The organism is Flavobacterium arsenatis (assembly GCF_031456785.1).
Lineage (GTDB): Bacteria > Bacteroidota > Bacteroidia > Flavobacteriales > Flavobacteriaceae > Flavobacterium > Flavobacterium arsenatis.
In genome coordinates this window covers 1-47,145 of the sequence record NZ_JAVDVI010000023.1, presented here as the reverse complement: position 1 = coordinate 47,145, position 47,145 = coordinate 1, and the positions used below count along the sequence as shown (strand labels likewise).

The following is a 47,145-nucleotide window of genomic DNA, read 5'->3' as shown; positions in this document are numbered from 1 at the left end:
AATTTAGTTTAAATATTTAATTGTCAGAGATTTAAATATACTAAATTTTACCTTTTTGTACAATATTTTTAGCCTAAATTATTAATCGAGTTCAGTATAAATTAATATAGAAAGGCGAAGTTAAAAGATTTTCACCGAAATTCTGTAAAACAAAAAAGACGACCATTGCTGATCAGGATTTTGCTCCCCTCCTGACTGATTCTCGAACCTCAATTGTTTGATATTTTGCATATTATCCAAAAAAAAACCTTCTTTGACATCAGAACCGAGCAAAGTTTTGATATTTTAAATTCGAATTTTCGAATTGTAAGCTTTTCGCAAGCTAGGTTGCTTATATCTCACTATCATTACATTAATTGAAAAAGAGAACTTTAAAAAAATAATAAAATCCAACCGAAATGTTATTGTTGATTTACTTGAAAACTTAGGAGAAGATTTTCCGATTGCTAAAAAAGACTTGCTTCGCTTTTTACAAATAACCAAATCTCAATATTCATTTTGGCTGAAAAACACATCGAACAAAACTAAAATGTAAACCCAGCTCAATTCAACCAAAAACTCTATCAACTTCCCTCCAAATTTCCCCAACTCTCTTACAAACAATGTCATTAAGTTAAGCTCAATCTTGTCCTCCCGACGAAGGAGGGAACTCACAAGTAGCTCTATAAAGTGAATTTGACAATGCGATTCTTCCTTCGTCGGAAGGACAAAACAGACGGTTTATTTCCTTAACTTAATGACATTGCTCTTACGAATCGTAAACGAAACCTTGCGAATTGTAAATGGTTATGATTTTTGAAGAAAGAAGAATTTATATTTGAAACAAAATGACACAGGAAATTTGGAAAAAAACAGAAAAAGGCTGAAATGATTATAGAAATATATAGTTGACCGATTTTTTTAACCTTGAAAGGGTAACAATATCATCCCTACGGGATTTTTTCCCCTGAAACATTCTATTTCTATAATCATTTTACCTCTTCGAGGTTCATTATAATTTTAAAAAACCAGCAACTTTCCAACGAATCGTAAATGAACCCTTGCGAATTGTAAATGGTTTCATTTTCAATAAAGAAGATTTATATATTTGAGGGGTATAATAAAACTTTCGCCTATCTACCTAAATATGGGTATATATAGGAAAGTTTGTTTCGCATATAAACAAGTTGTGTGCAACCTTACGACACACAGCAAAAAACAACCATTTAGAACAATATGAGTTTAGACAAATTAGCATTGACACTTGAAAATTTTAGGGAAGCAACATTGACCTGCGAAAGATATGTTTATGGAAAAATAGAAAGGCGGACAAACCCAATTTCGTTGACAGAAATTCCAGAAATTAAATTATCGCCTGAATTAGATTTTCTTTATAGCAACTACGACTTCGATTTGACGGTTGGAAATAACATTGCTCTTACAAGGTTTGACCAACTTGTAAAAAGACAACACGGATTTTCAACATTTTCAACTGACGGAGGGAATACCCAAATCCCAGACCCAAAATGGACAAGTGGTTGGGCAGTTATTGCAGATATAAATGATGACCCAATTGTTGCAAATACAAATATTTCGGGGACACCGATTTTAGCCGCTATCGAAGCTGTTGACTATCTTGAGATTGCACCTTCGTTGTCCATATTTTTTCAAATTCTGACGGAACTTCTAAAATCATCACAACTTCACAGAGAAAACGAACCTGACGATGAAGAAGAACTTATTACTTACAATGAAAATGTAGTTCAACCATACTTTTTAAAACAAGTAAGTGCCATTTTAAATGAAGAACAATTGGAAAATATAGAAACCTTTTTATTCTCTTAATGCAAAATGACCAACAAAGGCTATATACAACATCCGTTTGGCAATATGGCGGCTGAAGTACAAAATTCAACAGCAGTTTTTCAATTGAACTTTAGTAATAATATCAGCTTTTGTACTTCCCTGCCTGCCGGCAGGCAGGGATTTCCCGCACGAAAATTATACATAAAAAATAATTGCTAAAATGTATGTTTTGTCAGGCGAAGCTGAAGTGCAAAACTCAACAATAAACAATAATAAAACATGGAACAACAACCTTACACCCCACCTCAAGCTGGTCAAGAATTAAATAAGCACCAACAATCAAAGCCAAATCGCAAAAGAAAAATTATTATTTGGATAATTATTGGCATTTCTGTATTGATTGGAGCATCGACCTTTGCTTTTTTCTATGGCATAAATAAAGCTCGACAATCCTATTATTTTGGTCCGGACCAAGAAGGCTACCCTGTTGACAGCGTGTATGTTGACGGCTGGGCAAGCCCCGAAGATTATGCTAACTGGAAAAATGCTACATTCACCATTCCAGAGTATAACGATATACCAATAGCTTTTAAAAGAGGAATCGTGAAAATTTTCCTAAACAACGGCTACTTGGGTAATGATAGTGATAATTCCGATATTTATTTTTTTACCAAAATTAAAGACCGTGCTCATAAAGTAATTGCCTATGGCGACTTTACTGGACAAGGCGAACGTGAAATGGTCTTTTTACTAGAAAATTCAGATTTTCAAAGTAGTGCGATTTTTATTATATCTCAAAATGGAAACCTCCTCTATTGGAAAAAAAATTCTTATGAATTGCCAACTATCAAAAGCTTTAAAAAAGGAACTCCAATCTATATGGATGAAATGAAATTGATCCCTGCACCAAATGACGGAATAATCAAGCAGACTAAAAACTCCAAATATGTGCTCATTTACAACCATAAAACCAAAACTTTTGATGATTACTATCAATTCACCAAATATGAGATTGAAAATATGGAAACGATAACAGAAGATCACGAATATGAAGAGATGGAAGAACCTTCTGACACAATTACTAAATAAGCTTTTTAATTAAAAGTTGCTGTATAAATCAATTATCGACGAGTGTACTTGATCCAAAAAAAACATTAAGTGTTTGATAATCAATTTTTTTTAGGAATATCCAAACCATAAAACAACCTGACCAACCGTTACAAAATAATGACCAAAAAAAGAACTGACATAAGGCAATACTTCGACGAAACTGCAAAAATTGTGAGAAAAGATGAATTTGATTTGTCTGAATCTGGTTTGTATTATTTTGAAACACAACAATATAAACAAACAGACATAAACAGGAATTGGACTGTAACGAAAATCCAAATCGGACATATTGAAAAAGACGGACACTTTTTTGAATACCTGACCGACTATGAATACAATTGCTCACTATGGATTTATAAAGATAAAAAAGACTATTTATTACTTCCAGAATTTCAAGGAGGACAATCTGTATTTGATGTTGAAGAGAAAAAACTGTATAGCTTCTATTCAGAAGATGACCCATTTATCTGGGCAAATATTTTTGTTTCACCCGACAATACTAAACTTGCAGTGACGGGCTGTTATTGGGCTTGTCCGTTTGAAATTGTGGTTTATGATTGCTCAAACTTGACAGAATTGCCCTATGCTTGCATTTATCGACAACTATTAGATACTAATTTTGAAATAAAAGAGTGGGAAGACAATCGAACAATAGTAATGACAAACAACAAAAAAGAAGAACAACGTCTAAAAATATAGCGATAGACAAACGAACTATAATCCCTAAAAATAGCGACAAAATTTGTAAAATCATATCATCCCTACGGGATTTTTTTTCCCTGAAACATTCTATTTCTATAATCATTTTACCTCTTCGAGGTTCATTATAATTTCAAAAAATCTATACTTTCCCAACGAATCGTAAACGAAACCTTGCGAATTGTAAATGGTTGAGTATTTAGACTATGAATGTTTTTATATTTGATGGTTATCATAAAGATATCGCCAATTAACGAGTGGTATGGTTATCTGATCAAGCTTCTGGCAAAAAATTGAAAGTGAATTTATAAATGAGAAACAATCCTTTTATTACAGTTATTTTTTTAATTTGTATTGAAATAGCATCGTATATCTACATCGATTATACTGATTTAATTGTACCATCGTCTAAATATGCGGGTTTAATCATGCCTTTTTTTGTCTTTTCAATTCCGGTTATTTCGATTTTTATTTCGATTTCTATAAAAGACATGGCACATAAAAAAGCATTTCAATATTTTTCAATATTTCTTTTGGTTTCCTCGGTTATCCTATTTATTGCCTTGACTTATTTAACAGCTTTGGCAAAAGCCTACCAACATTGAAATGTATATGAAGGCAACTAAATTATATTATATCAACATTTTTCTTGCGGTTATTTTAGGATTATTAATTATCCTTAATCTTGCGGTAAGATTAAAAAACAAAGAACACCAAAAGATTTACTGGGATGCAGAAATTAGGAGTTCTACAGGAAATTCTATATCAGGAACTTCAAACCTAATCAAAATTATAGATGTTGGTTTATATAATAATTTCAGTCAATTCGCAAAAGGTATTGATGTAGAATCAAATTGGATAACTAGTGCTGAAAATGCAAATTCTGTTGAATTTAAAACTTGGTACAAAGAACTTTTGCCCGACTCTCTTTCATTAAATTATTTTTCAATCGATGAACGTAAATTCTATTTGCTTAAAACCAGTTTGCCGTATGAAAAGATAAAAAATTACAGCAAAAAGAGTAATAAAACCCCATTATTAATTCTAGAAATACAGCCAAAAGGTAAAACGGTTTTGAAGATAGAGGAAAACAAAAAATCTAAAATCATAGAAACCTATACTGCCAACGAAATTGCAGGAAATTTGGATATGTTGGTTTATATGGAATCTTTGAATGGAAAAAATAATGAATTTGAAGGTATTGAAAATATTAATGATTTCTCCGAATTACTACAAAATCAGTATAAATGGTTGTTAAAAGTAGAAATGGACGATGATTGTGTTTTGAAAGACGTTTCAGGAATATTTTATTCGCAAGAAAGCATAGAAATGTTAGAAAACAATAACATTACCCCATGCAATAGCACGCCCAGACTACTTTATATAAAATGGGGAAACCAGCAAGAATACGGAATTCAATACTACTTTAATGCCAATGAAATTTTAAATGCGTTTAGAGTTTTGAATAAAATGAATTCATCAGAACCAATAATTATGACTTTCAAATTATATAAAGAACATTATCCTCAATGCGAGGTCTCAAAAATAGGCAAAACCATCAGATTGAATAATTTGTATCCAGAAAAACCAATAGAATATAAATAACCAAAAAGCACAATCGCACAATACGAACTGTTTAATTCCCTCAACTTTCTTGCGAATCGTAAACGAAACCTTGCGAATTGTAAATGGTTGTGATTTTTGAAGAAGAAGAATTTATATTTGAATAATGAAAGGAAATACAACAAGAGATACGAGATGTTGCTAATAACTTTTTAGAATATCATCAAAATAAATAATTGGTAAACTTACCTATATAAGAATTATTGAATGAAAAAGTTAATATTAATTACCCTTGGCTTACTGACACTTTGGTTTTTGTTCATCTGGATCAGATACGATTTTTTTTATTCTAATCTTACACAAGACGAGATTGATAAGGTATTTACTTATGAGAAAATGAAAACACCAGAATTTGATTCCATCAATTTACGGGGTTACAGCATAAAGTATCTAACCAATAAGAAAAACAGAGATACAGAATACGACCAAAATAATAAGCGGAAACCATATTTGGTTTTACTGCACAGTAGCGGAAAAAATGCTACCTATTTTTTAGATTATTTTAGAAACAAAGAAATTCAGGACAAGTTTCACATCATTGCGATTGACCGATTGGGTTTTGGTAAAACTACTTTTAATAAACCCGAAGACAGAGATTATATTTTCGAACAGGAAAAAGAAGAATTTGGTAATATGGCTGATTATGTTTCTGGGTCTATGGTGCATCATATATTAGAAAACGAAGGACATCATTTGGAAGAGGTTCGCATTGTATCAGAAGGTAATTCTGGTATTATTGGTTTAGAAGCATACAGATTTGAATATTTAAGCTTTTCAAAAGTTTTTCTGTTCAACTCAAGTTTACAAAAACGTTTCTTAATCAGCAAAATTTTCAGTAAAATGATTACGTCTAATTTGGTTTCGCCTTTATTTCCAAGAGCTTTTGTCAGTAAACACCAAGACCTTTTATTGTTGGATAAATCCAAAGAAACAGGATTTGATTGGTTAATAAATTTTGGGAAAGATGTAGAAAATGACGAAAACAAAGATCGAGGTTATATGTATCATTCAAAGGGAAAAATGTTTAAATCTATATTTTTTATTGGTATAAACAGTAATGGAGAAAAAAGGGTTAAATCGATTTCAGGCGATTCAAATTTCATCTTTGAAAGCAAGGGATTCAATATTTATAAAAATCCTGATAAAACATTAAAATCAATTATTGATGCAGATGCCTATACCTTGGATTTCAATAGGATATATAATCAACAATCAAGCGATTTTACCAATTGAATAAAACAAGCACCACTGTCAACAAGAGTTTTGCGATATGCTAAACCAACAGTCGTCCAATATTGAACTGACACAAAAAAATGGAAATAATACTAATACTACTTTTACTGATAATTCTTGTTTCAGTTTTTACATTGTACAAAATAATTCTTTGGATAAGCAAAAAGAAAACACGAGTTAATTGGACTTTATCTTTATTAGGAATATTGATTTTAGCTAAAATTATCAACTTCATATTCTTTACCAAAATGGAACTGATACAATCAAAAGCCTACAAAAATATGTACCTGATAAAAAATCCAATAAATAACAGGGACAGCATTCATTCGTTTATCAAACAAATTTGTTTGGAAAGAATGAACAAAGAGTTTATTGGCAATGAAGAAAAATATAAATATCATAGTAAGGACGGTTCAAATGTATGGGTCGGTTATCACTACTTTAATTTTTACAACTATACCGATAATTTTTTGGGTAGTAACACAGCTCACTTTATAGAGAATAAGGAGGATGATGGTGGGCCTACAAGTATGTATTTTTTATCTACTATTGAAGATGAAAAAATAGCAACGTTTAGTATTGAATTTTGCGAAAATGACACCGTAAACTATTATGCCAAAATAATCTATCATAGAGGATATGAAATAGATACGATTTTCAGTAAATGCACAGAACAACCAAAGAAAATAATTCCTATAAATGAACCTTTTATCCATTCGACAGAAGGAATTGGAACTGATTATTATCCTATAGAAAAAAAGCAAAAAAACAAATGAAAATATTTATTCCACTCTTTTTATTAAGCATTTTTATCTTACAATCTTGCGGAAATGAAACAAAGGATAAAGCCACAGAAACACCAAAACGTACAACGAAAATCGCTGAAAAAGAGAATATAGAAGAAGATAATTATACAGAAATGAATGATGAACCCGATGAAGATGATTTTGTATATCCCGAAACAGGTAACAAAGCCTCTGACTTTATGCCCAAAATGGCAATATATGATTATGAAATACAATACGAAACTATGGGAGATTTGAACAATGACGGATTAAAAGATATAGTCATTGTATTGAGAAACAAAGAAATCAAAACAGCACGAAGACCGATACTGATTTTATTGCAAAACAAAGATAAATCGTATCGTTTAGACAAAGTTTCAAACCTTGCAATGCCAATTGAGTACAATGAATATGATTTTAAGTTATTCGATACCGAAGAAATAAGCATTGAAAAAGGAGACTTAAACATAAAACTATATGGTAAAGATAATTATTTCGGAACTTTCAAATATTTTGAAAATGATTTGTTACTTACTTCTATTGAAGCTTTTTACAGAGGTGCTGGTTCTCAACAAGGCATCAAATACGACTTCTTAAAAGGAGAACAGACAACAACTGAAATTGACTTAATATCTGATGTTGAAAACCCAAAAGTTACAGAAAGTGAAAGTAGTATTGATAAAGAGAAACATCATTTTGAAAACATATCAATTATTGATTTTTTTAATAATAACGAATAAAAAAGCACAGCCAAAGAAAATTATTCCAAAAAATGAACCCGATATACATCCCACAGAACCATCAGGAGTAGGAAAAACACCTGTAAGAGAATAAAAAATTATGAAAAAATTAATCACACTACTTTTAGCGACTGCCTTTCTTTTTCAATCTTGTGAAAACAAAAGAGAAAAGACAAAAGAGAAATCCTTTCTAAAAGAAGACAACATTTCCATAAAGACAAATGAAGAAAAAACTGATTTGCCTGAAGAAGATGGGAAATATAGCATTATAGTTGAGCAAATCGACTCTTTACAATATTATCTACAAAAGGAAAAAGACGATAATCAAAATATTGAAATCAAAAAAATTACCGACTTTAAAGTTGCACGAAAACTACTTGTTGGAATTGTTGAATTTGACGAAAAAGATATTGATTATCCAATGGTCAAAAAAATTAATTTTATAAATAATCGTAAACCCACACATAAATCATATTTTGAATTAGACGACTGTTCTTTTAAAGCATATTTCCCTAACGAAAACATTTTACTTTGCGAAGGCGGACACACCACAGACGTGAGTTTCAATTTAATAAATGGACAAGAAACAGAATTGACAGGAAATCCAGATTATATAAAAACCTCACCTAATAAACTTTTTCGTATAAATGGTCATTACGATGGGCAAGAATGCTCCTCCTATTTTATTCAGAAAAAAACAAAGAACGAATTTGAAAAAATTATTCAATTAGATACAGAATTTGAAAAACAAACTAAAAAATGGCTTTGTATTATGGGAGATAATTTTTGGAAAGACGACACTACATTCTATTTGACATTAGTAACAAGTTATGGAAAAGATAGAAAGAATTTAGGTTTTTTTAAAATAGAATTATTTAAAAAGTAAAATAAAAAGGCTAATAATTTATTGCGAATCGTAAACGAAACCCTGCGAATTGTAAATGGTTTACCATTGAAATATAAAACCGCCTTAATTTTATAACGATAACAAACGACAGTAAATAATTAAAAACGGCACAGTTGCGTCAATTTGAAAGTTAGCAACAATACCTAAAAAAAGTAGAACCATTGAAAATTAAAAGACTTTATATATCAATTTCTGTATTAGTTGTATTTTTTGCATCTGTTGTATTCTTAATGGGATATAAAATTCCAGAATTCCCTAAACATAGAGATTGGATTTATATACCCGAAAATAAAGACTCAATTTTTGAAATAGAAAAAACAAATATAAAAACAGATTTTACGCTGAATTTAATAAATGAAAAAGGATATATTTTGTTATTAAAAGATAATGATTATATTTTAGCTACTGTAATTACCGAAAGAGGAAAAGTTGTAAAAAAATTTCCTAAAACAAAAGATTTTTATATTGATTCTCTTAATCAGAGGTTTATATTTTCTAGAGAAATTTATAAAAGTGATACTCTCTTTAAAAAGCAATTAATTAGTTATTCTTTTTCTGATTACCAGCAACAGAATTTGGAGCTCAAAGACTATATAATTGAAGAAACTCAAGCAGAATTTTTGAGAAGAAAAAATCTTATTAAAAATGACACTATTTATTATGAAAGAAGTCAGGAGTTTGATGATGAATATCGTAAAGATAAATTAAAAGAAGTCAATTTCTATAAAACTCTCTTTCCTGTAACCAAAATTTCAATTGCATATGATGCATTTGATACAGAGTTTTACACAAATAAAAATGGAGAATTATATACTGTAGAAAATACAAAAATTAAAACTGATAATATTCACAAAGTTTGGAATAGTCTTTATCCTCTTTTCCCAAATTATAACAAAAAGTTAAGTATAGAAACTATAAAGAGAGAAATAAATACTTATACTGTCGTAGATAAACCAACCATAGAAAGTAATTTTATTGCATCGGGATATTTATGGATTGAAATAAGACAACACGAAACAGAATATTATAGTATACGTTTTGGAACTAAATTTTTTAATTTTAGGTATAAAAACAAAACAATTGCATTTCCAAATCAATTAAATATACCAAAAAATGAAAATGATACACTTGCTTGTATGATTGATTATATGTTATATAGAATTTATCCAAAATCAAATAAAAAATAAAAACGGCACAGTTGCGTCAATCTGAAAGTTGGCGGTCAGGCTAAAACGACACCGCATAGAAAGAAAAATATCCAAAAAAATGAAAATTAAAATGACAAACTTAATTACGATACGAGAATACGATACGAAAGACAAAAATGAAGTCATCAACTTGATAAGGTTGAATACACCTGGATATTTTGCTGTTGACGAAGAAGAGGATTTAAACAAATATTTGGAAACAGAAAGGGAACTTTATTATGTTTTACTTTATGACCAAAAACTTGTAGGATGTGGTGGAATTAACTTTGCAGACAACAATACGACAGGAAAAATAAGTTGGGACATACTTCACCCTGATTATCAAGGAAAATCTTTGGGTACAAAATTATTGAAGTACCGAATAGACAAACTAAATTCTATTGACGGAGTACAAAAAATTACTGTAAGGACTTCACAAGTCGCATACAAATTCTATGAGAAACAAGGTTTTGAGCTATTTGAAATCAAAAAAGACTATTGGGCAGAAGGATTTGATATGTACAATATGGAATATAAACAAAAATGAAACCTATGACGGCAAAAGAAGCCCGAACCGCTAACAAGGGTTTTGCGTCAGGCGGGCTGAAGTGCAAAATTCAACGGCAGTTTTTCAATTAAACTTTAGTAATAATATCAACTTTTGTGCTTCGATTTGACTCCGTCGAACTAGCGTTTCCCGCCCGAACGCAAAGCCCCAAAACGTTGGTGGCAATTTTGCAGAACCGACCGAAACCAAAAATGAATACAGACAAAAAGCCACAATAATACAAGACATTATGAACGAAAAGCCTTTAGAATATAAAGAATTTATAGACAGACTTTGCAAAACTGGAGATATTGAGGAATACTCAAAATCAGATTTGGAAGATTATAAATCGACCATTGAGGTTTGTAAAAGTGAAGACAATGATGAATTAGCTAATCTCTACAAAATTCTTGGTCCATTATTTAACAAATTAACGAAAGAGCAAAAACAAGCTTTCGGGAAGTGGAATGAATATCTTGTGAGATATGGAATAGCAAATTGTCTTCAACAATTAGAATTTAATAAAGAAATACATTTAGCAATTGATGAAAAACTTCCAAAGTTTGATTATGCAAAAGATTTTTGGTGCAGATGTAAAACTGACGGTTCACCTTATGGAATTTGGAAATAATTGAATTATCGAACCAAAAAATATAGAAAGAAAAAACAAACACAAAATATCTAAGCTTTCTCTTTGCCCAACGAGCAAGAAATGAAAGCAGTGTTGACCTTTTGGGTAGCCCCTAGGCCAATGTCATTAAGTTAAGGAAATAAACCGTCTGTTTTGTCCTTCCGACGAAGGAGGAATCGCATTGTCAAATTCACTTTATAGAGCTACTTGTGAGTTCCCTCCTTCGTCGGGAGGACAAGATTGAGCTTAACTTAATGACATTGAGCTAGGCAGAAAGGTTTGTGGATTTTGCTTGGTTTTTTATGCTGTTTTCCTTCAATATGACATATAATTTCTCCCAAATTCCAACGAATCGTAAATGAACCCTTGCGAATTGTAAATGAACCCTTGCGAATTGTAAATGGTTTACCATTGAAATACAAAAACGCCTTAATTTTAAAACGATAAACAAACGACAGTAAATAATAAAAACGGCACAGTTGCGTCAATCTGAGAGTTGGCGGTAATTTTGCAGAACCGACAAAATCGACAGAAATTTTTAAAAATATGAAGACACTTGATGAATTAATAAACTTGGACGAACCAGGTTGGGAATTAGTTTCCGAATGGCTAAATGAAGCTACAAACGAATTTGAGATTTTACCAAAAGATAAAAAAAGAGCAGAAAAAGAACTTGTAAATGCTCAAGTGACAACACGTTCGCCAATGGGTGCAGTAATATACGAAACTGGCGGAATATTAATAGACAAAGGTTGGCTCAGAATTTTAGGCTCAGGAAGCGAAAAACTTGACAGAGGTTTGACTGAATGGAATAAAGGAAAAACTTTTGAAAACTATGGAGATCAACCTACACATTTTTTAATTGCTGACGATATCATTGGTGGTTATTTTGCTATAAACGCTGGCGGAATTGGAAGCGAAATAGGAAAAGTTTATTATTTACCACAAGACACTCTTGAATGGGAATGTTTAGACACAAATTATTCCGAATTTCTTTATTGGGCTTTGACTGGCGACATAAATAAATTTTACGAAATTTTCAGATGGGAAAACTGGCAAAATGAAATAGCCAAAGCAAACGGAAATCAAGTATTTTCATTTGTCCCATTTTTGTGGACTAAACAAGGGAAAGACATTGAAAAAACAGACAGAAGATTAGTCCCAATTGAAGAAAACTATAATTTGACACTTGATTTTCAAAAACAATTTAGTAAGAAATAAAAAAACTACCGCCAACAAGGTTTTTACATCAGACAGGCTGAGTGCAAAATTTAGTTTTTTTTCTCCTATTTCCCCAATCCTGTCCCTACGAATCGTAAACCAAACCTTGCGAATTGTAAATGGTTTACCATTGAAATATAAAAACGCCTTAATTTTAAACAATAAACAAACGACAGTAAATAATAAAAACGGCACAAGTTGCGTCAATCTGAGAGTTGGCGGTAATTTTATGATGACTACAAAAGATAAACTCCGACAGTTAGTTTCTGACTTTCGACAATGGTTGGCAGACAATTATACATCGGATGAAATTGAAGAACTAAGAACTGACGATGCAGGATACCCAAAATGGGAAGAAATCACAACGTACTTCTCTGAATTAATTGACAAAAAGTTACTTAGAAACTTAGATAAAGAAGACCAAATTAATCTACTTTATCTTATAGGACGAAATTGGGACATTGGAAATATGATTGCGTGGTTAAGCAAAGGGACAAAGTTGTCAAACTGCGGTGAATTGGAAAAAAAAGACTTTTTGAGTTTAGCAAAAACACTTACAGAACTTGAACAACCAGAGTTTAATGATGCTAAATCACAAATAGCTTCATCTTTCCAAAAGTTTGACAAATTAACGACAGAGATAGAAGAAATACTTTTAAAGCTTTACAATGATAAAGATGAATATACCAAACGACTATCTTTAATTTCACTTGGAAAATTAGGATTTTATGACATTAAACAATTAATTAAACAATCTTGGGAGACAATTGAAGATGAACACCATAAAATAGGTTGTTTGTTTGTCATAGCTGAATACATAAAAGACGATAAACTGATGAAACATTATTTACAACTTGCGGACAAACAAGAAGGGGAATATCTTAAATCGTATGTTTACGAACTTATAAGAAAATAAAAACCACCGCCAACAAGGTTTTTACATCAGACAGGCTGAGTGCAAAATTCAACAGCAGTTTTTCAATTAAACATTAGTAATAATATCAGTCCCGATAAATCGAGATGCTTCGATTTGACTCCGTCGAACTAGCGTTTCCCGCCCGAAAGCAAAGCCCCAAAACGTTGGTGGCAATTTCGCAGAACCGAGACGAATTCAAACAAAAGAAGTTGATAGAAATTTGAGAATTTTTTTGGAAATTTACCAATTTTTGGTAACTTTGAGAAAAGTATTAAAAAATGAAAAATACATCAATATCACTCGGAAACTATTTTGACCAATTTGTAAGCAGTCAAATATCAGTTGGACGATACAAAAATGCTAGTGAAGTTATCCGTGCAGGACTCCGACTTTTAGAAGACGAGGAAAGTAAAGCTATTGCTTTGAAAAGTGCTATTCAAAAAGGAATTGACAGTGGAATTGCTCACGATTTTGACCCTGAAAAACACCTTCAAGAATTAAAAGCAAGAAGAAATAATGGCTAAATACAAACTTACAAATGAAGCCGTTGAAGATTTGACAAATATTTGGGATTATACTTTTGACAATTGGTCAGAAAAGCAAGCGAACACATATTACGAAATGCTACTTGAAAACTGCCAATTTATTGCCAACGATCCAAAAATCGGAAAACCCTATGAAGAAATAAAAGAAAATCTTTTTGGATTAAAGGCTAATCGACATATAATTTTTTATAGAATATCAGAGGGCAAACCTATAGAAATAACAAGGATTTTACACGAACGAATGGACTTGAAAAACAGATTGAGCGAATAAAATAACTGCCACCAACACGGGTTTATCTCATCATTTCTATTATTTTAATGGTTTGGCTCCGCCGAACCACTTCGTTAGGTTTCGATGATTGCTTCGCAGTTTGCATCAGGCGGGCTGAAGTGCAAAATTCAGGTCTTTTTCCCCTATTTTTTCTCAACTTTCCTACGAATCGTAAACGAAAACTTGCGAATTGTAAATGGTTTTGTGTTTCGGTAAGGGAGATTTTATATTCGGTAAAAAAACAGAAAAGCCTGAAATGATTATAGCAAGCGATAATAATTTCATCCCTACGGGATTTTTTCCCCTGAAACAACATTCTACGTTCTATAATCATTTTACCCCTATGGGGTTCTATTATTCCCTTAACTTTCTTGCGAATCGTAAATGAAACCTTGCGAATTGTAAATGGTTATGTGTTTCAACAAAGAAGATTTTTACATTTGAACAATGAGAAAACTTTTGCCTATCTACCTAAAATATGGGTGTATATGCGAAAGTTTGTATCGCATATAAACGAGTTGTGCGTCAGCAAAAAAACAATACTGATTAATTTTCTAAATGTTTACAAGTTTAAATACACTTCAAAAGATAATTTTAATACTATTTAGTTTCTGTATTGTTCTAAATATTTATTATGAATGGGATACTAAAGATGAGCAAGTAATTCTTAATCCTAACCCTTGGGAAAGTTTCCCTAAAGAAGAAAATTATCAATGGAAAGAAGCTGGATTGTTCGAATTAAGAGCATATCAAACTAAGGTAATACCATTTCATAAGAATAATTTTTGGGGACTAACCTATGATATATCTTGTGAAATCAGGTACAAACAAGAAAATCATATTGAAATAAAAGATAGCATTCACACATTCTATACAAATCAAACACTTTCAGAAGCACAATCCATACAAAACGCAAAACACATTACATCGGATAATGACAGTTTGATTTTTTCGGAATATACTTTTGGTGAAAATATTTCTTTTTATTTACTCAAGAAAAATAAAGGTTATTATCGTTCTAATTCGGGCTTAAACATCCAATTTCACTCCTCGTACTTCACACCCAAATACATTAAATTAAATTTGGATAGTAATAATGCAATCTTGGTAAAAACTAATCCATTATTGGTTTTTAATAGCAATATTCTTTCCACAAGCTTATTTGCGTTAGGGACTGTAATTCTTTTAGTATTAGCGGTTTATGGAGGGTATGAATCGTTTGTATTTTTGATTGTTCTTTTGTTCTATTTTGCATTTAGTGACTATTATATTTGGTTTTACTTTGTATTTCTTTTTTGTTTAAGTATCTTTTTTAAGATTAAAATGAGAGCAATAACTGTGAACTGGTTAGCTTTGCCTTTTGTATATTGGAGAACCTTGCCTTTTGTATTTATAGGTTTAGTACTCTTCATCCATAAATGGGAAAAGACGTTTAGTTGGGGTGGATTATTATTTGAATCGCTACTTGCTCTTTTTTATATGTTTATAACTTGGCTTATCTTTTACGTGAGTTCGACAAGCATCTACACTCTTTATATTTATATTTTCTTTAAAGAAAAGGATGTTGAACAGCTAAAATATATAGATTTTACTTCCAATATGGACCCAGGGAATAGTGGCAGAAGAATTCCTTATTATGCAGGAACAATTAAACTTAAAGATAAGGTTATTCCGAATGTTATGATGAATTTCTCAGATTATTTCAAAGCAAAAAAGAATAAAGAAATTAAAATCTCAAAATATAAAACAGATAATAAAGGCAATTATATATTTTATTAACAATGTCGAACGCACAACACTAGCTATACATAATGAGGGTTATAGTGCTAAATTGAAAGTAAATGAATATTAATAAACATAGGACTAGACTGAAAGTGCAGTGCTTTTTAATCCCGCACTACGCAAAGCCCAAAACCGTTGGTGGCAATTTTGCAGAACCGACCGAAACCAAAAATGAATACAGACAAAAAGCCACAATAATACAAGACATTATGAATGAAAAGCCTTTAGAATATAAAGAATTTATAGACCGACTTTGCAAAACTGGAGATATTGAGGAATACTCAAAATCAGATTTGGAAGATTATAAATCGACCATTGAGGTTTGTAAAAGTGAAGACAATGATGAATTAGCTAATCTCTACAAAATTCTTGGTCCATTATTTAACAAATTAACGAAAGAGCAAAAACAAGCTTTCGGAAAGTGGAATGAATATCTTGTGAGATATGGAATAGCAAATTGTCTTCAACAATTAGAATTTAATAAAGAAATACATTTAGCAATTGATGAAAAACTTCCAAAGTTTGATTATGCAAAAGATTTTTGGGACAGATGTAAAACTGACGGTTCACCTTATGGAATTTGGAAATAATTGAATTATCGAACCAAAAAATATAGAAAGAAAAAACAAACACAAAATATCTAAGCTTTCTCTTTGCCCAACGAGCAAGAAATGAAAGCAGTGTTGACCTTTTGGGTAGCCCCTTAGGCCAATGTCATTAAGTTAAGGAAATAAACCATCTGTTTTGTCCTTCCGACGAAGGAGGAATCGCATTGTCAAATTCACTTTATAGAGCTACTTGTGAGTTCCCTCCTTCGTCGGGAGGACAAGATTGAGCTTAACTTAATGACATTGAGCTCTAGGCAGAAAGGTTTGTGGATTTTGCTTTGTCTTTTATGCTGTTTTCCTTCAATATGACATATAATTTCTCCCAAATTCCAACGAATCGTAAATGAACACTTGCGAATTGTAAATGGTTTCTATTCTTACTATGTGTTTTCAATACTTTTGGCTAAACAATTTTAACAAATAAAAACCAATTGTATGATGACACATTTTTTAAGTAAAACAGTAAAATTTCGCTTTCTTATTTTAAGTCTTTTGTTCATAGTGAGTTCTTGTGAACAAGCAGACGAAAATTATTCAACCACCGAAGGTACTGTTGTTGAACTAAAAGACAACGGAAGAATTGGAAAAGGAATGCGTAGCTACATGGTAATTAGCTATACAGATTCAAAAGGAGTTGCTCAAACTGGCGAGTTAAATTATGACCCTCTAACTAAATACCCAGAAGTAAATGATAAAATTTCGTTTAAATACAACACAAATTCGCCCAATCAATTAATGGAAGAAGATAGTTTATATAATACACTAACAAAACCAGACATTTTTATTTGGATTATCATACTTCTTTTCGGAATATATTGGGTGTATAAAAATGTGTTACGAAACAAAGCGTAGCTATTTCAAATTATGAATAAATTAAAACTTAATTCTTTTAAAATCAATCAAATAACCTTTTAAAAACAAAAAAAAATGACAACAAAAACTCTATTAACAGCAATTATCTTCATCAGTTCGTTCAACATTGTATCTGCAAAGGCAAAAATTCCGGTTTGTTTTCCTTGTGAAACAATAAACACCGTTCAAGAATTGCCTACAGGTTCTGAAATTGATGAATTAGCAGGACAACACGTGAATATTGCTTACTTAAACAACGAATATGGCATACTTTGGATGTCTTTTTGGAATACCAATGGACGATATGTATTGAGCAACGCCTCAAACACTACCTATTTTGAAATTGATGACCAAGCTTCACAAATTCTAAAAGACAAACATAATTTTGATATAGAAACTGCCGAAAACCCTTTGTCTTTTTTTAAAAAAATTGGCGGAAAACTAATCTTATTTATCGTCATCGCTTTGTTGATTTGGGGAAATTTACCATCTAAAAACAAAGACGTAAAACCAACAAATATTTAATTATTAATCATTGTTGTCCGATAAAAAACATAAACCAATTGATGAACTCAATATTTATAAAACAGAATAACAGGTCGCTCCTCTGGAGCTTTGTATTTTGGGGCATCATTATTTCTACTAACAGTAAATCCCGATAGGATTAAATACAGCTCCGTTAGGAGCGACCTGTTAATAGTAGCATTTTTTTTAGAATTAAAGCTCCGTTAGGAGCGACCTGTTAAATTCTATTTTATTTTTTATCGGACAAAGATGATTATTAATTACAATGAGCTTTACAAATTAAATTTCCTAATCTAAAAATGTCTTAACAAGTTATGGGATTTTTTTCAAAATTATTAAACACATTTAAAAGCATAAGACTCAACGAAAAAAACGCAGTAAATGGTCAACTGTTAGATCATTTATTGGTTGGCTCAATGTATGCCGAACAACAATCGGCTTACTTAAATTCTTATGAAACCGGGTTGAACACGTCCATCATTAAAGAATTAGTAGAATCTTATTGGGATATTTATAGCAAAGAAGATGCGTTGCTCATTCTTCAAGATTTGCACGATAGAAATCAGGATAATTATTTAGACATTGTTTACAAAGCATTTGAAGATAAAGAAAATTATGTGCAAATTTTAAAGTCCGATTTGCCAAACGAGAAAGAAGTTTTTGAATATTATTTGAATTTATACAGAAAATTAAACAACATTGTGCCAGAATTGATTGAGCATAAAGTCATTACAAATTTCTCGGAAATAAAAAAAACAAAAGACAGCGGTTGGAACTACGGAAGAGCCACATTTTTAGCACGATGCTGTTTTGAATTGGGTTATCTTACTGAAAATGAACTGAAAGATTATTTAGAAAAAACCTACAAAGCATTAAAAATCAATTGTTCTACCTGGAAAGAATATACAACAAGTTACATTTTTGGAAGAGCCATTTGGGGTGGTCCAAATAATAGCGGAATGATTCAAATAGCAGACGATTTGCTTAACCATCCAAAAAGTCCGCTAAACCGTAAAAATTATTTATAACAACCTAAAAACAAAAACATTATGATAGTATCTAACATTATTTTTTATTTAATTTTAGCAGGAATTACTGTTCTAATTTTCGGAATATTTCTATTTATAGAACACAAATACAACAAAGAAGATTTCAAACAAAAAGCCATCTTTGCTATCGTTCCGTTGTGCATTATTATCTATATGTTTTGCCCAAAAATTTATTTGGTGCAAGATTGCAAAACAAGCAAAGAAGAAGTGATGCTATTTCCTACGCAAGGCTTTACTTACGGCAAAGGCAAATGCTATGTTATCAATCAATCAAGCGAAAATCTTGGTGTGGTAACGTATGTTTATGGCAGTCCGTCTCAAGAAAAAATTGACGAATATGTGATTAACACAGAAATCCTCCCAAAATCGACAGTAATGATACCAAAAGGTCAAATCTCGTATTTGCTTGAACCAGCACCAAGTTCTGTTAGCACAAAATCTGATTACGAATTTCATCACAGATTATTCTGCAAATCGCAAGAAGCTGAAAATGAAACAAATGAATCAGAAGAAGACGGAGCTTATAGTAACGAATAATACCCACAAAATATGTTTTCAAGATACAAATCCGTAAACAACGGCACCGCTTTTGAGTTCTATCCTTTAAGAGGATATGTGCTTTTTCTTATTATTTTAACCTTCGTTTTATTTGCGGTTACAATTCCAATTCTAACCATTGGTTCCGATAATTTTGAGTTTGTTGAAATGCTGAAAATGATAGGTATAGGAACTCTAATAATAGCATTGTTTTGCTTTCCGTTTTTTTTAATTCTGTATAAATATTGTGTTCATTTTGACTGGAACGAACGAAAAATATACCGAAAGTTGTTGTTTTTTAAGAAGTTAAAAATGAATGCCGATGATATTATTATTGATAGAACATATTTCAAACTGATAGACAAAACCAACAAATATTCCAACGAGCTCAGTTTAATCGTAGGCGGTCTTGCTTCCGGACAAGCAAAATCAAACGAACAAGCTATGGAGCTAATCAACCTCATCAGTACCAAATGGCTCGACAACAGAGTAAAACCTATAGAAACTGAAAAACAAATTAATTTAACCAATTTAGTTTTCTTTAAAAACATTGGAAACCAACAATTTGAGTTGACAGAAACCAACAAATACAACCAACTTCTTTTTGCAGGATTTAGCCTTGCGTTTTTGTATCAGGTTTATAATGTAGTGGTTAATCAGCCCAATTCGGTAGGATTTATCAATTTTATTTTCGTCATTCCAGCATTCTTTTTTTTAATATTAATTTCTATTAGAAGAATATTTGACATTAAAAACAAGCAAGCCTTGACCAATTTTTTGTGGATTATTCCTTATGAAAAAATGAATTTGGATGCCTTTGACAATTTTTCGCTTACCAAGCATCACACCAATGGACTTTATACCGGAACGTCATTAGAAATGCTGTTTTTTAAAAACAACAATTCGGGCAAGCATAGAAATTTCACCATTCTATCTGCAAGAAAAAACACCAAAAATTTTGATGGTATTATGGATGAAATTCGGTTTTTATTATCAAAAGCAGTTTAAATTTGAGTTCAAAAATCGTTTTCAATTAAAAACCATTCCTTAAAAAACAACCATTAAGCAACCAAAATGTTAATCAACAATAAACCAACCAATATTTCACTCGATCACTGCAAATTATTTGCAGACGGCATCAACTATATCAATACTTCTCAATGGATATTGGCATACACCGCTTTTGCCCATTTATATCAAAACACTAAAAATAAACCTGTTGCGTTGATATACAATATGGCACTTTGCCACTATTATGCAAAAGAATATTCAAAAGCTATTGCGGTATTGAGCGAGGCATCAACACAAATGGCTGTTCCTTCCATCACACTTTATACTGAAAACCAATTGCCGAGCGAATTATTGATATACGAATATGAAAACAACCATTATAAACGTGCCATAAGTGAAACGGCAATTACCTTAAACACCAACATTATAAAACTACGAATACGAAGACTTTTAGTTGATGTGCATCTGGAACTTAAAAATTGGCAAGAAGTGCTTCGACTTTCGACCTTGCCAGAAATGAACAAATGTAAAAACATCCAAGAAGCATTGGAAATTGTCAAATCTAAAACAACTATATAGCGAATATGAATTTATATGAAATTGAACGGGCTTACATCGAAGGAAAAGAACTTCTGGAGATAAATGAATTATACAAAACACTTATTGCTGATGCCCCAGAAGAGCTACAAATAGAAATTTGGGAGCAAGTTTGTGGTTTTGCAAATGTAGAAATGATGGAGTATCTGATTACTCAAGGCTGGCGTACAGCTGGTGTACAAGACCGATCTGAAAATACGTTGTTACACTTTTTAGCAGTTCCAAAACGCACCTACGATTATTTTATTGACGAAAAAAGAATATACCAATGCACAAAAATATTGTTAGAAAGCAAGGTTAGTCCACTACGAAAAAACAGCTATGGCGAAACCGCTTTACATCTTGGTGCCAAAGAAGGTTATTTCGAAATGTTGGAAGCTTACCAAGAACTAGGTGCAAAAATTGATTTTACAGGCCGAAACGGTAATACCTTATTGCACATTATGGCAGAATATTCATATAGTGCAGTTTCTGCCTACGAAGATGCTATGGAACGCTTGCAAATTCATAAAAACGATCCCAATTTTGATGAAAACAATCAATATCATATTCAAGAAAGATCGGAATTGGAATGGAGGTTTAAAATAAACCAAGCAAAGTTTAATCGGTTTGTTACTTATGCCTTAATTGGAAAAGAATTTGGCATAGACCCATTTCAAAAAAACAATGAAGGAAAAACAGCTGTAGAAGTTGCTGTTTACTATAAATCAAAAATAATTGGTGCTTTTTTAAAAGGAGTTGATTTCTCTAATCAAGAAACCACGACACTTTATATCAATGCAGGCGGAATGGATGTTCATCAGGCTTGTATTCAAAAAGACACAGAAGCATTGAACGCTTTAATTCAGCTTAAAGAAAGCATCGATCAAGAATACGACAAGGAAGATGACAGGTATAATGGTATGACACCACTTTCTATTTCTATGGTTCTTCACGATTTTGAATGTATTGATGTTTTGCTAAAAAACGGTGCACAACCTATGTTGAACGATAGTAAATCTTGGCATCCGTTCAGGTATTTATACATTCCTATTTCAAATATTAATACAAACTTTGACCAGTTCACAAACAAAACCTTCCAGAAAATTCTCAAATCATTTATCAATGCCGGATTTGATATAAATATGCTTTTAGATGATGATGAAAATACGCTTTTAACACTTTCGGCAAAATATAGCGATAATCTGATGCTTTATAATTCAAATTCGGTTGCAATAGTTATGATCGAAGAAGCCATCTATTCAAATGCCGATGTAAATAAAACCAATCGCGAAGGAATTTCGGCACTAATGTATTTGTGTTTAGCTGATGCAAACAGAGGCGAAAAAAATCTGATAACGCTTTTAGAGCAAGGTGCTTCTACCGAATTGCGTGATGAAAACGGAAAAACAGCCCTCATTTATGCAGTTCAAAATTCTGATAAAGCAGTAGCAAAAACCTATTGCGAACTATTGGCAGAATTTGGAAATCTGCTTATCGATGCAAAAGATAATTCAGAGAAATCTGCTTTGGATTATGCGGTTGAACAAAATAACGAGCCATTGGTAGCTTGGCTGGTAGAGAGAATGTAAATCATAAAAAAATCGAATAATAAAACATATATAAATGGATACTATTTTTCTAAACGCTTGTAAAAACAATCAAAAAGCAATTGTGCAAACCTTGCTTAAAAAAGGTGGCATAAACCTCGATAAACGAGATGCAATGGGCAACACGCCTTTGTACTATTCGTGTCAAAAAGGCGCAAGAGACATTGTTAAAATTTTGGTTGAGGCTGGAGCCGATGTCAACTTGGCAAACAACCAAAGTGCCACGCCTTTACACATTGTTTCGAAAAGTGGAAATAAAGAAATCGTAACGGTTTTGTTAGATAACGGAGCCGATATTAATGTAACTGATAAAGAAGGAAAAACCGCACTTATTTATTCGTTGGCAGAAGGCAGAACTGAATTTACCAAGTTCCTGCTATCCAAAGGAGCCGATAAAACCATTAAAGACAATGACGGACACAGTGCTTTAGATTATGCCACAAGCAGAGGTTTGCGAGATACCGTTGCCTTATTAGTTGGCGAAGCCGATGATAAAAATAGTACCGGAAATACACCATTACATCAAGCTGTTTGGAACAATGAAGCCGAAGTGGTAGGCGAATTATTGAAAATAAACACCATCAATATCAACGCCATAAACGACCAAGGCGATAGTGCATTAGTGTTGGCCTGTATGCAAAACAATTTGCGAATAGCAGAACAACTACTCAATGCTCAAGCCGATATGTTGTTGAAACGATTAGACGGTAACTCGGTTTTGCATTACAGCACTGGCAGAGGAAACAAGGAAATTGCCAAACTGTTTATAGAAAAAGGAATGGACATCAACAGTAAAAACAACGAAGGCGAAACACCGCTTATTGTAGCTTCTATTTGTGGGTTTAATGAAATTACAGCTTTGCTCATTGACAATGGTGCCAATGTAAACGAAAAAGACAACGACGAACACTCTGCATTGCATTACGCTTCAGAAAAAGGATATAACGAAATTGTAGAACAGCTAATTATGGCCGGAGCAGATTCATAGCGATTTTCTTTTAAGAATGAAAAGTTGTAGAGCTTTGAAACTTATACGCCAAAATTGAACTAAAGATAAATTAAAGTGAAAATTACCTAACAGTACTTGTCATTTTTTTTTAGACTTTTCAGCAGAAAGGTTTTAAAAAAAGGAATGAACCAATAGTTAATATGATGAAAAAGGAAATTTGCAAATTAAATCTAACCACAAAACCCACCTGTTTCCCCAAACTTTCCTAACGAATTGTAAATGAAACCTTGCGAATTGTAAATGGTTTGAGCTATAATACCCAATGTTTTTATATTTGATGGAAATATAAAATAAAAAACCAACTTGGCGGGTTATTTGCCATTTGTAAAACATCGTGAAACAAAGAAAACTATTAAGTCAGCAACATCCAATTTTATACTTTTTGGCGGTTTGGACCAGACGGCTAAAACGAAACTTGGAATGGATTTTTGACTCTAAAAAATATTCCAAAACCAAAACTGACAACAAGCTTGATTTTAGAATCAAAAAACATCAATCGGTTTTGCTCAAAAAATTGGGCGATAACAACGAACAATTGCAGATTAATAAAGTAACCAATCTAAAAATAGCATCCCAGAAAATAGACGGTATCATCATAAAACCAGGCGAAACCTTCTCGTTTTGCAAACTTGTAGGTTTACCCACCAAAAAGAAAGGCTATTTGCTTGGTATGGAACTAACATTTGGCGAAGCAAGAGCCGGAATTGGTGGCGGAATTTGTCAGATTTCAAATCTCATTCATTGGTTGGTCATTCATAGTCCGTTGACCGTTACAGAACGCTATCATCATTCGTTTGACCCGTTTCCGGACGATGGTCGGGTTTTGCCTTTTGGGAGTGGTGCCACCGTTTTTTATAACTATCGTGACTATCAATTTACAAACAACACAACACATACGTTTCAAATCAACCTTTGGTTCACAGACAAGTGTTTGGAAGGCGAACTTCGGATAGACACCGAACTTGATTATGCCTATCACGTGACCGAAAAAGAGCATCAGTTCCTGAAAATTGACGGACAATTTTATCGCAAAAACGAAATTTGGCGAGACAAAATATTGAAATTCCAAAGCGGAAAAATCATCAATACAGAACTGATTACCAAAAACTTTGCACGAGTAACCTATACGCCAGAAAATTATATAGAAAATAAATGATAGTTTGTTTTGCTACGAAGAGACATTGCCACAAATGCACGAATAAATTTTAACTTTTGCAAAAAAAACATCCGTGCATCTGTGGCATTAAAAATTAAAAAAATGAACAAAACAGAAATCTATTCCAACAAGAAAAAAGCAATTTTACTATTCTTCCTTTCTATCGTGTTTATCGTTTTAGGAATTTGGATGATTTTGGAAGCCGAAAATATCAAAACTCCGTTTCTCCGAAATCCTTTATTGACAAGAATTATAGGAATTTCTGGTATATTATTTTTCGGATTTGCAATGTTTGTTATAGCAAAACAAATTTTCCGAAACAAACTGATGCTCATTCTCGACGAAAACGGAATCCACCTAAAACCACCAACAAACAGAATCATCAAATGGAAAGACATCACAGGATTTTCGGAAATAAAAATCAACAGCGTGAAAATCATCATCATCCACGTGAAAAATCCTGAAGAATATATGAATGATGAAACCAATAAAATCCGCAAAAAATTAATGAATTATAATTTGAGCAATTATGGTTCTCCGTTTACGATTTCGGTTGCCACGATGGACATCACACACAAAGAATTGTGGCGTTTGTTGAATGAAGGTTTGAAAAATTAATATGAAGAAAAAATACAAAATAACACAACTTAGCTTGTCAACGATATTAATTGCTATAGATAATTTCAATCAAATAAAATCTATAAAATAAAACTACAAATGAAAAAACTAATCACATCAGCAATCCTATTGATTTCCATCCAAGTTGCGTATTCCCAAAGCATTGTGGACTTTTTCTATTCCATTCCCGAAAAGTATGTCGATAATTTAAGTTTCATAGAAAGACGGAACTTAATTCAAAACCAAACATTAGAAAAAGATGATATGCTTTATTCTTTGGATTATGATTCGGAAAACGGGTATTTAAGGTTGGAACAAAGTTATACCGAAGGACAATCGGGCTATGGAATTTACGAAATTACCTATTGGAATCTCAAAAGCAAAAAACTGATAGCCGTTTCAAGTGTTATGGGAAGCAACGGAGGGTTTCATCAAAACGATTTTAAATTTTTTGAGTATGAAAACGGAAATCTATCCGAAGTCAGAAACGGATATTTGAAAAGCTACACCTCTAATTTTAAAGTGTTTATCAACAACCTGATAAGTGAGTTTACAAAGAAAGGAACAAACCAGTCAGACAAAGATAATCTTAGGCTTCAATTTACCATTGATTTGCCCCGAAAAGGAAAAAACATATCTGCATCATTCAAAGAAGGCTTTATGGGTTCATCACACTTTGATAATTATTCAAAATTCCTCAAATTAAGGGAAAAAACTTTTGTGTTTAACCTTGAAAATGAAACTTTTGAATAAATGAAAAAACTATTTCTACTCCTCATTTTTATATTTTCAACAAATATTTTTGGGCAAAATCATCAAGAATTACAGGAAAATTTAGACATTAATCTCAGCCGTTTCCCTATAGAAAAAGTATTTATAGAGAACACTGAAAACAATAGCAAAATCAATCTCCAAAAAGGAAATTATAAAATAAACCGCAAGATTGGTAATAGTTTACAAGATGATACTTTTTCTATTGACAAAAACGGACTCATTACCGGCAAAACGGTTTATAAAAAGGATTACCAAAAGAAAATTACCTATATCAAAGATTCAGAAATCAGCCAAACCGAAGTTTACATAGATGAACTTCTTGCTAATAGACAGATTTTTGAACCTTTCCGAGACAGCATACTCACTTCTGAAATATTCGATGGGAACAACAAAATCCGCTCAAAAGTTACACGATATTTCACAAAAAAAGACAGCTTGAAAGCGGTAATTATAAACTATGACGAAAACGGAAAAATAATCGCTTTTATAGATGAAATTAAGAAAACAAGAATTGACTATGACAATAATGGAAAAATATCAAAGCACAAGGAAATAATTGATGGTCAAGTTGTTGAAAAAAACTACAAAGATGGAAAAATAACACTTTTGACTAAAGGAAGCTTTCCCTATTTTTATTTAGAACAATATGACAGCAATGGCAATATCGAACTAAAAGAAGAATTGGATGAAAATAGAAATCAAATTTCTACAAGTTATAAAAACGGAAAATTGATTGCAAAAAGTTTTTCGGAAAACAACAAAAGTATTGATGAATATTATGAAAACGGAAAATTGATTGAAAAGCAAATTCGTTTCATCAAAGATTTTAAATATTATGTCGAAACATATAAAAATGGAAAATTAATCGAAATGAGTGTTTCCGAAATGGAAGAAAAGAAAGCATACTAAAAACACAAAATGAAAAACCTACTCCTAATCCCGCTAATTTTCCTCACAAGTTGTAATTCTAAAGAAGAAAAAACCAACACTGAAAAACCAGTTGAAAACATCGAAAATCAAATAGAAAAAGAACCTGTCGACGAACTAAAAACCATCGAGCAAAACGGAAAATCTTTTTATGATTGGTATTTTAAAAACGATTTTCCCAACTGCGACATCGTTAAAGATAAAAACGGAAAATGCTTGGTGGACACGGTTTCTTATTTCAAAACTTTGAGGAGTTTGGGAACGATTTCCGAGAAATTCATCCGTCAGGAAAATGAAAGATTGCAAGGTTGTGCAGAGTTTATTTCAACTATAGACTATTCAGAATTTGAAAGTGCAGATGTTTATGAGTATGATGAATATTGTGTTGATCTCTATTACTATTATTGGCTGAAAAGTCAGGAACATCCAAATGGGTTTTCTGCAAGAAACATCAAAAAAATCAATGATAATAAAGCTTCGCTTGATATTTATCAAAACTATAATGGTCAAGATGATGCCACACCTTTGTCAACCGTTATTTTAGAAAAAGAAAAAAACACGTGGAAAATTACCGAAATCAAGTTCCTCAACCGTGAAGAAACACCAGCAAAAAAAGTGGATATTTTGGGAAAATGGGAAAATTCAAGAGTCGATTTTCGTGTAGGAGAAACATCGCTCATCTATTTTTATCACGGTCAATGTGCTTATGATTATCCCATCAAAAAAATCAATGAAACCGAGTTTGAAATGATTTGGGCCAAGGAAATGGATTGTGTTTTTGATAATGGAGTCAATGAAACTTTCGGGCTGAAAAAAGTACCCGAAATAGGGAAGCCTTTTGCAAAATACACGCTCAAAAACAACATTTTGTATGCCGAATATTACTACAAAGAATGGGTAGAAAAGTACAGCAAACAAATTCAAAATGAGGTTTTCGCGGATAAATATTTCAGACGAAATGAAAATTGAGAAAAGCCATAACATTTCATAAAGTATTAGCAATCAAATTATTAAAATCAAACAAAAATGAGTAAAAGTAACCTCTATTATTATCTTGGGATTCTTATTGAAACTTTAGGATGCATCATACTTTACATCGCATACTTTATGTCATTTTCATACTATTGGCTATTTTTATTAATGATTTTTGCAGGAATTTTTTTCATCACAAAATCCGATAAAAAAACTTCCACAAAAGCAATTACGATACTTGCAATCCCAATCATTGTAGTACTATTACTGATTTTTTAAAAACTCTAAAATGAAAAACACATTCACATCCTTTTTATTATTATTGATTTCATTTGGTTTCGGATTGCAATCTTGTAAAAACGAAACAGAAAACCAAAATCCCACAAAAACCGAAATTCAAAAACCAAATGACAGCCTAAAATCAGTTTCGGTTGAAGAGTCTGAAAAAATGGTTGAATATGCTATCAGCGTTGAAGAAATTGATTCTTTGCAGTATCATTCTTTCAAAGAAAAAACAGCACCAATCAAGAAAAAAATTACAAAAATCACAGACATTAATGAAGCCAAAAAAATGCTGAAAGGAATTGTGGAGTTTGATGAAAAAAATACAGATGACGAATATCTGGCTATCAAAAAAATACATTTCAGAAACGGAAAAAAAATTGGATACACCAATGAATGGGATTACTTTTATTTCATTGCCTATTACCCGGAAGAAGACATTTTGCTGTGCGAAGGCGGTCATACAACCGACATCAGTTTTAATTTAAAAAACGGAAAAGAAACCGAAGAAACAGGAAATCCTGATGTAATTGATTTTTCGCCAAAAGAAAATTTCAGGTTAAACGGACATTTTGAGGGTCAAGAATGTTATGCTTATTTTATTCAAAGGAAAATTAATAACGAATATGTGAAAATAATTCAACTTGACAAAGAATTTGAAAAATTGACAAAACTTTGGTTGTGTACCATTGGCGAATCGTTTTGGGCAGATGAAAACACGTTATATTTAACGGAAACGGAATATTTTGAAGACGGAATAAAAAGTCAATTTTTCAAAGTAAAGATTGTTGAAAAACATTAATGCTTGCTAAAAATTTATCACGTCGCCCCGATAAAGCTAAAAGAAGTCCCATCGGGACGAACTGTTAATAGAAAAAAATATCAATTCAATAAAGCTCCATCGGAGCGACCTGTTTATTAAAGCCTCGTTGATATGAAAAATTTGATTTCGATTTTGAAACCAGAAAGTTAAAATTATTGAAAAATATGCAAATGAAAAACCTCATCCTATTTCTAATCCCAATCATTTTCTTTAGCTGTAACTCGGAAAAAGAAAGAAACAATCTCGAAAACTCTATTTGGAAGTTCAGTGATGGTCCAGGTTATGTTTCTGATGTTATGGTTTTCAATAAAGAATATTTGTACGAAAAAAACGATAGTATCTACTGGCACAAAACCGATTCGTTGGTTGGTGTGATTGACACAATAACTTTGCATTATGGCGAAAGAAGATTGTATGTGAAAGATTTGAAAGGAAATGTTGGAAGATATTGTGAACAATAAAAAATTTAACAAATGAAAAAAACAATTGCTATAACATTAACTCTAATGACCATCGTTGTTTGTGGCTGGATGTTTATTGATTACGTAAAACATCTTGACATTGCATCCAACAAAACCGATTGGTATGTGATGGATGCCAAACATAAAATAAATGAACGAACCGATATTGACGACTGTGAGAAAAAACTACTAACCAACCAAATAGATTTGAATAGAAGCAACGAAAAACGCATTTCAAACTTTGCATTTCAAACTCAAATTATGCTACTTGCCATAATTATCATTCAAATAATTTTATTGGTTTTTATCGTTATGATGCCTAAAAAAATATAAAAAAGATGGAATTATCTCATCATAAAAAGTTTAAAAAAATCACGAAAATCTTTTTCGTTTTCTATTTGTTTCCGCTAGGATTTTATTTTTGGGCAGTTTTACCGGAATGTCTTGCTTGTAACGAAAATACACCTGAAAATATGGAGGTAAAGGATTTTTGGGGAAATACGGTGCAATGCATTGGTGGCGACAATGCGGAGTTTAATGAATATTTTCATTTTTTGTATTTGTGTTTTCTTGGTATTTTGTTATTGCCAATGGTTATCGGTTTTATTCTTTATTTTTTTAAAATTAAAAACACAAAATAATGAGCACTCTTTATCCTCTTTTTCGTTTTGCCTTTGCCTTTGCTTATTTGGTTATTCATCCACTTCCCAACGAATCGTAAACCAAACCTTGCGAATTGTAAATGATTGAGTATTTCAACAGAGATGTTTTTTATATTTGATAAAGAAAGAAATAATTAACACACAGAAAGAATGAAATTTAAGCGTTGGATATATTTACTAATCGGACTCCTCATTTTGGGTTATGCCGGACTTTGGTCATTTAAAAAATTCAACTTTAACACAGACTTTGAAGTTGGACAAAAAATCGACAGCCTGAACGGTGTTGTCGTCTATTACAACGGTGGAGTTAGCAATGTAGCCGAAAGAAACACAACTGCAGACGGCTATAATTTAGGATTAAAATACCAATGTGTTGAATTTGTAAAACGATATTATTTTGAACATTACAACCATAAAATGCCCGACAGCTACGGAAACGCAAAAGATTTCTTCGACAGCACGTTGGCAGATGGACAAAAAAACGAGAAACGAAATTTAACCCAATATACCAATCCGAGCCAAACACAACCTAAAATTGGCGACCTTCTTATTTTTGACGGAACGCCTTTTAACAGATACGGTCACGTGGCTATCATCTCAAACGTTGCAGAGATTAAAATCGAAGTAATCCAACAAAATCCGGGACCTTTTGGTAAATCAAGAGAAAGCTTTTCGGTTGAAAAAATTGACGGAAAATGGAAAATCGAAAATGAAAGGATTTTAGGATGGTTAAGGAAAGAATGATGCTATTGGCAAAACAATGACAACTTACTTCAAACGAACTGATCCTGATAGAAGTTCGGGACAAGATGTACAAAATTTAGGTTTTTTTCCCCTATTTCCCCAAACTTTCTTGCGAATCGTAAACGAAACCTTGCGAATTGTAAATGGTTTGCCATTGAAATATAAAAACGCCTTAATTTTAAAACGGTAACAAACGACAGTAAATAATTAAAAACGGCACAGTTGCGTCAATCTGAGAGTTGTGCGATATGCTAAACCAACGCTCGTCCAAAAATGAAAAACATAAAAACTTGATGAAAAAAATAATATTACTATTGACATTTATTTTCATCTGCACTTTTGCTTTTGCACAAAAAGAACATAAAACTTTTTATGAAAATGGGAATTTAAGAGAAGAGGGAAAACTTGATAAAGAAGGAAACAAAACAGGTAAATGGAAATACTATGATTACAATAATGGAGCATTAAGTATTGTTGGTAATTATGAGAAAGGTTGGGAAGTAGGAGAATGGAAATACTATCATACCAATGGAAATCTGAAAGAAATTGAAAACTTTGAATTAAGCAAAAAAAAAGGAAATATTCGAGTTGGGGAAAATAAATCATACCACTTTAATGGACAACTGCAACAGTCGGGACAATTTGATATTAAAGGCGAAAAATCAGGAGTATGGAAAACTTACTATGATAATGGGCAATTAATGCAAGTTATAAATTATAAAAATGGAAAAGAAAATGGCGAAAGAAAATTTTACTGGAACGATGGAACTTTGCAACAAGTTACACCTTATAAAAACGGAAAGATAACAGGAATATCTAAATTTTATTACGGCAACGGAAATTTGAGAGAAGCTGGAAGTTATAAAAACAACAAAGCCAAAGGAGAATGGAAATTCTATTACGATAATGGGCAATTAAAAGAAGTAGGAAATTATAAAAACGACAAACGAATTGGAGAGTGGCGGACTTATAATTGGAAAGGAGAATTTATAAAAACTGACAAATACTGATAAGCACTACCGCCAACAAGGGTTTTGCGTCAGGCGGGCTGAAATGCAAAATTCAACGGCAGTTTTTCAATTAAACATTAGTAATAATATCAGTCCCGATAGATATCGGGATGCTTCGATACACAAATATGAGCAAAAAATGTTTGATGAATATATAGGAAATAGAATAAAAGATAATCTAACTGAAAAATGACAAGGACAATATTTACAATTTTAATTTTGACAGTTATTACACAAGCATTCGGACAAACATTAAAAGATTGTTCAACTTGCTCAACTCAAATTATAAAAGAAAATCAAATCAAAGATTTAAGTATTGACGAAATCCGTTTTTTGACAAATGATTTATTTGCAAGAAGAGGTTATAAATTTGCAAATTCTGAAATTGATGGGTATTATTCTGAAAAAAGTTGGTACAAATCTATTTCTGACAATAGCAAAATTATTTATAACTCAATAGAAAAACAAAACATAAAACTATTTCAAGACAAGACAACCGTACTAAAATCGGACAGAGAAAAACTGATAACCGAGCTTAAAAATTTTAAATCGGCTATATTATCTAACAGTAGAACAATTTTAACTGATAAATTCAACTTTTCATCTAATAATTATGAAAACAATAAAGATATACTTAAGTATATTTCTGAATCATTACAAAAAATAAATATCGATGACATAAACTGGACAAAACATAAAGGGATTTACAGAGTAACAGTTGATAATGGAGATTTTGTAATGGTTTACGAAATATCTATTGATAAAAACAAGGTTGCTATTCGTTATGCAAATCAAGGTGGTTCTGAATTTGGAGAGTCACTTTATCCAACTGATATGATAAATGAATTTGTATACTTTTGGAACTTTGAGTGGAAGAATAATCAACTAAAATTTGTTGAATTAATTGTTGCGGGATAAAAAAACTACCGCTAATAAGGGTTTATCTCAATCCTTTTTACTGTTTTTTAATGGTTTGACTCCGCCGAACCACTTCGTTTGGTTTCGATGATTACTTCGTAGTTTGCATCAGGCGGACTGCAAAATTCAGGTTTTTTTTCTCCTATTTCCCCAAACTTTCTAACGAATCGTAAATGAAACCTTGCGAATTGTAAATGGTTATGCATTTTAATGAAGAAGATTTTACTTTTGGAAAAAACCTAGAAATAATCAAAATGAAAAAAATAATCTTCGCAATTGCCATATTAATCAGCAGTTGCACATTTGCACAAACAAACGAGCTTTATCACATTTATAAATTTCACGAAAAAGCCGGAGTTACAGATACATTAAGTAATGATGTTCTACCTGCCAATTATAAATGGTATGTTGAAGAACTTTATGGAAAAAATAAATGGATTTTTAAGAACGACAATGAAACCGTAATATTTAGCAGAGAAAACGGCACAAATGAATATGTAGAAGAAATTATAACTTACAGATTTTCATACAAAAACGAAATGTATATGCAAATAACCGACAACGGCAGAGACTATTTGCTAAGTCATCACAGCGACACGCGTTTTGATTTGCCCAAAGGCAGAGAAAATATACAAACCGTTGGTGATTATTTTTATCAAACTGAAACGATTTTTCCAGAATCAAAATCATACAGAGATAAAAAAACGGGTAAACTGATGCCACCAAAAGTTTCAGAACCTCAAAATCAGTTTCAAATTTTCAAAAATCCGGCAGATGCAAAACCAGTTTTAGAAATTATTGCTACCGGAATGTATGCTTTATGGAAAGACAAAAACTACGAAAGCAACTTTGACTACACAGCTTTTACCACCGAAAAGCAAATCAAAATTTATGACCATAATTTGAAATTAATAAAAACAACTTCAAAACCAAAAGATGAATATTTGGATATAAACCATTTGGTTTCGGAAGCATTAGGAGAAAAAGTTAGTCAAAGATACCCGTCACCAACAATGTCAGAAATAGTACGACCCGAATATCCGCTAATTGACATTCGCAAAAAAAACGGACAAAATCAAGTTTTTATAGAACGAAAATATTATGACAACAATCCGCTTATACTATTTTCAACCCAATATGATGTTAGTGCCCGAAAAAATACCATTACCTTAAAAAAAGATGATGAAAAAATTGCACAGTTTGATGTCAATCTACATTTAGGAAAAATATATTATCCTAAAATTTATTTGGACCAATTGGGTTTAGGTTTTTTTGATAAAGAAGGAAAATCAGCTTCCAATGACAATAATTATGAAGGCGAAATTTTAAATAAAGTAGATGAGCGTGCCATTTTCCGAGGAGGAAACAATGCAATAAGCAAACACATAAGCACTCATTTGATTTATCCAGATGAAGCAAAAGAGTCAGGTATTCAAGGAAATGTAATTGCAAAATTTGTTGTAGAAAAAGATGGAAGTGTCAGCAATATAGAAATAGAAAGGAGCCTTTCAAAAGAATGCGATGCAGAGGTAATAAGAATTATTAGTAAAATGCCCAAATGGACACCTGCAAAAAAAGACGGAATTGCGGTGCGAAGTTATTATAGATTGCCGGTAATGTTTAAAACTCAATAAAAATCAACAGGTCGCTCCTACAGAGCTTCCATAAAACGAAAAATCGCAACGGTAGGTTGCTTTGGGCAATTTTACCTATTGCGAATGTAAAAAACCTGCTTGAGGAAATTCCAAAAACAATTGCAGAGAAAGAAAATTTCAACAAACAAACCATCAATAAAAATTTTATGGGTTCTCAATTTATCACTAGCACGTATCAACGTATTTAAAGAAAAAAGCCTGAAAGGCTGAAATGATTATAGAACTGAAATGATTATAGAACCGAATGATTATTAGAACTAATGTAAATTCAAACCCAAAAAAGCCTCGAAGAGCTGATATTGTTGTTTGTAGTTTGGTAAAAAAAATGTCACCTCTTCGAGGTTCACGCTCATACAAAATCTGGTATTTCTATAATAATATCATCCCGTTGGGATTTTATACCAATTATATTTATTCCATAAAATTTGAGTTGTATTAATTCAAAAAAATAAGCAAAATGTTTAAGAGAAATAAATTTCAAAAAATAGGTTCGGAATACATCATTCCCACAAATCAGAGTAATAAATAATACAAATTTATGTTTTAAACTAATAAAAAGTAAAAATGCAACTATCAAAATTTACCAAAAGATTACTCACCATCTTCCTCCTATTTTCCATCCTATTTTTCTGTGGATTTTATTATATGATGATAACAAAAGAAATCATCCCGGCTTTTAAAAATGAAAATAGTACGATTGACCAAAACTCGCTACAATACAGCATTGCCGAAGTAAGGGTTTATAAAAATAATCACTTCAAAAAAGAAGAAATAGATGTATCACATCAATATAAATTTGCTCTTACTGCACAAAATGACAGCATTGTATATGCCAATTCTGAATATTCCAACGGCATTTATTCGCCACCCAATACGGCATTTTTTTCAACAGAAAATTCGCCATTTATTCCGGTTGATAAAATGAATAGCACCTTTCAGCTTACGTATCGCAAAGATGTAGATGTGGTGTTGAGTAGCTTTCCAGCGTTTCAATTTGTCGATTATTTGCCCAAGCGAAAAGATTTTGGCAATTATTATTCCAAACAAGTTGAAGTAAAACAGGTTTCAACCGATGGTAAAATGATGATTTATATGGTGCTAAAATTTCAATACGATAACTAATGAATAAGCTTTCTCAAAAACTACTCAACCTATTTTTGCTCTCCGGCATTGGCTTTTTTGTGTTGGTATCGCTCACTTTTATTGTGGTAAATATCTGGCCCACCATTTGGGACGAATGGAACGAATATAAAAAAGGCGAACATCTAACATCTGCAAAAATGGAAAGCATCAAAATCATCAAGAATGATTATTATAGTGTCAAATATGCTGATTCATTGGAACAAGTTTCGGAACACGCTTGGCACGATGCCCGAAAAACCGATTCTATGCTTTCGCCAAATGGTGCAGTCTATTATGAATTGGAATTGCAAGCCCGACACTATTCATTACAGTTTATGAATTTGAAAGACAGCATTGTGTATCTCAAACTTCCATCTTATTCATTTAATCCAAAAGCTACCAAAGCACCCACTACCATTGACATTTCTTTTAATGAATATTTTCCACGAGATATTATTGACGATAGTTTGCAATTGCAACTTTGCTATAAAGACAGTGTTCTTAGTCGTTTCAATTCTTTTACATTGCGAAGCAGTTTAGACATCGGCAAAGGATTTGCAGGACGAAAAAACGATGAAATAAAGATGATTTCTGATGATAAAAAAATTGTGTTGTACGTGAAATTTAAGTTGGAGTGACCATTAAAATAGATGTAGAAAATAATTAAAAAAAATAAAAACAACCGATACTTTACCTATGAAATTTTTCAAACTATTCTCGCTTCTTTCGGTTTTACTTCTATTATCAAGCTGTATTGGCAATATGAATCCAACTGGTGGAAATTCTGCACCAGATTATCCGTATTATATCACAACAAAACCATTGGTCATCAAAAAAATTGCAGTACCAACGGGAACAAAGTTGACCTATGAAGAACATTTTTTTAAAGAAGGGCAACAAGACAAGATGTTGAATGAAAACAAACTGATTTACATAGATTTACCTGTTGGCGAAACCATCAATTGGGGCGGTGTTCCCGTAACTGGAATCAGTAAATTTTTTAATCCAAAGATGCGTGGTTTTACAGTTTCTGCAGATTTTAGTCAATTATCAGAAGATAAAAAAACAAAGTTTTCCAAATTGTGGGAAAGTTGCAGTTATGATTTGGATATTACAGTAAAAAACATAGACGATTGGTCGTTTAACACGAAAAACATTGCCGATGTTCAAAGTTGCAGTGTGCTTTATCAACGTTATTTTAAAGATGATGTAGAACAGCAAAATTTTTTAAATAACATCTATGTTGAATTAATGAAAGTTGATTCGAAATAAACCACAAAGATTTCAAAACATACTAACTTGATTATAAATAATTTTAACAAAGATGAAACTCACGATGCTTTTTCTGAAAATATATTGATAAATTTACTACCAACATATTCAAGCTCAATGATAACAATAGCCATAATTGAAGACGAACCCGCCATCCGAAAAGAAATCAGTTTCTTGATAGAACAAGAGCCTGACACACATTTGTTGGGTTGGAGTGATAATGTTAAAGATGCGGTAAAATTGATTTCAAACCAACAACCCGACGTGATCTTGATGGACATCCAACTGATTGACGGCACGGCGTTTGACGTGTTGAAAAATCTTGATCCTTTTCCGGAAAACATCATTTTTATTACGGCTTACAACCAATTTGCCATCAAAGCCATCAAGTACGGTGCTTTAGATTATTTGCTAAAACCAATTGAACAAGGCGAACTCAAAGTAGCTCTGCAACGCTTTAGACAACGTAGAGATAAAAACCCCAATTGGATGCAACAATTGTCGGTAATGCAAGAAACCTTTTCTACCAATGATTTGCCCGAACGTATAGCTTTGCACACACTCAACAATGTGCGAATCGTAAATGTGGCAGACATTCTTTACTGCAAAGGCGACGGACCTTATACGTTTTTCTATTTAAGCAATGGCGAAAAAGAATTGATTTCCAAACCTTTAAAATTCTATGAAGATCTCTTGCCTTCGCCTTATTTTTTACGAACACACCAATCGTATTTGGTCAATAGAAATTGCGTAATGGGCATCAGCAAATCTGAGTATTTATTATTGAACAATAAAGAAGAAATACCCATTTCAATGCGTAGAAAAACCTTCATTTTAAGCCATCTTTCACTCAAAGATAAATGAAACACACTTACCTGTTTTTAGCGATAGTTGCGTTAGTATTTGCTACATCTTGCAACCAAAAAAAAACCATCAACCAATCTGATATAGAAAGATTTAAGACGGAATTTGATACTTTGGCAAATATTAGAGTAACCGATCAAAATACCGATTCTGTCAAAACTGCTTGGACTCAATATTTGAAAAATCCTCAAATTGCAGCAGATACTTTATTAGCTGCAAAAGCCAATTATTTTTTGGCAAGATATTATGGTATGAGGCAAAATGATTCTACTACTTTATTTATAGAAAAAGCTTTAGAATTAATTGAACCTACAGCAGAAAATTGGGCCGATAAAGCACGCATTTACAGCGGAATGGGTAATGTGTGGAACAGCAAATCTAAAGAACATCAGGCAAATTATTATTACAACAAAGCCGCCACAATCATACTTGCCGATTCTACTATTGACCTCAAACCAGTCGCCAAATCTATTATGTTGTTATCTGCGGCTCAAAGCAATAAACATCTATATCAGTTTGAGCTTTCACAACAAATGAACAAAGCTGCATTAGCACTAACGCCACAATTGCCTCCAACACATATCAATCAGCAACGGCCACTCACGCAAATTATACAAACAATGAAAGCCCTTGATGAATCTCCAGAAAATATGAAACCGTATTTACAGCAATTGGAAGATTTGCAAAAAGCGTTTCCTGAACATTTTGACATTAGTTTTTTGTATGATAGCAAATCTATTTATTATCAACGTACCGAACAGTTTGATTCAATTTTGCACTACGAATTATTGAAAAACAAAATTTACATAGACACCTATCAATACAATCCCAAAGAGCAAGCATTTATCAATAATCTTTTTATTTCTTACATAAATATTGGTATAAATTATGTTCGTCAAAAAAATCAAAAAGTGGCTTCTTCCTATTTTGAAAAGGCAAACGAACTATTGCAAACACACCAAGACCTAATTTCTACAGAAGCACTTATACTCTATAAGAAAAATTTGGCGGGTTTGTATGAATTAGAAGGAAAAAATAAACAAGCCATAAAGCTATTGTTTGAAACTAACGAATTGCAGAAAAGCAATTTTGAAACCAAAAACACGCAAGCAGTTGCAGAGATGAACACGCTTTATCAACTGCAAGCCAAAGACCGTTCTATCCAAAATTTAAACGAAAACATAAAAATAAAAGCATTGCAATTGGAGCAAAATAAACTTTGGCTCATCATTACCACATTGGCAATTGTTTTGTTGGGCATTCTCTTGTTTTTCATTTATAAAACCTACAAACATCGACGTGTTTTGCAAGAAAGAGAACAAGTTTTATTGCAACAACAACTGCTACGAACTCAAATGGAACCTCATTTTATTTTCAATACCTTGTCGGCATTGCAAAGTTTTATTCGTCTTGATAAAAAAGAAGAAGCCATTACGTATTTGAATAAATTTAGTAGATTGTTACGAAGCAGTTTAGAGTTAAGCCGAGAAAAAACGGTGCCTTTGGGTCAAGAATTAGAAGCATTGGAAAACTACCTGAACCTGCAACAAATGCGATTTGAAAACGCTTTTACGTATCAAATCAATTTACCCGAAGAGCAAGATATGGAAGCACTTATGTTGCCACCAATGCTTATACAACCTTTTGTTGAAAACGCCATTTTACACGGCATAGACCTCAACAGTAAAGACGGATTTGTACATATCGACTTTACCATTCAAAACGAAATGCTTGAGATTAAAATCAAGGACAGCGGTCGCCAAAATCCTCAACAAAAACCTTTGGCACACCGTTCTCTTTCGGGCATTATCAGTAAAGAACGCATAAGCCATTTGGGCAAAGAGGCCAATGTGGCTGTGACTGCTTTAGAGAATGGCACCGAAGTTATTATTCAGGTTCCGGTGGTTTATTAGTAGTGATTTTTAGTTATTCAATTTTTTAATTCATAGTTAGTACTTCTTCCTCCAGCGGTCTCTTTTTGAAGAATACCTTTGCCTATCAAATCATTTATATCACGTATCGCTGTGTCTTTTGAGCATTTTGCAATCTTTGCCCATTTAGAGGAAGTCAGTTTTCCGTCAAATCCGTCTAATAATTTATTGAGCAGTTTTTTTTGTCTTTCGTTGATTGATGTCGTAGAATTTGTAGTCCAAAAATTTGCTTTAAATAAAATTTTGATTAATTGTGAATCTGTTGATTTCAAGGCATTTATCAAACAGTTTAAAAACCAATTTATCCATTCCGTTATGTCCAGATTGCCTTTTTGTGTTTTTTCCAACATTTCATAATACAGCTTTCTTTCAATGCGTATTTGGGCAGACATACTGTAAAATCGCTGATTACTCTTGTCGGATTGTGCTAGTAACATATCGGTCAAAGCCCTTGTTATTCTGCCATTTCCGTCTTCAAAAGGATGAATGGTCACGAACCATAAATGGGCTATTGATGCTTTTATTACCAAATCATTTTCTAAATTATGGTTAAACCAATTCAAAAACTGATTCATTTCTTTTTCAATCAAAATTGAATCGGGTGCTTGAAAATGCACTTTTTCCCTACCCAAAGCTCCTGAAACTACTTGCATTGGTCCAGTTGTATCGCTTCTCCAATCTGCTACGGTTATTTTGTGCATTCCGCTTCTACCAGTAGGAAACAAGGATGCGTGCCAATCAAAAAGGCGTTCTGTGGTTAAGTGTTTGAAGCAATTTTGTGTAGCATCGACCATCATTTCAACCACGCCATCAATATTTCTGTCAGATTCAACCGAACCTGCTATTTCCATACCCAATTTTCTTGCTATGGACGAGCGAACTTGATCTGGATTTAAAAATTCGCCTTCAATTTCTGAAGATTTCAAAACATCGAGCGTCAAAGTATCAAGCAATGCTTCATTCCGCAAGTCAAACCCCAAAGATTCCATTTTCCCTATGAGTCTTCCTTGTAAATTTCTTGCCTCACTTAACAAGTTAAGGATTTCATCGTTTTTCCACGTGAAGTTTGGCCATTGGTTTTGTTGATGTATAAAAACACTCATTCGTTGCATAATTTACAACGAATATAAAACTTATTCGTTGCATTCACAAATTTATCGTTGCATTTTTTGCAACAAATAAATACTTTATTCGTTGCAAAATTTGTTTTTCAGGTTTGTGACAATAACTTCTTTTTTATAAAAAATTTCACCAAAAAACATCATTTTCCTACGAATCGTAAACGAAACCTTGCGAATTGTAAATGGTTTGCCATTGAAATATAAAAACGCCTTAATTTTATAACGATAACAAACGACAGTAAATAATTAAAAACAGCACAGTTGCGTCAATCTGAGAGTTAGCCGTAATTTTAAAAAACCTCGTTCCAAATCAAACACATACACGAATGAAAAAAATACTTTTAATTTTTGTCTTTTTGTTCTCGCATATTTTTGTTTTTGCTCAAACAGACAACGCAAAAGAAGAAGGAAAAAAGGAAATCATAGATGGATATAAATTCTTCTTTACAGACCGAGGTGTAGATGCCAAAATTGATTATACATTGGCTCTTGACGACCAATCAAGTCCTATAAATGTAGCTGAACAAAAAATATCGCCCTTGCTTGCAATATTTCTATTCAAGCAACAGAAAAACAGGTTCGAATACAGAAAGAAAATATTTTATTGGAACGACACACCCATTCCTCTGTTTATAGAATTAAACGATTTTCTGAAAAAATTTCCTGATAAAGATTTCTCAGAAGACATTAAAAAGTTTGACCCAAAATTTAACAGTGCCTGGATTATGACTTCTTACGGTGTGACATTTGATTTTTTCAAAAACAACGGATTGTATTATCTAACCAAAATAGAAACTCGTGTTAACAAGTTGAATAATCCAAAAGAAAATGATTTTGGAATTTTCTTGGTAGAAGGATTTCCCGTAAAAACATCATATCTCGATCACGATGCGTCACATTTTGCAAGAAACAAACTGAACGAAATAACAAAGTATGATTTTAGCAGAGGTTTGGGAATGGGTAACTATATGACATCATTTGAAAAAATAGAAATAAAAGATGACAACATTCTTCAGAATTATTTTGCCGATAATGAAAGATTTAATAGAATGAAAGATAGGCGTGTCGAAAACTCAATTACATATTATTTCAGTAGTGGAAGGTTTACATTCAGCAATCTAATCACTTATAGTGGAACTGACCCAGAAGAAATACATTATCCACCACCGACAAAAGGTAATGGAGACGAAGATTATACTGAAAAGGGTCTATACGATAAAAACGGCAAGAAAACAGGCGAGTGGAGAATTTATGAAAAAGAAAAACTATGTGCAGTAGGATATTTTGAAAACAATATAAGAACAGGCGAATGGAAATATTACCACAAAAATGGACAATTAAGTTCTATCGGGAGATTTGAAAATGAAAAGCAAGTAGGTAAATGGTCCTACTATCACGATAATGGACAATTAGAAAGTATAAATAATTATAATGAAGATGGAAAGCTGAAAGATGGTGAGAGAAAATCATATCATAAAAACGGACAATTGCATACGTTTGCTAACTATAAAAACGGTAAGCTATTTGGTGAATTTAAAGGATATTATGATAATGGTAATTTATCGAGCACTGGGCAATTTGATGAAAACAAGAACAAAACTGGCGAATGGAAATATTATCACGAGAATGGAAAACTACAGGCAGTAGGGAATTATGAAAACTACAAAGAAACCGGCGAATGGAAACATTATGACGAACAAGGCAATCTGATAGAAACAGAAAAATTTTAATCCAATACAGATGAAAAACATACTGATAACCACGGCGCTACTTTTTGCCCATTTTTTTGCTTTTGGGCAAATAATGGTAGCACCTAACGAAAATAGCGGAACAACAAACGGCTTTTCCTACATCACATATAAAAGCGGAAAACTCAAAGAAACGGGCAAATATGACAAAAACAGAAAAGAAATCGGCGAATGGAAATTTTACACTGAAAGCGGGCACTTAGAAAGTATTGGAAATTTTATAAATGGCGAAAAAAATGGCGAATGGAAGTTTTATCATACTAACGAAAAACTCCTGAGTATTGGAAACTTTAAAAACGGAAAGGAAACAGGCGAATGGAAAGTTTATTACGACGATGGAAATTTATTTCAAAATGGTAGTTATGAAGACGGAATACAAACAGGCGAATGGAAATCTTATCACAAAAATGGTCAATTGTCTGTATTAACTAAATATGCAAACGGAAAACAAACCGGCAAATCAAAATTCTATAACCAACAAGGCAATCGTATAAAAAGAGAGCAATATTTTTCTGAAATTGAAGATTTGATGAAAAGCAACTTTGAAGAATTTTACGCTTTACTTAAGCAAAAAGATTTTGATAAGGCAGTAAATTTTGTATCAGAAGATTTTTTAAAAGCAACTTCTTTTTCTAAAGAACAAATGAAGAGTTCGCTTCAAAGCAACTTTGACAATTGGGATGACCTGCCAGATTTGAAAGTAAATTTAACAGCAATTCAAGTACAAAAGCCCAAAAAGTTAATCATAAAAGAGAATAAATATTTGGGGGTGTTAGAAGCTGTAATGAATTTTGAAATGACTGTTAACGGCTACCATAACAAAGAAGAAATAGCAACCGCATTGTATCTTATTGAAACAATAGGCAAAGACAGATATAAAATTGGCGAAATAAGTAAAAAGGATGGTAATACCATTATCGAAATCAAAGATAAAAGATTGGTTGTTGCAATTTATAACCATTACACCCAAGAAGTGCGCTTTGCAATGATCGGAGCGGTACTTACCTATACACTTGAAAAATTTCTACCAAAAGAAATTGTTGCAGAAATAAAATCGCAATTATAAAAAAAAATAGAAATGAAACATAAAATCATTTTACCAATAGCAATGCTGATAATTTCTCTCACTTCCTGCACCACAAGCAGAAGCGTAGTAAATAACTGCAACGCACAACCACAAAAACTAAACATCGAAAACATCAACGGAATGTATGCTGGTAAAGGTTTGTGGAATGAATTTCACGTAAACAAGACCACAAAAATAGACACCACAAAATACAGTGAAAATGTGCAAACCAAAATCTATTTTGACGGCAAAAAATACATCACAGCTACCGTTTACGACAATGGAGTAAAGAAAAACGAAGTCACAGTAAAAGCAAAAGTGTATAAAGATTACGTTTCTATAAAGAAACATCACAAACTTTTGCCGTTCCTTCCATTCTATTTTTATAGTGATGTGCACAAATTTGTTTTGTACAATAATGCTGAAAACGACCTTGGATTATGCGGTTACGGAAGTACAACAATGGTTATTCTCATAATGTCTGGCGGAAAAGGTGGCGATTATTCAGCAACATATAAAAGAATTATGGCTGAAAAATAAAAAAACTACAGCTAACAAGGGTTGGCATTATGCGGGCTGAAATGCAAAATTCAAGCGAAGTACATCTTATTGACTTTAGTGCTAATCCGAAGCATTGCAGAATTTTTAGTCTTCAGAAAGAAATTGAAAAATTATTAAACAATGAAAAAACTATTATTACTCATACTGATGTTAAATCATTTAGTTGCGTGTTCTCAAGGAAAAGAACATAAAACTTACTATGGAAACGGACAAGTTAAAGAGCAATATTATTCAGACGAAAACGGAGAAAAAGTAGGAGAATTTAAATATTACCACGATAACGGTCAAGTGTTTGTTATCGGAAATTTTGAAAATGATTTCGAGAATGGAGAGTTCAAATATTACTATGAAGATGGTGAATTGCATATGGTTGGCAATTTTGAAAATGGAATACAAGAAGGCGAATGGAAAAAATATTACAACAACAATAATCCTATGCAAGTCGAAACCTATCAAAACGGATTACTAACTGGCGAATGGAAATTTTATCACGAGAATGGACAATTATCTAACATTGGAAAATATGAAAATGGACTTAAAACAGGTGAATGGAAAGGTTATCACCAAAATGGAAAATTGAGAAGCATCGGATATTTTAAAAATGGAGAACAGACAGGGGAATTTAAAAGTTACTACGAAAACGGACAGTTGTGGGGGATTGGAAAATATGAGAATGGTGAACAAATAGGCGAATGGAAAGAATATGATGAACAAGGCAACCTGATAGAAACTGAAAATCACTAACCAGCACAATCGCACAACAAGGGTTTATCTCAATCGTCGTTTATTGTTTTTTAATGGTTTGGATGATTATTCGCAGTTTGCATCAGTGTATAAAACCCTAACAAAATGAAATATTTACCAACAATTTTAATTTTTTTAATTACAATTTCGTGTAATAATAATAATAATAATAACACGAATTCAATAAAAAAAAGTGAGCCTTTTGAAGAAAAAAAAGCAAGTTCAGAACTTAAAGTTGAATATGATTCTACTCAAATAACTGACAGACAAAATGAAGTTATGAAAGTAGATGAAATTCTTTTTAATGGGAAATTATCTCGATACTTTTCATTAGTTGAGTTTGAAAAAGTGTTTGGCAAATCTGATAGTATTAAGCAATTGGCAAAAGAAGAGCCTTGTACGTTTATTTTCGATACTGAACTTAAAAATGATAATAGTAATTTTGATGAATTTTTATATTATTACAAAGAAGGTTCACGTTTTGAAAATTATAAAGAAAAAATAGCAGTTGACGAATTTAGATTTACAAATAGTAACTTTATTCTTTACAAAGGTGTAAAATTAAACTCTTCAACAACAATAGATGACCTACAAAAACTATTTCCAAATGCAATTGACAATGTTGATACAATGGATGTTTATGGAGAAGGTAATTTACAAGTAATTCAGTTAAGAGAAGATGAAAACAACATTTCTGACGGACACATAAACATATTTATAAAAAATGGAAAACTATACTATATGCATTGGTGGTTTCCTTGCTAAAACACCGAACGTTCAAAAACAATTACTTTACAAATAAAAATATGTTCAATAAACAAAAATTCCTAATTTCTACTTTAGTGCTTTTCTCTTCCAGTTTTATTTTTGCTCAAAATAATTGCAATTGTGATACTGCCCTACAAAATCTTGTTTTAAAGATAGAAAGTGAATATCCTGGATTTCAGGAAAAAACAAATCGAGTGGCAGATTTATATAAAAATCAAAAAAGTACACTTTTACTAAAAGTCGATTCCGTAAAAACCCAAAATTGTATTAGTATATTAAATGAGTATATATCCTTTTTTAAAGATGAACACATCTATTTGCAAGAAAAGAAAAAAAGTGATATAGAAGTTTCAAATCAGAATGAACAAAAACCCCAAAAAACAGAAATTGAGGCAAGACTACTAACGCAGACTATTTTTTATATAAAAATTTCGAGTTTTAAATATGAAAATATTGTTCCGCTAAAAAATCTTGTAGAACAGCACAAAAAGCAAATTGAAAAAGCGAAAGCAATAATTATTGACGTACGAGACAATTTTGGAGGTACTGACGATGTATATCAACCCTTACTTCCTTATATTTTGACTAACCCTTTGAGAATAATGAATGTTGAATTTCTCTCCACACAAACCCTAATCAATGGTTTGAGAGATTATGCCGTTCAAAACATCAACAAGGGAGCTATTGATTCTTTAAAGCAAGTAAAGGAAATTGAAGATGGTTTGAAAGAGTATAAAGACAACCTTGGCAAATGTGTACTATATAACAATAAGAAAGTAATAATTGATACCATTAAGCTTAAATCAAAAAGCCCAACACAGGTAATTATTTTAGCGAATAGTAATGTTGCCAGTGCCGGAGAAAATTTTTTATTTTCTGCCCGACAAAGTAAGAAAGTAAAAATAATGGGAACGCCTACAATGGGTGTTTTGGACTACGGCTCTATCAGAGAGTTTAAGTTTGGTTGCGACAATTATGAATTAACATTGCCAACCTATCGTTCAGTAAGGCTTCCTAACTATCCAATTGATAACATAGGCATTCAACCAGACCTATATTTAGACGACACAATTGGAGATTGGTTAGAATTTGCTATAAACCTGAACTCGATTAATAATTTAGGCTAAAAATATTGTACAAAAAGGTAAAATTTAGTATATTTAAATCTCTGACAATTAAATATTTAA

51 protein-coding genes are annotated in these 47,145 nt (G+C 32.1%); 50 read left to right on the top strand and 1 reads right to left on the bottom strand.

The window, feature by feature from the left end; genetic code table 11:
• Positions 1-1,215 precede the first annotated feature (1,215 nt).
• The 44 genes from J2X31_RS17620 to J2X31_RS17405 all read left to right on the top strand — a co-directional run bounded on the left by J2X31_RS17620 (position 1,216) and on the right by J2X31_RS17405 (position 39,932).
• Positions 1,216-1,824, top strand: coding sequence for a hypothetical protein (locus J2X31_RS17620; RefSeq protein WP_310028788.1), 609 nt, complete (start codon positions 1,216-1,218; stop codon positions 1,822-1,824).
• A 240-nt stretch (positions 1,825-2,064) separates the two neighbouring features.
• Positions 2,065-2,874, top strand: a complete 810-nt coding sequence (locus tag J2X31_RS17615) for a hypothetical protein (protein WP_310028787.1) — start codon at positions 2,065-2,067, stop codon at positions 2,872-2,874.
• 138 nt (positions 2,875-3,012) lie between these two features.
• Positions 3,013-3,594: a hypothetical protein gene (locus tag J2X31_RS17610; RefSeq protein ID WP_310028786.1), complete on the top strand. Its 582-nt coding sequence runs from the start codon at positions 3,013-3,015 to the stop codon at positions 3,592-3,594.
• Positions 3,595-3,905: 311 nt separating this feature from the next.
• Complete coding sequence (locus J2X31_RS17605; protein WP_310028783.1) at positions 3,906-4,199, top strand: hypothetical protein; 294 nt, start codon at positions 3,906-3,908, stop codon at positions 4,197-4,199.
• A gap of 7 nt (positions 4,200-4,206) precedes the next feature.
• Complete coding sequence (locus J2X31_RS17600; RefSeq protein ID WP_310028781.1) at positions 4,207-5,199, top strand: hypothetical protein; 993 nt, start codon at positions 4,207-4,209, stop codon at positions 5,197-5,199.
• A gap of 225 nt (positions 5,200-5,424) precedes the next feature.
• On the top strand, positions 5,425-6,450 hold the full coding sequence (locus J2X31_RS17595) for an alpha/beta fold hydrolase (protein WP_310028778.1): 1,026 nt from the start codon (positions 5,425-5,427) through the stop codon (positions 6,448-6,450).
• Between the two features lie 80 nt (positions 6,451-6,530).
• Positions 6,531-7,226 carry a hypothetical protein gene (locus J2X31_RS17590; protein WP_310028775.1) on the top strand — a complete coding sequence of 232 codons (696 nt, stop codon included), beginning with the start codon at positions 6,531-6,533 and terminating at the stop codon, positions 7,224-7,226.
• Positions 7,223-7,975 carry a hypothetical protein gene (locus J2X31_RS17585; RefSeq protein ID WP_310028774.1) on the top strand — a complete coding sequence of 251 codons (753 nt, stop codon included), beginning with the start codon at positions 7,223-7,225 and terminating at the stop codon, positions 7,973-7,975. The genes J2X31_RS17590 and J2X31_RS17585 overlap by 4 nt, the downstream gene beginning before the upstream one ends.
• Before the next feature lie 100 nt (positions 7,976-8,075).
• Positions 8,076-8,861: a hypothetical protein gene (locus tag J2X31_RS17580; RefSeq protein ID WP_310028772.1), complete on the top strand. Its 786-nt coding sequence runs from the start codon at positions 8,076-8,078 to the stop codon at positions 8,859-8,861.
• Positions 8,862-9,043: 182 nt separating this feature from the next.
• The gene (locus J2X31_RS17575; RefSeq protein WP_310028769.1) at positions 9,044-10,069 is read left to right on the top strand and encodes a hypothetical protein; all 1,026 of its coding nucleotides are present in this window, start codon (positions 9,044-9,046) and stop codon (positions 10,067-10,069) included.
• A 91-nt stretch (positions 10,070-10,160) separates the two neighbouring features.
• Positions 10,161-10,616: a GNAT family N-acetyltransferase gene (locus J2X31_RS17570; RefSeq protein ID WP_310028767.1), complete on the top strand. Its 456-nt coding sequence runs from the start codon at positions 10,161-10,163 to the stop codon at positions 10,614-10,616.
• 250 nt (positions 10,617-10,866) lie between these two features.
• A complete protein-coding gene (locus tag J2X31_RS17565) occupies positions 10,867-11,247 on the top strand; it encodes a hypothetical protein (protein ID WP_310028765.1) in 381 nt (126 codons plus the stop codon).
• A gap of 546 nt (positions 11,248-11,793) precedes the next feature.
• A complete protein-coding gene (locus J2X31_RS17560) occupies positions 11,794-12,468 on the top strand; it encodes a DUF2625 domain-containing protein (protein WP_310028762.1) in 675 nt (224 codons plus the stop codon).
• Positions 12,437-13,384: a hypothetical protein gene (locus J2X31_RS17555; protein WP_310028759.1), complete on the top strand. Its 948-nt coding sequence runs from the start codon at positions 12,437-12,439 to the stop codon at positions 13,382-13,384. Before J2X31_RS17560 ends, J2X31_RS17555 begins: the two co-directional genes overlap by 32 nt.
• Before the next feature lie 278 nt (positions 13,385-13,662).
• The gene (locus J2X31_RS17550; protein ID WP_310028757.1) at positions 13,663-13,908 is read left to right on the top strand and encodes a type II toxin-antitoxin system ParD family antitoxin; all 246 of its coding nucleotides are present in this window, start codon (positions 13,663-13,665) and stop codon (positions 13,906-13,908) included.
• On the top strand, positions 13,901-14,200 hold the full coding sequence (locus J2X31_RS17545) for a type II toxin-antitoxin system RelE/ParE family toxin (RefSeq protein ID WP_310028756.1): 300 nt from the start codon (positions 13,901-13,903) through the stop codon (positions 14,198-14,200). The genes J2X31_RS17550 and J2X31_RS17545 overlap by 8 nt, the downstream gene beginning before the upstream one ends.
• Positions 14,201-14,758: 558 nt before the next feature.
• Entirely contained in the window at positions 14,759-15,979 is a 1,221-nt protein-coding gene (locus J2X31_RS17540) for a hypothetical protein (RefSeq protein WP_310028754.1), read from the top strand.
• Between the two features lie 62 nt (positions 15,980-16,041).
• Complete coding sequence (locus tag J2X31_RS17535; protein WP_310028751.1) at positions 16,042-16,572, top strand: hypothetical protein; 531 nt, start codon at positions 16,042-16,044, stop codon at positions 16,570-16,572.
• 453 nt (positions 16,573-17,025) lie between these two features.
• Positions 17,026-17,442 (top strand): hypothetical protein, encoded by a 417-nt coding sequence (locus tag J2X31_RS17530; protein WP_310028748.1) that lies wholly within the window; start codon positions 17,026-17,028, stop codon positions 17,440-17,442.
• A 75-nt stretch (positions 17,443-17,517) separates the two neighbouring features.
• Positions 17,518-17,967, top strand: a complete 450-nt coding sequence (locus tag J2X31_RS17525; protein ID WP_310028745.1) for a hypothetical protein — start codon at positions 17,518-17,520, stop codon at positions 17,965-17,967.
• Positions 17,968-18,281: 314 nt separating this feature from the next.
• Positions 18,282-18,995, top strand: coding sequence for a DUF1266 domain-containing protein (locus tag J2X31_RS17520; RefSeq protein WP_310028743.1), 714 nt, complete (start codon positions 18,282-18,284; stop codon positions 18,993-18,995).
• A gap of 21 nt (positions 18,996-19,016) precedes the next feature.
• Positions 19,017-19,553, top strand: a complete 537-nt coding sequence (locus tag J2X31_RS17515) for a hypothetical protein (RefSeq protein ID WP_310028740.1) — start codon at positions 19,017-19,019, stop codon at positions 19,551-19,553.
• Between the two features lie 12 nt (positions 19,554-19,565).
• A complete protein-coding gene (locus J2X31_RS17510) occupies positions 19,566-20,561 on the top strand; it encodes a hypothetical protein (RefSeq protein WP_310028737.1) in 996 nt (331 codons plus the stop codon).
• 66 nt (positions 20,562-20,627) lie between these two features.
• A complete protein-coding gene (locus J2X31_RS17505; RefSeq protein ID WP_310028735.1) occupies positions 20,628-21,143 on the top strand; it encodes a tetratricopeptide repeat protein in 516 nt (171 codons plus the stop codon).
• A 5-nt stretch (positions 21,144-21,148) separates the two neighbouring features.
• Entirely contained in the window at positions 21,149-22,732 is a 1,584-nt protein-coding gene (locus tag J2X31_RS17500) for an ankyrin repeat domain-containing protein (protein WP_310028732.1), read from the top strand.
• A 34-nt stretch (positions 22,733-22,766) separates the two neighbouring features.
• Positions 22,767-23,738, top strand: a complete 972-nt coding sequence (locus tag J2X31_RS17495; protein WP_310028729.1) for an ankyrin repeat domain-containing protein — start codon at positions 22,767-22,769, stop codon at positions 23,736-23,738.
• Between the two features lie 355 nt (positions 23,739-24,093).
• Positions 24,094-24,915 (top strand): VanW family protein, encoded by an 822-nt coding sequence (locus tag J2X31_RS17490; RefSeq protein ID WP_310028726.1) that lies wholly within the window; start codon positions 24,094-24,096, stop codon positions 24,913-24,915.
• Positions 24,916-25,017: 102 nt separating this feature from the next.
• The gene (locus J2X31_RS17485; protein ID WP_310028724.1) at positions 25,018-25,533 is read left to right on the top strand and encodes an STM3941 family protein; all 516 of its coding nucleotides are present in this window, start codon (positions 25,018-25,020) and stop codon (positions 25,531-25,533) included.
• Positions 25,534-25,632: 99 nt separating this feature from the next.
• Entirely contained in the window at positions 25,633-26,286 is a 654-nt protein-coding gene (locus J2X31_RS17480) for a hypothetical protein (protein WP_310028722.1), read from the top strand.
• A complete protein-coding gene (locus J2X31_RS17475) occupies positions 26,287-27,216 on the top strand; it encodes a hypothetical protein (RefSeq protein ID WP_310028720.1) in 930 nt (309 codons plus the stop codon).
• A gap of 9 nt (positions 27,217-27,225) precedes the next feature.
• Positions 27,226-28,203, top strand: a complete 978-nt coding sequence (locus tag J2X31_RS17470; protein WP_310028718.1) for a hypothetical protein — start codon at positions 27,226-27,228, stop codon at positions 28,201-28,203.
• A 57-nt stretch (positions 28,204-28,260) separates the two neighbouring features.
• Entirely contained in the window at positions 28,261-28,485 is a 225-nt protein-coding gene (locus J2X31_RS17465) for a hypothetical protein (RefSeq protein WP_310028716.1), read from the top strand.
• Positions 28,486-28,495: 10 nt separating this feature from the next.
• Positions 28,496-29,290, top strand: coding sequence for a hypothetical protein (locus tag J2X31_RS17460; protein WP_310028715.1), 795 nt, complete (start codon positions 28,496-28,498; stop codon positions 29,288-29,290).
• A 191-nt stretch (positions 29,291-29,481) separates the two neighbouring features.
• On the top strand, positions 29,482-29,772 hold the full coding sequence (locus J2X31_RS17455; protein ID WP_310028713.1) for a hypothetical protein: 291 nt from the start codon (positions 29,482-29,484) through the stop codon (positions 29,770-29,772).
• A gap of 12 nt (positions 29,773-29,784) precedes the next feature.
• Positions 29,785-30,105, top strand: a complete 321-nt coding sequence (locus J2X31_RS17450; RefSeq protein WP_310028710.1) for a hypothetical protein — start codon at positions 29,785-29,787, stop codon at positions 30,103-30,105.
• Between the two features lie 479 nt (positions 30,106-30,584).
• The gene (locus J2X31_RS17445) at positions 30,585-31,178 is read left to right on the top strand and encodes a CHAP domain-containing protein (RefSeq protein ID WP_310028708.1); all 594 of its coding nucleotides are present in this window, start codon (positions 30,585-30,587) and stop codon (positions 31,176-31,178) included.
• Positions 31,179-31,471: 293 nt separating this feature from the next.
• Positions 31,472-32,188, top strand: a complete 717-nt coding sequence (locus J2X31_RS17440) for a toxin-antitoxin system YwqK family antitoxin (RefSeq protein WP_310028706.1) — start codon at positions 31,472-31,474, stop codon at positions 32,186-32,188.
• 189 nt (positions 32,189-32,377) lie between these two features.
• On the top strand, positions 32,378-33,106 hold the full coding sequence (locus J2X31_RS17435; protein ID WP_310028703.1) for a YARHG domain-containing protein: 729 nt from the start codon (positions 32,378-32,380) through the stop codon (positions 33,104-33,106).
• Positions 33,107-33,360: 254 nt separating this feature from the next.
• Positions 33,361-34,740, top strand: coding sequence for an energy transducer TonB (locus tag J2X31_RS17430; RefSeq protein ID WP_310028701.1), 1,380 nt, complete (start codon positions 33,361-33,363; stop codon positions 34,738-34,740).
• Between the two features lie 585 nt (positions 34,741-35,325).
• A complete protein-coding gene (locus J2X31_RS17425; protein ID WP_310028699.1) occupies positions 35,326-35,883 on the top strand; it encodes a hypothetical protein in 558 nt (185 codons plus the stop codon).
• On the top strand, positions 35,883-36,521 hold the full coding sequence (locus tag J2X31_RS17420) for a hypothetical protein (RefSeq protein ID WP_310028698.1): 639 nt from the start codon (positions 35,883-35,885) through the stop codon (positions 36,519-36,521). Before J2X31_RS17425 ends, J2X31_RS17420 begins: the two co-directional genes overlap by 1 nt.
• A 58-nt stretch (positions 36,522-36,579) precedes the next feature.
• A complete protein-coding gene (locus J2X31_RS17415) occupies positions 36,580-37,155 on the top strand; it encodes a hypothetical protein (RefSeq protein ID WP_310028697.1) in 576 nt (191 codons plus the stop codon).
• Positions 37,156-37,272: 117 nt separating this feature from the next.
• A complete protein-coding gene (locus tag J2X31_RS17410; RefSeq protein ID WP_310028696.1) occupies positions 37,273-38,019 on the top strand; it encodes a LytR/AlgR family response regulator transcription factor in 747 nt (248 codons plus the stop codon).
• The gene (locus tag J2X31_RS17405) at positions 38,016-39,932 is read left to right on the top strand and encodes a sensor histidine kinase (RefSeq protein WP_310028695.1); all 1,917 of its coding nucleotides are present in this window, start codon (positions 38,016-38,018) and stop codon (positions 39,930-39,932) included. The genes J2X31_RS17410 and J2X31_RS17405 overlap by 4 nt, the downstream gene beginning before the upstream one ends.
• Positions 39,933-39,949: 17 nt before the next feature.
• Here the strand turns inward: J2X31_RS17405 and J2X31_RS17400 are convergent, their stop codons facing one another.
• Positions 39,950-41,053, bottom strand: a complete 1,104-nt coding sequence (locus tag J2X31_RS17400) for a Fic family protein (RefSeq protein ID WP_310028693.1) — start codon at positions 41,051-41,053, stop codon at positions 39,950-39,952.
• A gap of 344 nt (positions 41,054-41,397) precedes the next feature.
• Between J2X31_RS17400 and J2X31_RS17395 the strand changes: the two genes are divergently transcribed.
• The 6 genes from J2X31_RS17395 (at position 41,398) to J2X31_RS17370 (ending at position 47,085) form a co-directional block, all read left to right on the top strand.
• Positions 41,398-42,801 carry a toxin-antitoxin system YwqK family antitoxin gene (locus J2X31_RS17395; RefSeq protein ID WP_310028691.1) on the top strand — a complete coding sequence of 468 codons (1,404 nt, stop codon included), beginning with the start codon at positions 41,398-41,400 and terminating at the stop codon, positions 42,799-42,801.
• Between the two features lie 10 nt (positions 42,802-42,811).
• Positions 42,812-43,885 (top strand): toxin-antitoxin system YwqK family antitoxin, encoded by a 1,074-nt coding sequence (locus tag J2X31_RS17390; protein ID WP_310028688.1) that lies wholly within the window; start codon positions 42,812-42,814, stop codon positions 43,883-43,885.
• A gap of 12 nt (positions 43,886-43,897) precedes the next feature.
• Positions 43,898-44,425 (top strand): hypothetical protein, encoded by a 528-nt coding sequence (locus tag J2X31_RS17385; protein WP_310028686.1) that lies wholly within the window; start codon positions 43,898-43,900, stop codon positions 44,423-44,425.
• Positions 44,426-44,566: 141 nt separating this feature from the next.
• Positions 44,567-45,190: a toxin-antitoxin system YwqK family antitoxin gene (locus J2X31_RS17380; RefSeq protein ID WP_310028685.1), complete on the top strand. Its 624-nt coding sequence runs from the start codon at positions 44,567-44,569 to the stop codon at positions 45,188-45,190.
• A gap of 105 nt (positions 45,191-45,295) precedes the next feature.
• Entirely contained in the window at positions 45,296-45,955 is a 660-nt protein-coding gene (locus J2X31_RS17375; protein ID WP_310028683.1) for a hypothetical protein, read from the top strand.
• Between the two features lie 41 nt (positions 45,956-45,996).
• Positions 45,997-47,085 carry a S41 family peptidase gene (locus tag J2X31_RS17370; RefSeq protein WP_310028681.1) on the top strand — a complete coding sequence of 363 codons (1,089 nt, stop codon included), beginning with the start codon at positions 45,997-45,999 and terminating at the stop codon, positions 47,083-47,085.
• Positions 47,086-47,145: the final 60 nt, after the last annotated feature.

What these genes read in the sequence shown, in the direction of transcription:
- J2X31_RS17540 (WP_310028754.1), top strand. Translation starts at nt 14,759, where the DNA reads ATGTTTACAAGTTTAAATACACTTCAAAAGATAATTTTAATACTATTT.
- J2X31_RS17570 (WP_310028767.1), top strand. Translation starts at nt 10,161, where the DNA reads ATGACAAACTTAATTACGATACGAGAATACGATACGAAAGACAAAAAT.
- J2X31_RS17470 (WP_310028718.1), top strand. Translation starts at nt 27,226, where the DNA reads ATGAAAAACCTACTCCTAATCCCGCTAATTTTCCTCACAAGTTGTAAT.
- J2X31_RS17500 (WP_310028732.1), top strand. Translation starts at nt 21,149, where the DNA reads ATGAATTTATATGAAATTGAACGGGCTTACATCGAAGGAAAAGAACTT.
- J2X31_RS17580 (WP_310028772.1), top strand. Translation starts at nt 8,076, where the DNA reads ATGAAAAAATTAATCACACTACTTTTAGCGACTGCCTTTCTTTTTCAA.
- J2X31_RS17395 (WP_310028691.1), top strand. Translation starts at nt 41,398, where the DNA reads ATGAAAAAAATACTTTTAATTTTTGTCTTTTTGTTCTCGCATATTTTT.
- J2X31_RS17590 (WP_310028775.1), top strand. Translation starts at nt 6,531, where the DNA reads ATGGAAATAATACTAATACTACTTTTACTGATAATTCTTGTTTCAGTT.
- J2X31_RS17370 (WP_310028681.1), top strand. Translation starts at nt 45,997, where the DNA reads ATGTTCAATAAACAAAAATTCCTAATTTCTACTTTAGTGCTTTTCTCT.
- J2X31_RS17520 (WP_310028743.1), top strand. Translation starts at nt 18,282, where the DNA reads ATGGGATTTTTTTCAAAATTATTAAACACATTTAAAAGCATAAGACTC.
- J2X31_RS17460 (WP_310028715.1), top strand. Translation starts at nt 28,496, where the DNA reads ATGAAAAACACATTCACATCCTTTTTATTATTATTGATTTCATTTGGT.
- J2X31_RS17455 (WP_310028713.1), top strand. Translation starts at nt 29,482, where the DNA reads ATGAAAAACCTCATCCTATTTCTAATCCCAATCATTTTCTTTAGCTGT.
- J2X31_RS17510 (WP_310028737.1), top strand. Translation starts at nt 19,566, where the DNA reads ATGTTTTCAAGATACAAATCCGTAAACAACGGCACCGCTTTTGAGTTC.
- J2X31_RS17505 (WP_310028735.1), top strand. Translation starts at nt 20,628, where the DNA reads ATGTTAATCAACAATAAACCAACCAATATTTCACTCGATCACTGCAAA.
- J2X31_RS17380 (WP_310028685.1), top strand. Translation starts at nt 44,567, where the DNA reads ATGAAAAAACTATTATTACTCATACTGATGTTAAATCATTTAGTTGCG.
- J2X31_RS17600 (WP_310028781.1), top strand. Translation starts at nt 4,207, where the DNA reads ATGAAGGCAACTAAATTATATTATATCAACATTTTTCTTGCGGTTATT.
- J2X31_RS17375 (WP_310028683.1), top strand. Translation starts at nt 45,296, where the DNA reads ATGAAATATTTACCAACAATTTTAATTTTTTTAATTACAATTTCGTGT.
- J2X31_RS17495 (WP_310028729.1), top strand. Translation starts at nt 22,767, where the DNA reads ATGGATACTATTTTTCTAAACGCTTGTAAAAACAATCAAAAAGCAATT.
- J2X31_RS17545 (WP_310028756.1), top strand. Translation starts at nt 13,901, where the DNA reads ATGGCTAAATACAAACTTACAAATGAAGCCGTTGAAGATTTGACAAAT.
- J2X31_RS17465 (WP_310028716.1), top strand. Translation starts at nt 28,261, where the DNA reads ATGAGTAAAAGTAACCTCTATTATTATCTTGGGATTCTTATTGAAACT.
- J2X31_RS17525 (WP_310028745.1), top strand. Translation starts at nt 17,518, where the DNA reads ATGACAACAAAAACTCTATTAACAGCAATTATCTTCATCAGTTCGTTC.
- J2X31_RS17485 (WP_310028724.1), top strand. Translation starts at nt 25,018, where the DNA reads ATGAACAAAACAGAAATCTATTCCAACAAGAAAAAAGCAATTTTACTA.
- J2X31_RS17400 (WP_310028693.1), bottom strand. Translation starts at nt 41,053, where the DNA reads ATGAGTGTTTTTATACATCAACAAAACCAATGGCCAAACTTCACGTGG.
- J2X31_RS17620 (WP_310028788.1), top strand. Translation starts at nt 1,216, where the DNA reads ATGAGTTTAGACAAATTAGCATTGACACTTGAAAATTTTAGGGAAGCA.
- J2X31_RS17550 (WP_310028757.1), top strand. Translation starts at nt 13,663, where the DNA reads ATGAAAAATACATCAATATCACTCGGAAACTATTTTGACCAATTTGTA.
- J2X31_RS17610 (WP_310028786.1), top strand. Translation starts at nt 3,013, where the DNA reads ATGACCAAAAAAAGAACTGACATAAGGCAATACTTCGACGAAACTGCA.
- J2X31_RS17410 (WP_310028696.1), top strand. Translation starts at nt 37,273, where the DNA reads ATGATAACAATAGCCATAATTGAAGACGAACCCGCCATCCGAAAAGAA.
- J2X31_RS17595 (WP_310028778.1), top strand. Translation starts at nt 5,425, where the DNA reads ATGAAAAAGTTAATATTAATTACCCTTGGCTTACTGACACTTTGGTTT.
- J2X31_RS17480 (WP_310028722.1), top strand. Translation starts at nt 25,633, where the DNA reads ATGAAAAAACTAATCACATCAGCAATCCTATTGATTTCCATCCAAGTT.
- J2X31_RS17385 (WP_310028686.1), top strand. Translation starts at nt 43,898, where the DNA reads ATGAAACATAAAATCATTTTACCAATAGCAATGCTGATAATTTCTCTC.
- J2X31_RS17425 (WP_310028699.1), top strand. Translation starts at nt 35,326, where the DNA reads ATGCAACTATCAAAATTTACCAAAAGATTACTCACCATCTTCCTCCTA.
- J2X31_RS17535 (WP_310028751.1), top strand. Translation starts at nt 16,042, where the DNA reads ATGAATATTAATAAACATAGGACTAGACTGAAAGTGCAGTGCTTTTTA.
- J2X31_RS17435 (WP_310028703.1), top strand. Translation starts at nt 32,378, where the DNA reads ATGACAAGGACAATATTTACAATTTTAATTTTGACAGTTATTACACAA.
- J2X31_RS17390 (WP_310028688.1), top strand. Translation starts at nt 42,812, where the DNA reads ATGAAAAACATACTGATAACCACGGCGCTACTTTTTGCCCATTTTTTT.
- J2X31_RS17605 (WP_310028783.1), top strand. Translation starts at nt 3,906, where the DNA reads ATGAGAAACAATCCTTTTATTACAGTTATTTTTTTAATTTGTATTGAA.
- J2X31_RS17445 (WP_310028708.1), top strand. Translation starts at nt 30,585, where the DNA reads ATGAAATTTAAGCGTTGGATATATTTACTAATCGGACTCCTCATTTTG.
- J2X31_RS17515 (WP_310028740.1), top strand. Translation starts at nt 19,017, where the DNA reads ATGATAGTATCTAACATTATTTTTTATTTAATTTTAGCAGGAATTACT.
- J2X31_RS17585 (WP_310028774.1), top strand. Translation starts at nt 7,223, where the DNA reads ATGAAAATATTTATTCCACTCTTTTTATTAAGCATTTTTATCTTACAA.
- J2X31_RS17405 (WP_310028695.1), top strand. Translation starts at nt 38,016, where the DNA reads ATGAAACACACTTACCTGTTTTTAGCGATAGTTGCGTTAGTATTTGCT.
- J2X31_RS17475 (WP_310028720.1), top strand. Translation starts at nt 26,287, where the DNA reads ATGAAAAAACTATTTCTACTCCTCATTTTTATATTTTCAACAAATATT.
- J2X31_RS17530 (WP_310028748.1), top strand. Translation starts at nt 17,026, where the DNA reads ATGATGACACATTTTTTAAGTAAAACAGTAAAATTTCGCTTTCTTATT.
- J2X31_RS17415 (WP_310028697.1), top strand. Translation starts at nt 36,580, where the DNA reads ATGAAATTTTTCAAACTATTCTCGCTTCTTTCGGTTTTACTTCTATTA.
- J2X31_RS17430 (WP_310028701.1), top strand. Translation starts at nt 33,361, where the DNA reads ATGAAAAAAATAATCTTCGCAATTGCCATATTAATCAGCAGTTGCACA.
- J2X31_RS17440 (WP_310028706.1), top strand. Translation starts at nt 31,472, where the DNA reads ATGAAAAAAATAATATTACTATTGACATTTATTTTCATCTGCACTTTT.
- J2X31_RS17420 (WP_310028698.1), top strand. Translation starts at nt 35,883, where the DNA reads ATGAATAAGCTTTCTCAAAAACTACTCAACCTATTTTTGCTCTCCGGC.
- J2X31_RS17565 (WP_310028765.1), top strand. Translation starts at nt 10,867, where the DNA reads ATGAACGAAAAGCCTTTAGAATATAAAGAATTTATAGACAGACTTTGC.
- J2X31_RS17560 (WP_310028762.1), top strand. Translation starts at nt 11,794, where the DNA reads ATGAAGACACTTGATGAATTAATAAACTTGGACGAACCAGGTTGGGAA.
- J2X31_RS17450 (WP_310028710.1), top strand. Translation starts at nt 29,785, where the DNA reads ATGAAAAAAACAATTGCTATAACATTAACTCTAATGACCATCGTTGTT.
- J2X31_RS17615 (WP_310028787.1), top strand. Translation starts at nt 2,065, where the DNA reads ATGGAACAACAACCTTACACCCCACCTCAAGCTGGTCAAGAATTAAAT.